This is a genomic window from Bacillus sp. FJAT-27445 (genome assembly GCF_001510665.1).
Lineage (GTDB): Bacteria > Bacillota > Bacilli > Bacillales > Cytobacillaceae > Bacillus_D.
On record NZ_LMTI01000006.1, the window covers coordinates 1 to 43,926 of the forward strand.

At 37.5% G+C, this 43,926-nt stretch carries 55 protein-coding genes and 3 pseudogenes; 46 read left to right on the forward strand and 12 right to left on the reverse strand.

The window, feature by feature from the left end:
- Window positions 1–256 precede the first annotated feature (256 nt).
- The 3 genes from AR337_RS17415 to AR337_RS17425 are packed head-to-tail and all read left to right on the forward strand — an operon-like array spanning window position 257 to window position 2,269.
- Window positions 257–1,069, forward strand: coding sequence for a hypothetical protein (locus AR337_RS17415; protein WP_156424443.1), 813 nt, complete (start codon window positions 257–259; stop codon window positions 1,067–1,069).
- 18 nt (window positions 1,070–1,087) lie between these two features.
- On the forward strand, window positions 1,088–2,026 hold the full coding sequence (locus AR337_RS17420; RefSeq protein ID WP_059173320.1) for a hypothetical protein: 939 nt from the start codon (window positions 1,088–1,090) through the stop codon (window positions 2,024–2,026).
- Window positions 2,027–2,083: 57 nt separating this feature from the next.
- Window positions 2,084–2,269, forward strand: a complete 186-nt coding sequence (locus tag AR337_RS17425) for a PspC domain-containing protein (protein WP_059173321.1) — start codon at window positions 2,084–2,086, stop codon at window positions 2,267–2,269.
- A 189-nt stretch (window positions 2,270–2,458) separates the two neighbouring features.
- Here AR337_RS17425 and AR337_RS17430 read toward each other — a convergent pair whose 3' ends face one another.
- On the reverse strand, window positions 2,459–2,887 hold the full coding sequence (locus AR337_RS17430; RefSeq protein ID WP_059173322.1) for a hypothetical protein: 429 nt from the start codon (window positions 2,885–2,887) through the stop codon (window positions 2,459–2,461).
- Between the two features lie 156 nt (window positions 2,888–3,043).
- Here AR337_RS17430 and AR337_RS17435 point away from each other — a divergent pair, with 156 nt between their 5' ends.
- On the forward strand, window positions 3,044–3,406 hold the full coding sequence (locus AR337_RS17435; RefSeq protein ID WP_059173323.1) for a DUF2185 domain-containing protein: 363 nt from the start codon (window positions 3,044–3,046) through the stop codon (window positions 3,404–3,406).
- A gap of 182 nt (window positions 3,407–3,588) precedes the next feature.
- On the forward strand, window positions 3,589–4,464 hold the full coding sequence (locus tag AR337_RS17440) for a hypothetical protein (protein ID WP_059173324.1): 876 nt from the start codon (window positions 3,589–3,591) through the stop codon (window positions 4,462–4,464).
- 168 nt (window positions 4,465–4,632) lie between these two features.
- Here the strand turns inward: AR337_RS17440 and AR337_RS23835 are convergent.
- Window positions 4,633–4,953 (reverse strand): annotated as a pseudogene (locus AR337_RS23835) (nucleoside deaminase); the annotation flags it as partial.
- A 174-nt stretch (window positions 4,954–5,127) separates the two neighbouring features.
- Here AR337_RS23835 and AR337_RS17445 point away from each other — a divergent pair.
- The 5 genes from AR337_RS17445 (at window position 5,128) to AR337_RS17460 (ending at window position 7,294) form a co-directional block, all read left to right on the forward strand.
- Window positions 5,128–5,514, forward strand: coding sequence for a hypothetical protein (locus AR337_RS17445; RefSeq protein ID WP_059173325.1), 387 nt, complete (start codon window positions 5,128–5,130; stop codon window positions 5,512–5,514).
- Window positions 5,515–5,638: 124 nt separating this feature from the next.
- Window positions 5,639–6,133: an NUDIX domain-containing protein gene (locus tag AR337_RS17450; RefSeq protein WP_059173326.1), complete on the forward strand. Its 495-nt coding sequence runs from the start codon at window positions 5,639–5,641 to the stop codon at window positions 6,131–6,133.
- 117 nt (window positions 6,134–6,250) lie between these two features.
- On the forward strand, window positions 6,251–6,397 hold the full coding sequence (locus AR337_RS23530; protein ID WP_172797565.1) for a hypothetical protein: 147 nt from the start codon (window positions 6,251–6,253) through the stop codon (window positions 6,395–6,397).
- 38 nt (window positions 6,398–6,435) lie between these two features.
- Window positions 6,436–6,894, forward strand: a complete 459-nt coding sequence (locus tag AR337_RS17455) for a DinB family protein (RefSeq protein ID WP_059173327.1) — start codon at window positions 6,436–6,438, stop codon at window positions 6,892–6,894.
- Between the two features lie 52 nt (window positions 6,895–6,946).
- Window positions 6,947–7,294, forward strand: coding sequence for a hypothetical protein (locus tag AR337_RS17460; RefSeq protein ID WP_059173328.1), 348 nt, complete (start codon window positions 6,947–6,949; stop codon window positions 7,292–7,294).
- A 504-nt stretch (window positions 7,295–7,798) separates the two neighbouring features.
- Here the strand turns inward: AR337_RS17460 and AR337_RS24095 are convergent.
- From AR337_RS24095 to AR337_RS17465, 3 genes are read right to left on the reverse strand one after another with little or no spacing between them, the layout of a single operon-like run.
- Window positions 7,799–8,086 (reverse strand): threonine/serine exporter family protein, encoded by a 288-nt coding sequence (locus AR337_RS24095; protein WP_367576268.1) that lies wholly within the window; start codon window positions 8,084–8,086, stop codon window positions 7,799–7,801.
- Window positions 7,987–8,247 (reverse strand): threonine/serine exporter family protein, encoded by a 261-nt coding sequence (locus AR337_RS24100; RefSeq protein ID WP_367576266.1) that lies wholly within the window; start codon window positions 8,245–8,247, stop codon window positions 7,987–7,989. Before AR337_RS24100 ends, AR337_RS24095 begins: the two co-directional genes overlap by 100 nt.
- An 18-nt stretch (window positions 8,248–8,265) precedes the next feature.
- The gene (locus tag AR337_RS17465) at window positions 8,266–9,009 is read right to left on the reverse strand and encodes a threonine/serine exporter family protein (protein ID WP_082687072.1); all 744 of its coding nucleotides are present in this window, start codon (window positions 9,007–9,009) and stop codon (window positions 8,266–8,268) included.
- Between the two features lie 201 nt (window positions 9,010–9,210).
- Here AR337_RS17465 and AR337_RS17470 point away from each other — a divergent pair, with 201 nt between their 5' ends.
- The 5 genes from AR337_RS17470 (at window position 9,211) to AR337_RS17490 (ending at window position 14,497) form a co-directional block, all read left to right on the forward strand.
- Window positions 9,211–10,659, forward strand: coding sequence for a GMC oxidoreductase (locus AR337_RS17470; protein ID WP_082687051.1), 1,449 nt, complete (start codon window positions 9,211–9,213; stop codon window positions 10,657–10,659).
- Window positions 10,660–10,878: 219 nt separating this feature from the next.
- Window positions 10,879–11,316, forward strand: a complete 438-nt coding sequence (locus AR337_RS17475; protein ID WP_059173330.1) for a MarR family winged helix-turn-helix transcriptional regulator — start codon at window positions 10,879–10,881, stop codon at window positions 11,314–11,316.
- A gap of 51 nt (window positions 11,317–11,367) precedes the next feature.
- A complete protein-coding gene (locus AR337_RS17480) occupies window positions 11,368–12,312 on the forward strand; it encodes a ring-cleaving dioxygenase (protein WP_059173331.1) in 945 nt (314 codons plus the stop codon).
- A 26-nt stretch (window positions 12,313–12,338) separates the two neighbouring features.
- A complete protein-coding gene (locus AR337_RS17485) occupies window positions 12,339–13,352 on the forward strand; it encodes a pirin family protein (RefSeq protein WP_059173332.1) in 1,014 nt (337 codons plus the stop codon).
- A 398-nt stretch (window positions 13,353–13,750) separates the two neighbouring features.
- Entirely contained in the window at window positions 13,751–14,497 is a 747-nt protein-coding gene (locus AR337_RS17490; protein ID WP_059173333.1) for a glucose 1-dehydrogenase, read from the forward strand.
- A gap of 82 nt (window positions 14,498–14,579) precedes the next feature.
- Here AR337_RS17490 and AR337_RS17495 read toward each other — a convergent pair whose 3' ends face one another.
- Window positions 14,580–15,233 carry a GntR family transcriptional regulator gene (locus tag AR337_RS17495; protein WP_059173334.1) on the reverse strand — a complete coding sequence of 218 codons (654 nt, stop codon included), beginning with the start codon at window positions 15,231–15,233 and terminating at the stop codon, window positions 14,580–14,582.
- 460 nt (window positions 15,234–15,693) lie between these two features.
- Between AR337_RS17495 and AR337_RS17500 the strand changes: the two genes are divergently transcribed.
- The 8 genes and pseudogenes from AR337_RS17500 to AR337_RS17530 all read left to right on the forward strand — a co-directional run bounded on the left by AR337_RS17500 (window position 15,694) and on the right by AR337_RS17530 (window position 20,249).
- Window positions 15,694–16,329: a hypothetical protein gene (locus AR337_RS17500; protein WP_059173335.1), complete on the forward strand. Its 636-nt coding sequence runs from the start codon at window positions 15,694–15,696 to the stop codon at window positions 16,327–16,329.
- 162 nt (window positions 16,330–16,491) lie between these two features.
- Window positions 16,492–17,004: a GrpB family protein gene (locus AR337_RS17505; RefSeq protein WP_367576267.1), complete on the forward strand. Its 513-nt coding sequence runs from the start codon at window positions 16,492–16,494 to the stop codon at window positions 17,002–17,004.
- 131 nt (window positions 17,005–17,135) lie between these two features.
- Window positions 17,136–17,381, forward strand: coding sequence for a hypothetical protein (locus AR337_RS17510; RefSeq protein WP_059173683.1), 246 nt, complete (start codon window positions 17,136–17,138; stop codon window positions 17,379–17,381).
- A gap of 90 nt (window positions 17,382–17,471) precedes the next feature.
- The gene (locus AR337_RS17515) at window positions 17,472–17,972 is read left to right on the forward strand and encodes a DinB family protein (RefSeq protein ID WP_059173337.1); all 501 of its coding nucleotides are present in this window, start codon (window positions 17,472–17,474) and stop codon (window positions 17,970–17,972) included.
- 62 nt (window positions 17,973–18,034) lie between these two features.
- Window positions 18,035–18,205: pseudogene (locus AR337_RS23840) on the forward strand (tetratricopeptide repeat protein); the annotation flags it as partial.
- A gap of 164 nt (window positions 18,206–18,369) precedes the next feature.
- Window positions 18,370–19,227, forward strand: coding sequence for a GNAT family N-acetyltransferase (locus AR337_RS17520; RefSeq protein ID WP_059173338.1), 858 nt, complete (start codon window positions 18,370–18,372; stop codon window positions 19,225–19,227).
- 118 nt (window positions 19,228–19,345) lie between these two features.
- Window positions 19,346–19,708, forward strand: coding sequence for a hypothetical protein (locus AR337_RS17525; protein WP_059173339.1), 363 nt, complete (start codon window positions 19,346–19,348; stop codon window positions 19,706–19,708).
- 127 nt (window positions 19,709–19,835) lie between these two features.
- A complete protein-coding gene (locus AR337_RS17530) occupies window positions 19,836–20,249 on the forward strand; it encodes a hypothetical protein (RefSeq protein WP_059173340.1) in 414 nt (137 codons plus the stop codon).
- 502 nt (window positions 20,250–20,751) lie between these two features.
- On the opposite strand, the gene AR337_RS17535 is transcribed toward AR337_RS17530, so the two are convergent.
- Window positions 20,752–22,302, reverse strand: a complete 1,551-nt coding sequence (locus tag AR337_RS17535; protein ID WP_059173341.1) for an erythromycin esterase family protein — start codon at window positions 22,300–22,302, stop codon at window positions 20,752–20,754.
- A 154-nt stretch (window positions 22,303–22,456) separates the two neighbouring features.
- Here AR337_RS17535 and AR337_RS17540 point away from each other — a divergent pair, with 154 nt between their 5' ends.
- The 13 genes and pseudogenes from AR337_RS17540 to AR337_RS17595 all read left to right on the forward strand — a co-directional run bounded on the left by AR337_RS17540 (window position 22,457) and on the right by AR337_RS17595 (window position 30,972).
- Window positions 22,457–22,792 carry a DUF6054 family protein gene (locus AR337_RS17540; protein WP_059173342.1) on the forward strand — a complete coding sequence of 112 codons (336 nt, stop codon included), beginning with the start codon at window positions 22,457–22,459 and terminating at the stop codon, window positions 22,790–22,792.
- 201 nt (window positions 22,793–22,993) lie between these two features.
- Window positions 22,994–23,134: pseudogene (locus AR337_RS22875) on the forward strand (DUF1697 domain-containing protein); the annotation flags it as partial.
- Window positions 23,135–23,300: 166 nt separating this feature from the next.
- Window positions 23,301–24,848 carry an IS21 family transposase gene (istA, locus tag AR337_RS17545; RefSeq protein WP_059173343.1) on the forward strand — a complete coding sequence of 516 codons (1,548 nt, stop codon included), beginning with the start codon at window positions 23,301–23,303 and terminating at the stop codon, window positions 24,846–24,848.
- Window positions 24,848–25,603 carry an IS21-like element helper ATPase IstB gene (gene istB / locus AR337_RS17550; RefSeq protein WP_059173344.1) on the forward strand — a complete coding sequence of 252 codons (756 nt, stop codon included), beginning with the start codon at window positions 24,848–24,850 and terminating at the stop codon, window positions 25,601–25,603. The genes istA and istB overlap by 1 nt, the downstream gene beginning before the upstream one ends.
- 1 nt (window position 25,604) lies before the next feature.
- Window positions 25,605–25,925, forward strand: a complete 321-nt coding sequence (locus tag AR337_RS17555; RefSeq protein ID WP_059173345.1) for a hypothetical protein — start codon at window positions 25,605–25,607, stop codon at window positions 25,923–25,925.
- 146 nt (window positions 25,926–26,071) lie between these two features.
- A complete protein-coding gene (locus AR337_RS17560; protein ID WP_082687053.1) occupies window positions 26,072–26,485 on the forward strand; it encodes a DUF1697 domain-containing protein in 414 nt (137 codons plus the stop codon).
- A 58-nt stretch (window positions 26,486–26,543) separates the two neighbouring features.
- On the forward strand, window positions 26,544–27,290 hold the full coding sequence (locus AR337_RS17565; protein ID WP_059173346.1) for a cyclopropane-fatty-acyl-phospholipid synthase family protein: 747 nt from the start codon (window positions 26,544–26,546) through the stop codon (window positions 27,288–27,290).
- A gap of 153 nt (window positions 27,291–27,443) precedes the next feature.
- Window positions 27,444–27,872, forward strand: coding sequence for an NUDIX hydrolase (locus tag AR337_RS17570; RefSeq protein WP_059173347.1), 429 nt, complete (start codon window positions 27,444–27,446; stop codon window positions 27,870–27,872).
- A gap of 81 nt (window positions 27,873–27,953) precedes the next feature.
- The gene (locus AR337_RS17575; RefSeq protein ID WP_172797566.1) at window positions 27,954–28,484 is read left to right on the forward strand and encodes a GNAT family N-acetyltransferase; all 531 of its coding nucleotides are present in this window, start codon (window positions 27,954–27,956) and stop codon (window positions 28,482–28,484) included.
- A 93-nt stretch (window positions 28,485–28,577) separates the two neighbouring features.
- The gene (locus AR337_RS17580; RefSeq protein ID WP_059173349.1) at window positions 28,578–29,126 is read left to right on the forward strand and encodes a GNAT family N-acetyltransferase; all 549 of its coding nucleotides are present in this window, start codon (window positions 28,578–28,580) and stop codon (window positions 29,124–29,126) included.
- A 129-nt stretch (window positions 29,127–29,255) separates the two neighbouring features.
- Window positions 29,256–29,606, forward strand: coding sequence for a YciI family protein (locus tag AR337_RS17585; RefSeq protein ID WP_059173350.1), 351 nt, complete (start codon window positions 29,256–29,258; stop codon window positions 29,604–29,606).
- Window positions 29,607–29,829: 223 nt separating this feature from the next.
- Window positions 29,830–30,393: a dihydrofolate reductase family protein gene (locus AR337_RS17590; protein ID WP_059173684.1), complete on the forward strand. Its 564-nt coding sequence runs from the start codon at window positions 29,830–29,832 to the stop codon at window positions 30,391–30,393.
- 93 nt (window positions 30,394–30,486) lie between these two features.
- A complete protein-coding gene (locus tag AR337_RS17595; RefSeq protein ID WP_059173351.1) occupies window positions 30,487–30,972 on the forward strand; it encodes a tetratricopeptide repeat protein in 486 nt (161 codons plus the stop codon).
- Window positions 30,973–31,190: 218 nt separating this feature from the next.
- Here the strand turns inward: AR337_RS17595 and AR337_RS23535 are convergent, their stop codons facing one another.
- Both AR337_RS23535 and AR337_RS17600 read right to left on the reverse strand, forming a co-directional pair.
- Window positions 31,191–31,349 carry a hypothetical protein gene (locus AR337_RS23535; RefSeq protein WP_172797567.1) on the reverse strand — a complete coding sequence of 53 codons (159 nt, stop codon included), beginning with the start codon at window positions 31,347–31,349 and terminating at the stop codon, window positions 31,191–31,193.
- On the reverse strand, window positions 31,346–31,975 hold the full coding sequence (locus tag AR337_RS17600; RefSeq protein ID WP_059173352.1) for a hypothetical protein: 630 nt from the start codon (window positions 31,973–31,975) through the stop codon (window positions 31,346–31,348). Before AR337_RS17600 ends, AR337_RS23535 begins: the two co-directional genes overlap by 4 nt.
- Window positions 31,976–32,143: 168 nt before the next feature.
- Between AR337_RS17600 and AR337_RS17605 the strand changes: the two genes are divergently transcribed.
- The 3 genes from AR337_RS17605 to AR337_RS17615 are packed head-to-tail and all read left to right on the forward strand — an operon-like array spanning window position 32,144 to window position 34,042.
- Complete coding sequence (locus AR337_RS17605) at window positions 32,144–32,623, forward strand: MarR family winged helix-turn-helix transcriptional regulator (protein ID WP_059173353.1); 480 nt, start codon at window positions 32,144–32,146, stop codon at window positions 32,621–32,623.
- A gap of 43 nt (window positions 32,624–32,666) precedes the next feature.
- Window positions 32,667–33,281: a GNAT family N-acetyltransferase gene (locus AR337_RS17610; protein WP_059173354.1), complete on the forward strand. Its 615-nt coding sequence runs from the start codon at window positions 32,667–32,669 to the stop codon at window positions 33,279–33,281.
- A gap of 59 nt (window positions 33,282–33,340) precedes the next feature.
- The gene (locus tag AR337_RS17615) at window positions 33,341–34,042 is read left to right on the forward strand and encodes an MBL fold metallo-hydrolase (RefSeq protein WP_059173355.1); all 702 of its coding nucleotides are present in this window, start codon (window positions 33,341–33,343) and stop codon (window positions 34,040–34,042) included.
- Window positions 34,043–34,219: 177 nt separating this feature from the next.
- Here the strand turns inward: AR337_RS17615 and AR337_RS23845 are convergent, their stop codons facing one another.
- Together AR337_RS23845 and AR337_RS17625 are read right to left on the reverse strand one after the other, a co-directional pair.
- Window positions 34,220–35,197: a sensor histidine kinase gene (locus AR337_RS23845; RefSeq protein WP_082687054.1), complete on the reverse strand. Its 978-nt coding sequence runs from the start codon at window positions 35,195–35,197 to the stop codon at window positions 34,220–34,222.
- Window positions 35,198–35,206: 9 nt separating this feature from the next.
- Entirely contained in the window at window positions 35,207–35,905 is a 699-nt protein-coding gene (locus AR337_RS17625) for a LytTR family DNA-binding domain-containing protein (RefSeq protein WP_059173357.1), read from the reverse strand.
- 193 nt (window positions 35,906–36,098) lie between these two features.
- On the opposite strand from AR337_RS17625, the gene AR337_RS17630 reads away from it, so the two are divergent.
- The 3 genes from AR337_RS17630 to AR337_RS17640 all read left to right on the forward strand — a co-directional run bounded on the left by AR337_RS17630 (window position 36,099) and on the right by AR337_RS17640 (window position 39,748).
- Window positions 36,099–36,851: an ATP-binding cassette domain-containing protein gene (locus AR337_RS17630; RefSeq protein ID WP_059173358.1), complete on the forward strand. Its 753-nt coding sequence runs from the start codon at window positions 36,099–36,101 to the stop codon at window positions 36,849–36,851.
- Window positions 36,841–37,998 carry an ABC transporter permease gene (locus AR337_RS17635; RefSeq protein ID WP_059173359.1) on the forward strand — a complete coding sequence of 386 codons (1,158 nt, stop codon included), beginning with the start codon at window positions 36,841–36,843 and terminating at the stop codon, window positions 37,996–37,998. The genes AR337_RS17630 and AR337_RS17635 overlap by 11 nt, the downstream gene beginning before the upstream one ends.
- 910 nt (window positions 37,999–38,908) lie before the next feature.
- Complete coding sequence (locus AR337_RS17640) at window positions 38,909–39,748, forward strand: DUF2935 domain-containing protein (RefSeq protein WP_059173360.1); 840 nt, start codon at window positions 38,909–38,911, stop codon at window positions 39,746–39,748.
- 184 nt (window positions 39,749–39,932) lie between these two features.
- Here the strand turns inward: AR337_RS17640 and AR337_RS17645 are convergent, their stop codons facing one another.
- Window positions 39,933–40,367 carry a hypothetical protein gene (locus AR337_RS17645; protein ID WP_059173361.1) on the reverse strand — a complete coding sequence of 145 codons (435 nt, stop codon included), beginning with the start codon at window positions 40,365–40,367 and terminating at the stop codon, window positions 39,933–39,935.
- Window positions 40,368–40,612: 245 nt separating this feature from the next.
- Between AR337_RS17645 and AR337_RS17650 the strand changes: the two genes are divergently transcribed.
- The 4 genes from AR337_RS17650 to AR337_RS17665 all read left to right on the forward strand — a co-directional run bounded on the left by AR337_RS17650 (window position 40,613) and on the right by AR337_RS17665 (window position 43,557).
- The gene (locus tag AR337_RS17650) at window positions 40,613–41,047 is read left to right on the forward strand and encodes a hypothetical protein (protein ID WP_059173362.1); all 435 of its coding nucleotides are present in this window, start codon (window positions 40,613–40,615) and stop codon (window positions 41,045–41,047) included.
- Between the two features lie 165 nt (window positions 41,048–41,212).
- Complete coding sequence (locus tag AR337_RS17655; RefSeq protein ID WP_059173363.1) at window positions 41,213–41,425, forward strand: hypothetical protein; 213 nt, start codon at window positions 41,213–41,215, stop codon at window positions 41,423–41,425.
- Window positions 41,426–41,559: 134 nt separating this feature from the next.
- Window positions 41,560–42,057, forward strand: coding sequence for a GNAT family N-acetyltransferase (locus AR337_RS17660; protein WP_059173364.1), 498 nt, complete (start codon window positions 41,560–41,562; stop codon window positions 42,055–42,057).
- Between the two features lie 1,044 nt (window positions 42,058–43,101).
- Entirely contained in the window at window positions 43,102–43,557 is a 456-nt protein-coding gene (locus AR337_RS17665) for an NUDIX hydrolase (protein WP_059173365.1), read from the forward strand.
- Window positions 43,558–43,926 lie beyond the last annotated feature (369 nt).

Below are 43,926 nucleotides of genomic sequence, written 5' to 3' on the forward strand. Positions count from 1 at the left end.
GTCAGATATCCTTGCTTTATCTGACAAGCAACCGGGATTTTAGCCTTAGCTTGTCAGATATCCTGGCTTATTCTAACAACCAAACATGATTTTGGCCTTTGGTTGTCAGGAATCCTTGCTTATTTGTAATCAAGTTGAATACAAAAGGAAATAACCTCTTTTTGTCGAATTACCCTTAATAACCAATAAATTTAAGGAATGAATTATGGCCCTTACACTATCATTTGAAAATTTTCAAAATGCCAGAAGTTATTTAATGAATCATGGAAGAGATTTGGAGCAGGAGCTGTTTCGTTTTCATTTTGAAAATGGGAATCCCCACTACGTTTTGGCCATATTACAACAATACCAAGGAGAGAATGGCGGATTCAGAAACATGGGGGAAGGCCACTCTGTCATCCCCAATGGCATGGATACCAGTATGGCATTTCAGTATCTTAGCGAAGTCGGCGCATCCTCCGGTGACGAGGTTGTCCAAAAAGGCATTCAATACATAATCGATTCATATGATCATGAACTAGGATGCTGGCATCCGCGGCCGAACGAAAGAAGCAAGGGGTGGATGGATAATCCATGTGCTGAGTTAACAGGTTTTTTATATGAGCATCGGAAAGTGGTTCCAGCTGATTTTCTAAGGAATGTTACCGAAAATGCCATGGCCAATATGAGCACCATTCACACCTCGGAAGAACCGAGACAATTTTACTTCCTTGAAGCGCTTAGTTTACTCCGCTTGGCTAGGAGAATCGATGAACCATTTAAGTCGGTCATTTTGGAAAAATTACTGGAAGATATCATCGAAATCATTGAAACGGACTCAACCAAATGGGCGACTGTCTATTGCGCCAAACCATTCTACTTCGCTTATTCACCTGAGAGCCCAATGTTTCTTCCAATAAAGGAGCATGTGATCAGAAGCTTGGAGAATGAAATCAGCACCCAAGCAGAGGACGGGCATTTCATTTTGAATTGGAATGCTGATGATAACTCAGCGGAAGTTTGGAAAAGCATTTGGACAATGGATGTTTTGAAGGCTTTGAAAAATCACAGAATGATTGATCTATTTTAAAAAAGAGAGGTTTACAAAGTGAATACATTACCTTTTGAAAAAGCAAAAGTTTTCATAAAGTCAAAAGCGCGGGGACTAGAACGCTCCAGGTTTGAATGTATATTTGAAAATGGCAGCAAGGAGAGCGTCCTAAAGGAGTTGGAAAACTATCAAAATGAAGATGGCGGCTTCGGACATGGCATTGAACCGGACTTTTGGCTTCCCAACTCTTCTCCAATGGCAACCTGGGCGGCAGGAGAGATTTTGATGGAAATTGGCGCCGGTAAAAATGAACCAATCGTTCGGTCGATGATTTCTTATTTAGTCAATTCGATTGATATTGAAACTGGAATGTGGCATTCAGTACTCCCCGAGAACAATGACTATCCACACGCACCTTGGTGGCACTGGCATGAGGGAGTCCAAGAAAATTGGTCGTTTAATCCAAGTGCTGAACTGGCTGCGTTTCTTGTTCATTGGTCTGAAGAGCAAAGTGAAGCGGCGGAACTTGGATGGAATGTAATTGGAAAAGCGGTAGATCACTTGATGAATAAGAGTGAAATGGACAGGCATGAAATCAACAACTATCAGGCATTGGTGGAAATAGTGAAACCTCAGCAGGCCATTTTTGACTCCAGGTTCAACTATTCGTTGAATGACGTTTCCGAGCAAGTGATGACCTTTGCGGAGAACTGTGTAAATAAGGATATTTCCACCTGGGCCGATGGCTATCAACCACTGCCTCTTGACTTTATTAAAGATCCATCTGATTCTCTTTGTGAACGGTTGGGCTCACTGGTTGACGCGAATCTTGATTTTTACAGCAAGCAAGTATCCGATGAAGGAATATGGGACATTTCATGGAGTTGGGGTAGCTATCCAGAAGAATTTGAAATCGCACGAGGATATTGGAGAGGAATTCTAGCGGTTAACAGGTATAAGCAATTAAAGGCGTTTGGTTATGTTTCTTGTACATAAATTAAATTAGAAGACCAATCGGCTAACTATTTAGTTTTAATACGAGGGGGAATTAAATTGAAAAATAAACTGAGAAAGTCATCTACGGATAAGTCTATAAGTGGTGTTTGTGGGGGTATAGCTGAATATCTTGGTATATCTTCGTTGGCGGTAAGGCTCATCTTTATTATTCTTCCCGGCCCAAATTTACTAATATATATAATTCTTGCTAATACGATGTCAGATAGCCCCGCGTCATTATAAAATTAAGAAGAATGAACAGGTGCATTGGCCATGGTGTTTGGCATCTTTAGGCTGTCAAAAAGGATTTTTTGGGGGTTTTTAGGTATTGTACTTACGTAGCAGTTGAATTGATCGTATTTATTATTAAAAAATGATTGAAATGAGCAGGGAACGAATCTATTCCCCGCTCATTCAGGTTTTTTTGAAAAACTACTGGTTTGCTTCCTCTTTCATTAACATCTCATTCACTGAAGAAACTAATTGAAACAAGTGTCCCTCTTTTATTATGTCATACCCCAATCCTTCACTCTCTTTCTTAATAATAGTTTGAACGACATCACCGAAGCCAATCGTTATCCAATATTTTTGATTTTCGATGACCTTTTCCCAAGTTGAGTTAACAAATTTCCCAGTATCATTACGAACTTCAGCTGTGACTACTTTCCATTCGCTAGGATTAAAATCTAGAAGACTTTGAATTACATAATCGGGGATATTTCTTTGAATTTTCCTTTTATTAAAATGTCCTCCATGTAACATTAAGGTTCTTGGTTCTTGATATTTATATAACACTCGTTCAAAGAGGGAAACAGGTCCAAAATGGACATGAAACCGAGATGTTTTGAAGCGAACGCCCACTTTTTCACCCCTTAATTTTTCAATAATTATCTAAATCATACCTTTTAAATATGAACTATACAAACGAACTAAGGCAGGGGTAGTTGGCTAAAAAAGGAATTTGATACTTAGTGAAGAATTCATATAGCAGAAGTTTAAATGGGAGGGAAATGGCAAATGTCAGGTTTGAAAAAGAAGTACTTTATATCAAGTGAAAAAATTGAAAGATTGATTGACTCAAATGAGGGGTGCTTGGCTACTGACAGAATAGCGGTTGACGGGTGCAAAGTAGGTTTCATGTACAGAGAAGAGCCATACCAAAATGGAAATCCGGATAGTGGTTGGAGATTTATGGCCGGGGATGAAAGTGACGAATATATGGAAAATCCCAAATACCATTCAATCTATCAATTGAACACGATTTGTAATTTCGACCGGGAAATAATACCGCTGCTGAATTCAGCTCCAGGTACTGCTTATATTCGCGATGAAAATGGGAAACTGGTTCTTGATGAAGAGTGGGAAGGAACAGAAGAATAATCCTTTTCTGTCATGAAGGAAGGCGCTTCTCTGAAAAATGCAAAGATTTTAATAGTGCTATTATTTTCAATTTCACTGATCGGTTGTGAGAGTTTCATATACCAAGCTTTACAAAAAAACGGTTTCGTATTAATCAGAGAGGACCTGAAAACCTGAAACAAGCATTTTATGAGGGGGAAGCTATGACTTTTCTCAAACCGCTTACTGTCATTGTATTGCTAATGCTTATTAGTGCATGTAATCAAGAATCGACAAAAACGGAACAAGAGCTGCCTAAAGATAAACCATCGGAAAATCTTATCACAACAAAGGATGGGAACATCACCTTTAATATTGTAAATTCAGGAGGATTTCCCGATAAAACATTAGAGAAGATAAAGGATGAGCTTGTGGCAGCATATGATGTAATCAACACTTCCATAGCTACTGATTATGTTCCTTCCGAGAGGATTAATGTTTACCTTATGGAAGGAAACGAAATATCTTCAGGTTATAGGGAGCGATTGAATTTGTATTCTATCAAAGAAGACAAGTATCCGCTCGTTCATGAATTAACTCATACCTTGCTTGGATATGGAGATAACAATGGTTTTTTGACTCAGGAAGGATACGCCGACTACATGGAAAATAAGTACGGAAAGCAAAAAATGGATTTTCATAGGGTCATGCGGCATTTTATTGATTCCAACAAAAAAATCCCTTTAACAAATTTGATGGATCCTGAAACGGATAATACCTATTTCCGTCCTCTATTAAATTTTTCGGAAAATTACACGCTTATGTGGATGGCCTATATTCAAGCGGCTTCTTTTGTTTCTTATTTAATCGAATCTTATGGAATGGATGATTTTGAAAATATTTACAATAAACCGGATTTACCATCACTCGTTGAAAAAGTATATAGAAAAAACGTTGCCGAGTTAGAAAATGAATGGGTTGACTATTTGCTGGAAACTCAGCCCGAGCTAACCTACAATGATAAGTTAAAAATTAATCATTTTTATGAAGCGGAAGCTAACATGAAATTGCTTGATGAGGATTTATTTAAGGAAAAATAATTTTTCTTATTTTGGAACGATCCTCAGCTGTTTGTTCCAGTTGGCTGAGAAACATTTAGTGACGTTCGAGTAAAAGCATTTAGTGGTGGTTCAAGAGGCAAAAAACAGCATTGGATTTTACTTGCCAATGCTGTTTTTTATTATTCTAAGAGCTTGGTATGTTCAACGTCACTCTGCGTAAAACTGACGATGGAGCTGACGAACTTGCTCTGCTAGTTCAGGAACAGGGCCATCTACTGTAATATCACGAATAACATCTTGAATAGAAAGATTTCGAACACGAGATGGAGCAACCCCCAACTCACTCAACCATTGTACTAACTGTTCGGACGAACTTGCATACACAATCCGGCCTAAACCAACCCAACCGTGGGCCGCTGCGCACATAGGGCAATGTTCGCCCGAGGTATATACTGTCGCCTTGCTTCTTTCTTCAGGTGTCATGTTCGCGGCTGCCCATCGCGCCAGAGCAAATTCTGGATGTTGGGTGAAGCAGGGGACGTATCCAGTGCTTCACTCCTCCACTAATGCTTTCTTAAAAATATTCAATTCGTTATCTATAGGGGGTTTTTAAACCTTTACCTATTGGGCACCAAAACCAAGAAGGACTAACGGATCTATTTGTTGAAGTAGTTGAGGAATAAGTAAATCGGAGGTAAAAGAATGTTAAGTGAAGCAATTAAAGCTGTTGAAATGTATCGCTCAATTCTAAACAAGGGGGATGTACAGGAAGTAAATAGGTGGATTTCGGATGATTTCATAGGATATTTCGGTTATTACAATGACAGGGATTATGAGGTTTATGATGGAAAATCGTATAAAGAGTCCAATGTCGTAACAATTAATTCATATCAAGGTAAAAGCCCATTTTGGGAGTACAATGATCTAACAAGAAACCTCCGGTCGGAAAATGAAATTATCCTTTCCTCAATTATAAATTTTTATCTTTCTGGAGAAAAAGTCGCTGTTGCATTGGCTATGGAGATATTTAGAAAAGAACCGGATGGGTGGAAATTATACAGACAACATATGGAAAGGTATTCGTCTTAAATGTTTTCGATTTTTTAGCTTTCCTAAAAAAGAATTCTGGATATAGATACAATTCACGGTTTTGCTGAATTATTAAAGCAATCTTTTTGTAAAACGAAATTACTGTTTACAAGGGGACAGACAAATGCGGACGATTTTTGCTAATTGGGGCGGACATCATGTGAAACTCACTTGGATTCCCTGTATGGAAATAACTGAGTCTACCATAATTACGAGTGTTCATGCAGTGCGTATGAAAGATCGGAATGTCTTGTTAGCCCATATAAAAAATAGAGGATTTAATTATCCAGGTGGGCACATAGAGGCTGGAGAGAATGTGGAGGAAGTGATAGTACGGGAAGCTTACGAAGAAGGATACGTAAAGGGAACGATAAAATACATAGGTTCTATTGAAGTGAGCCATGAAGAAAATCCATCATTTGACCCAAATGGAAAATATCCTTTAATAGCTTATCAGGCATTCTACAGAAAGGATGTAGTCGAATGCTTGCCTTTTCTCCGTGAGCATGAATCCACTACCCGAATTTGGGTCGAACCTTCCGAAGTGCCATTCGTATTAAATGACCATGAACTTTCGAAATTAATCTTACAGGATGCACTAACATTGAATTCTAATTAACATGAAAGTACGGGTAGTGGAGAATCTATCATTTGCGATTGTTTTAAATAAGAGATTTGTCTGGAAAACAATGTTATTGTAGCGTTAATAAGATATACAGGGAGAGGAGTATTAGTAGTGAGGTTTATTGATGATTTAGCAGGTTCTATATTTGATATTTTTAAATTCATTATTTGGTGCATTAGTTATTTCCTTGCAGGGATGATTATTGTTGCAGTTCCGCTTTACCTGATTGTATGGGTATTTGGGGTTTTTCAAAAATAATTCATTGGGCTGGCGCGGAATCCAAAGGGGAGGAAATCATGAGAGAAGAACAATTATTTGAGCAAATGAAGATGTGGCGTAACTGGACTGTTGAATTGCTTCGTACCATTCCAGAGGAGGTCGTGGACGAGATCCCGCATGGCCATAATAACAACATCCGCTGGAATGCCGGCCATATTTTAGTAGTCTGGGATTATACGATGTTCCCATCGGTCAATGAGGAGAGGCAACTTCCTTCGTCGTATCATTTCATGTTTCCGAGAGGGAGCAAGCCGGAAAATTGGACAGAGCAGCCTCCGTCAATGGATGAGTTGGTCACTCTGCTTGCGGAACAGCCGCATCTTATAGAAAAAGCATGCAAGGGCCATCTTGATAAACCACTGAAAGAACCGTTTTTAGGCCTGAAAACAGTAGGAGATATGCTCGTTTTTATGATGAACCACGAAAACATGCATATGGGGACAATTAAAAGTATGAAACAGATTCTTTTAAAATAAACTGATTTGGTGAACTGGTTTTAAAAACGTTAATTGAATATAGGGGGATTCTATGAAACGTTTTGTAGCACTGTTAATTGTGATAGCCACTATAACTGGAGCTGCTAATTATTATTATAAAAGTGTAGATAACAATTATCATACTCTACAAGACTTTTATGACTTCCCTGTACCAAATGATGTGACATTAGAAAGTGAAAGTAAAAAAGGTAAAAATTATATTTGGGAGCCATCATCAGGTACAAGCGTCCCAATTAGTTATCGCCTAGTAATTAGAAAGAATGGTTGGAAAGAAGTAGAACTGGACGGCCATAATGTTATTTATGAAAAGAATGGGAAACGAATCAATTTAGCTCTTGCAGCAGATTACATTGGTATTCTTAAAGTGGCTAATCAATAACCAGGGTTAGCGGGGGGGGGGGGAATCGGATTAGCGTTCAAAAAAGGGGTGCCACTTTGAAAAAATTAAACTTATTGGATATTGCAGCCTGGATTTCTGTAGGAGCATTTGTCGTTCTAACCTTTTTATATTCAACTAACTTTCCGGAGCTATTGCCCTAATACTGTCTCTCGCTTTAGTTGGTATAAGGAACTACAATAACAAGAATAAGAATGGATTAATCGCCGTATTTATCTATTTCATTTTATATGTTTTAATGGATTGGATTTTCGGGGTATTCAAATTATTACTTTTTCAACGGGTGCTTTAGTCTAGAACACATTAACTGGTCGCAAAATTTTGATGTACTAGGAGGAAATGGTATTCATCACATAAAAGCGAACGTGAATGATGTGCAAAGAAAGATTCACTCTGAAGTACTTGGTCTAATAATGGAAAAGTTATGGTTTACACCATAATTAAACGGACTTACCGATAATGGTCAGTCCGTTTTTTAAAAATAGTTTACTCACGAAAACCATGTGATTGAACTTTCTTTCTTATTTTTAATAGTTGCATGAACGCTTCTGATAATACCAGTCCAACAGCAATGCTACCTGCTGTCATAATGGCTTTTACGGCGTTCTGGATTCCTAAGTTGTAATGGTCTTCAACAAAATGCCTTGTTGCCTCAAAGGCTAAGCCACCAGGTACTAAAGGAAGGATACCTGAAATGCTATAAACAATGACCGGGGTCTTATAGAATTTCGCAAATATCTTGCTAATAACGCAATGGAAAATGAGGCGATTAATGTAGCTTGTACTGTATCATAATCATGGTTCATCAACGCACTGTGCAAAAGTCTGCCTGCCATACCAACAATGCAACATTGCACGATATTCTTTTCCGGTACATTAAATATTACAGCAAAGGCACCTGAAACAATGAAATTAGTTAACAGCTGTATAATCATAACCGTGTATTCCCCGATTTATTTAAAGAGTGTAAAAACAACGGCTACACCCGCCCCAATGGCAAATGCAGTTAAGGTTGCCTCTGCACCTTTTGCCAACCCAGAAACAAGATGGCCTGCCATTAAATCTCTTACAGCGATTGTAATCAGAAGGCCAGGTACTAGTGGCATTATACTTGCGACGATTATATTAGGGAGGTCATGCCCGAAACCAATATAATTGAAAAGATAGGACGTTAGGGCCACGATTAGAGCGGCTAAAAATTCTGTAAAAAATTTAATGTCTACTAAACGATGAATATAACTTACACATAAAAAACCAGCACCACCGGCGAAGAATGCGGAAAAAAAGTCATGCCATTCTCCATTAAATAAGACGAGGGAGAAGCCGCTCACGATGGAAGCCGCAAGAATCTTTACGTATTTAGGATATTTTAGATTTTCTTTTTCGATTTTCCTTAAAGTACTGAAGGCCTCCTCTGCTGAGATTTCTCCGGTACTAATTTTCCTGGATATACTATTTACGATAATGACTTTGTATAAATCCGTAGACCGTTTTGAAATTTGTGCTAGTTTGGTTTGGTCAGCTCCACTTAATGAAAAAACAATTCCGGTTGGTGTCACATAACTGTTTGTGTAGTTTGCCCCCAAAGATCCTGCAATCCTCACCATTGTATCTTGAACCCGGTATGTCTCTGCCCCGCTTTCCAACATAATTTTTCCGGCAAGTAAACACAATTCCCCTAATTCATTAGGATTCATACCTTTATCCAACTTTTACCCACTCCTAAATACAACTTCTTTCAACTTTAAAAAAAGACGATAAATAGCGAATTTGGTTGTATTGTCTCCTAATGATCAATTTTAAATTCTTATTGGGACCACCCGTAAAAGTTGGACATTTTGGACGAGTAGTACAGCATAAATATATATGAACATAATTAATGGGGAGTGGGAATATCGATGGTTATAAGATATGCCAATAACTGGATTCCGACTAAATCACTCAGTGAGATGTCAGAAACTGAATATGATGTTCTTATTGTAGGTTCTGGTCCTGGTGGGGGCGCAGTCCTTCAAAGACTTTGTCAGCTGTGGAAAAACCGTGGGGCAAAAAAGATTGCAATACTAGAAAAGGGAGATAAACTATTTCATTCGCATGCCCAAAATATCCCTACACAAAATGTAAATACATCCCGGGATCAACTTATGCCGTACAATTCAACACCATTAGGAAAGCGTCTGCCACAATTTTCGGGTGCGACGATGGTGTATGCACTTGGAGGAAGATCGTTGTTTTGGAATGCGGCAACTCCAAGACCGATTGAAGGAGAATTGAGAAGATGGCCGATTAATCACCGAGAACTGGATGTCTATTATCGGATGGCAGAGAGATTACTGCATGTAACAACGGATTGGGCGAAAGGTTCATCGTTACAAGAACAGATGCTAAGGCGGCTTCATGCTGCTGGGATTTTGGAAGCACACGATATGCCGCTTGCCCTTGATTTGACGCCTTCCAGGCAGGGGGAAGTCCATTCGAATGCTTGGTATAGTTCGATTAATGCGTTGGCTGCAGCCTTGTTTGATCGCCCTTATGATCTTGCTGTAGATGCTTATGTTTATAAGGTCAGAACTCAGGGTGCAAGGGTGTCTGGTGTCGATGTATATGACGCTAACAAAAAATCACATCGGATTCGGGCAAAAAATGTAGTGGTTTCTGCTAGTACACTAGAAACTCCGCGTTTATTGCTTAACTCAAACATAAAAGGGGAGGCAATTGGCCGTTATTTAACAGGGCATGTATCCATGATTGGAATCGGAACCGTAAGCCGAGGACAGTTTTCTGATAGACTCGGTAATTTATCGATATTAAAATTTGAGACTGAAGATGATCCATATCAAATTCAGATTCTTGGTCCTGACCAATATTGGTCGTATCAGCAATTTGAAGATAAAGAGTTGAAAGACCAGCTGATGGTTGTTTATGCATCCTTTGGAAGAGTTGAACCCCGATTTGATAACCGTGTATATATTGAACAAAGTCAAAAAGATGAATATGGTGTACCAATGCAGCAAGTTCAATATTCATTAAGTGATAAGGACCGTCAAAACGCTCAAAAAGTGGAACAAGGAATCAGAGATTCGGCGAAAGCAATGGGAGTCACTCTGGATGAGTCATCGCTAGTCCTCAGGCCTCCTGGTGCAGATATGCATGAAGCAAGCACATGTAGAATGGGGGATAATCCAGCAACCTCAGCAACTAATCGTCATGGTCAAATCCATGGAGTACAGGGCCTGTACGTTGCAGATAACAGTGTTTTACCTACTCTAACAGCAGCTGGACCCGTTCTTTCTAACTCTGCACTTGCCATTCGCTTAGCTGATCATATTTTCCGTCAATCAACTTGAGTGTTATGAATAATATTTGCCAAATTGATTTTTTACTATGATGAAAAAGTTTAGTTTGGGAAGAGAATCGGTTAACAAACTGGTTCTCTTTTCTATTATTAAAAGAAAGTCTTCATCATGAAATTATGTGTTTTGAAAATATCTCGAATCCAGGGTATTTTTCTTGTGTTTTTATCACTTGATATGTAAATTGATGGTAACGAAAGGAAGTGAGACATATTGAGAAAAAGTACCCTTGGTTCACTCATTTGGTTGCGGATTGCCCGTTTTACACATCAAAGTAATTTATTATCAAATGATTTTTTAAAACAGTTCGGGATTACAACTGCCCAGTTTGATGTATTAAACCAGATTTCGACTTATCAGCCAATCACGCAAAGTCAGCTGGCTGTGAAAGCAACGGTGTCGGAGGGTGGAATTTCACGTATGCTCACCCGGCTTGAGCAAGAGAGATATATACAGCGAAAGCAGGATTGGAAAACCAAATGGATTACCCTTTCTTCAAAAGGGGAAGCTAAAATGCATGAAGTATTTGAACACCAGCTTGCCTTCCAAACCTCAATTGTCAATGAATGCTTGACAGAAGAAGAGCAGAAAACACTATATAGGCTCATGACTAAATTGCAAAAACATACGGAAGATAAAATGGAAAATTAAGAAATTTTTAATCTATCACTTGATTAGTAAACCGAAAAAGGAGGAATGGCTATGTATAAAATTCCAGGACATCATCACATTTCAATGATTACAAAAAACGCAAGTAAAAATAATCATTTTTACCGACATGTGCTTGTTTTACGTCGTGTGAAAATAACAGTGAACCAAGATGAGCCATCGATGTATCACTTATTTTATGGAGATAAAACAGGTAGCCCGGGTACTGAACTATCATTTTTTGAAATTCCACCTGTTGGTCGTACTCACCGAGGTACAAATGCCATCACTAAAATTGGGTTGCTCGTACCATCAGAAGCTAGTTTATGTTATTGGAAAGCACGTTTTGAGGAACATGGGGTGTATCATGGTGAGGTTACAACGTATGCCAATCATCCAGCTTTACACTTTGAGGATCCTGAAGGTTTACGCATGGTCCTTCTTGTCTCAAACGGTGCGAAGGTAGAGCACTGGGAAACGTGGGATAAATCCGAGGTCCCTGCCGAGCATCAGATTCAAGGAATGGGCTCTGTGGAAATGACAGTAAAGAGGCTGGATAAACTGGCACATACACTGACAGACATGTTTGGCTATACCGAAATTAGCCGCACCGATGACGAAGCCATTTTTCAATCAGTCAAAGGAGAGGTATTCGGAGAAATCGTCGTGAAATATCTGGACGGGCCGTCTGAACGGCCAGGCCGTGGCAGTATTCATCATTTGGCGATTCGTGTAAAAAACGATGAAGAGCTTGAATTTTGGGCAGACCAAGTACGGGCACGTGGCTTCCATTCATCCGGCATCGTGGATCGCTTCTACTTTAAGAGCCTCTATTTCCGTGAATCAAATGGAATTCTATTTGAAATCGCAACGGATGGGCCAGGCTTCACAATTGATGGAGACATCGAAACACTGGGTGAAAAATTGGATTTACCGCCATTTTTAGAAGAACGTAGAACTGAAATTGAAGAAAATCTAAAACCCATTGAGGAGTATTAATAAACTTTTAAAGGAGAGAAATAGAAGTGAATAGCAAAATCATGAAAATACAAAGATTAGGATTTCCATGGGAGACAGAAGATCCGTTCCTTATGACAGTACATCATAAAGACGCATATCCGCCAGGAAATGACCAGCAGGGCCCTAACGTTTCATTGGAAGGCAGGAAGCTTGGCGAGGATTTTACGTTGCGTGATGGGTTTAGAATGTATCATGGCAAAACGGTTCCTGGATTTCCTGTTCATCCGCACAGAGGTTTTGAAACGGTAACAGTCGTTCTTGAAGGCCTTATTGATCATTTTGATTCATATGGGTCCACAGGACGATTTGGGAATGGGGATGTTCAATGGATGACAGCAGGAAAGGGCTGCCAGCATACTGAAATGTTTCCTCTCGTCAATCAGGACAAAGGCAATCCACTTGAATTCTTTCAGATATGGCTGAATCTGCCTGCAAAAGATAAATTCGCAGATCCTGAATATAAAATGTTATGGGCTGAAGATATATCGGAAGTACAATCGGCTTCTGCCAATGGACAGAAAACGACTGTAAGACTGATTGCCGGAAATATGATGGGCAGGTCCAGTTTAGAACCAAACTCTGCTTCCTGGGCAAACGATAAAAATAGCCATGTGGGGATTTACGTTATTCATATGGAACCGGAAGCAGTCTTTACCCTCCCGTCGGTTTCAGCAACAATGACGAGGAATTTATACTTTTATCAGGGAGATAGACTAAATATAGACGGAACAGCGATTGAAACGTACCATCGTGTAAAGCTTGCTGGTGATCAGGAAATCACGATTACAAATGGATCATCTGAAAGTTATATGCTGCTACTCGAGGGTGAGCCGATTAAGGAACCTGTTGTTTCTTATGGACCGTTTGTAATGAATACTGAGCAGGAAATCCGCGACGCATTCAAGGAGTATCAAGAAACACAGTTTGGAGGCTGGCCGTGGGACCGTCCGGATCCTGTAAATAAGCGCGAGTCAGGAAGATTCGCGAGCTATAAGGATGGAAGAGTTGAAAAAAGGTAACCACGATTCATTAAATGTAAGGTTAGTATTATGATCTTCCATAATCGAGCGCTTTAAAGGAGCAAGAAAAAAGCCTAATTTCCCAATTTATTTTTGAGAAATTAGGCTTTTCAATAGTGAAGTTTCCCAACCGTTGTAGAAATCCGCATTTTCCTGGGAACAAGGCGGTAGGAAGAATATCCGCCCTTTTTTATTAAAAAATCGTTTCCGAACGGGCATTTTAATTTGATGATAAAGTCATATATTTTTAAAAGAGACTTCTACGGGAGTCTCTTATTTACATATAAGACTTATAAATAGACAAACTATTAAAAACAATCTAAACTGTAAACGTAGACATTATATATTATATATAATATATAATGTATAATATGATTAACTAACAGGGAGAGATTATAATGGGAAGATTGAACGGGAAAGTTGCAATTATCACAGGTGCTGCACAAGGTATGGGTGCTTCCCATGCTCGAAAGTTTGTTGAAGAAGGAGCAAAAGTTGTTTTAACCGACTTAAATCAAGAAGGTGGACAAGCACTAGCTGATGAATTAGGCGAAAATGCATTTTTCGTAAAGCACGATGTTACAAATTTGGATTCTTGGTCTAATGTAGTAGAAAAAGCTGTAGCAAAATTCGGTGAGATTTCGGTCCTTGTAAATAATGCTGGGGTTTTAGGACCTATTTCTGAAACTGCAGAATTAACAGAAGAGGAATATTTGAAGGTTTGTGCGATTAACCAACATGGCGTATTCTATGGTATGAAATCAGTAATCCCATCAATGAAAAAAGCTGGCGTTGGATCAATCGTTAATATTTCCTCTATTGCCGGCGTTGTAGCAATCTATGGTTACCCAAGTCTTGCTTATGTTGCAAGTAAATTCGCTGTACGTGGTATGACAAAAGCAACAGCAATTGAATATGGAAAAAATAATATTCGTGTTAACTCAGTACATCCAGGCTTTATTAAAACTCCAATGATGGAAGCCGCAACGAATGAAGAGGGCGGAGATGCACTAAGCATGATCCCTCTTAATCGCCTTGCAGATCCAGAAGAAGTATCAAATCTAGTATTATTCCTTGCATCAGATGAGTCTTCTTATATTACTGCTTCAGAACATCTAATTGATGCAGGTATGTCCGCTCAATAAATAAAAAAGGTGCTAACAATTTAAATTTGTTAGCACCTTTCTATTTTTAAAAATGGATTGAGTTGTTTTCGTAAAAGTATAATTAAGCAGTTAAGGCTTGTTTTGCCAAAAGCACCAACTGGATTTCCGCTTGTTTAAAGTCCGACTGAATTAGAGCATTTACTGCATCTTCTAAATGGGAATGCCAGCTCTTTATTTTTTCGGTATCATTCCATATTGATTGGCTATAAGCTGTTGTAATATATGTGATTTCTGAATAAAATTTTAGGAATACTTTATTGCCAGCCACTTTAAAAACGTAGGAAGTTATTTGATCGCACATAGAAATATATTCATCAATTTTCTTTTGATCTAATTTTTCTTTTGCTTCCATTAATAAATTTTTAATTTTTAATCGATGTTCTTCATTCCAGTTTGGAATTGAATACGCTATACCAATTCGATATAATTCCTTTAGAGCAACAATACATTCATTAATTTCTTCTTCTGAAAATTCCTTAACTCGAACCCCCCTTCTTGGTAACCTTTCTACAATTCCGGTGTTTTGTAAAATATAGAATGCTTCCCTAACTGGAATATTGCTAACGTTAAGTTCCTTCGCTATATTCGCTTCAATTAGTCTTGTACCTAGTTCTAGTTTTCCAGTAAATATTTCCCCAAGAATATAATGCGCAATTTCATCAGGTAATGAATGTCTTTGACTTTCATCTTTGGAAAAGGATAAAAAATTATTCATCACACTATCCTTTCTGTTAAAAAAATCCGTTCTTAACTTTTTATATAATATATTATATATTTGTTCGACTTTATAGGGAAGTCTATATAAATAAGTAGAAAACTCAAGTATATCGGATTATTTCAACCAGGAAGACAAGTTAGTCGGCGTGTCTTTGCCTCTAAATAATATGGAGTGTTGACCAAACCGTGCAGGCAAGTAATCCATTTTAACAGTTTAATGCGGCAGCAAAGGGTTAAAGAACGTTTCTTAATTCGGGGCATTTTAAGATGGGTAAAAGAGCGTCGTATAAGGATACACATTTATTATCCCGTATTACACGCATGAAAATGTGGGTCCATTACCACTTCTATTTAGATATAATTTTAAAGAAATCAGCTAAAACGCGAGTATTTTTAGTAAGGGTTTCATATTTTCCGTGAAGCGATTTTTAGTTATGAAAACACAGGAGGTGAATTTTTTGAATCAAGAAATAGATCGACAAAAATACTTTGCAAAATACAATGGTTTTTGTAAAGCTGAAGAGTATTTCCACTTATTTGATGAGCTTTCAGAATTGTATTGGAAACATGATACATTTGTCGATGAAATAATAAACTTTATAGCTAAAAAGAAACTGATTTTCCCGCTAGCTGTTTATTTAACACATCCTGTTGATAAACCAAATGACCATTGGGCAGCCGTTTTTAACGAGTTTAACAGCGAAGATTTAATAAAACTTGAAGAATTTATAATAAATATCATTAATGAATCAAATAATTTTAATGGCATAAATCTTGAAGCGATTGGGGAATTAGTAACAAGGGACACAAATTATGTTTCGGAGTGGGTTTACAGTCTGAATAAAGAATTATCGTTTGCAAATGATAAAGCTGTGGAATTACTCTCTTGTAAGGATATAAAATATGATGATTACATAGGTTTTAAAAAAATGGCTTACATGGATGTAGAACTAGGATTAAAGGAGAAAAATGTCACTCCAACAAACTTTCATGAATGGATTAATAATGACGAAGAATACAAAATTTCTATAATTAGAGCACTGGAGTCTTATAAAAATAGCATAGATAGAGTTATTAAATTAATCACTAACTAATGATATTTGCAGCCTCATCACAAAACAAGGCCATTGTATTGCTAGCTATTTTGATTAAACTTTTTTCAAAATGGATTCTCCCTTTTTCCGTAAAATACTGGCTTGTGAGGTATAAACGATGCTTTAGTCCAAGGGATAGGAGGGACAAATATCGATAAGCCGATGGTTCACCTTAGTGATTATAATCCAAATTGGGAGAAAGAGTTTGAATACGAGAGAAATAGAATCCTTGATGGGTTAGGTGATAAGGTGCTTGGAATAGAACATATTGGAAGCACTTCTATTAAGGGTTTAGAAGCCAAGGCGATAATTGACATTATTGCAGGTGTAGAAGATCTAGATGAAGTATCTAACTTTGTTAAGCCTTTAAGTGAAATAGAATTTGAATATGTTCCGAAACCTGAATTTAAAGATAGAAGGTTTTTTAGAAAGGGATTATGGGGACAAGGCACTTGTCATCTGCATATCTGTGAATTTAATAGCAGTGAATGGATTGAAAAATTATTATTTCGCGATTATTTAAGATTACATCCAAGCGCAGCTGAAGAGTATGCCGAATTAAAAAAAGAACTCGCCTCCAAATATCAGTTTGATAGACCGGCTTATACAAAGAAAAAAGAACCGTTTATAAAATCAATCATCGAAAAGGCAAGGAAGAAAATTCCTACTAAATAATTACGGGTGCGACGAGCATTGGCTATTTATATTGAATTCCTTTATTGTGAAAACAGGTCAGTAAAACACAGAAAAGAACAACTTGGATGGAAAATAGAAAAAAATTTATAAAAGAGGGGTTAGAGTTAAAGATGGAAACGGATTTTGTTGAAGCACACCGTTTTAGTAGTCATCATAGAAAAGACTTAGAAAGGGATAGTATTTGTGGATGTTTTCACTGTATGAAAATATTTGATCCCAAGGAAATAGATGAATGGTGGGACGACGATGATACAGCAGTTTGCCCTTATTGTGGTATTGATTCAATTATAGGGGAGAGCTCTGGGTTTCCTATAACAGAACTTTTTCTAAAGGGAATGAATAAGAAATGGTTTTAGTATGCTAATGGGGCGTTGATTCAGAGAGGATTAACGCTCTTTTTTGTTGAATTTCTTATTGGAAAAACGGTAATCAAAGGAGGAATGAAATTGAGCGAACATAAACTGATTAATAGTTACAAAAACGAACTTCAAAATTATTCAATAGAACAGTTAAGATATATATCGGAAGAAGGGGTTTGGTCTATTGGGCAAATGTATGACCATTTAATCCTTGTTGCCCATGAATATCTAGATAATATGGAAAAATGTGCTAACTCAAATGAAGAACAACCCCTCGGGAAAACGGAGTTTGGTGAGCATCTATATAAAATCGGAGGGTTTCCACCAATTAAAATTAAATTACCGGATGAACTAAATGCTCCGCCTAATAATTCAGATAGTAAGGACGATCTTATCAGCAGAATGGATCAAGTAATTCTAAGGTTGAGCCAATGGGAATTGAAAGTGGATAATATAAACCCAAATTATAAAGTCAAGCATGGAGGGTTCGGCTGGCTGAATACAAGAGAATGGTATGATTTGGTTGGTATGCATTTTCGTCATCACTTGCGCCAAAAGGGTGAGTTAGAACAAAGGCTTGTTAAGTAACAGGTGTGTAAGTTGAGGATGGGATTGCAAACAGAAAAGGCATTGGAAATGGGAATCGATCAATTAACTACCAATGCGCAAGGAGTTTCGATTTATTAGGAGAAGAATCGAAGGCTGTACCCTTTTATGAAAAAGCGATCCAATTAGGATTGCCTACAAAGGAATTGGAAGGAGCCTTATTAAGTTTAGGGAGTACATACAGGAAATTAGGCGAATATGAAAAGTCAAACAAGATGGAGGAAAAGAATGAAGAAAGGACAAATCCGGGCAATTGCTATTTGTGTGTTCAGAAATGATGATTCAATACTAGTGTGTGAAGGCTTCGATGAGGTAAAACAAGATTATTATTAATTATAAATATAAAAATTGGCCTCGGGTAAGGAGAGGGAGTGTACTTTTGAGATTCACCGAACGCTGTTTAAGGATATTTAATTACGCAGAGTTAGAAGCGATGAAGAAAACCAAGGTTGTTTATCCGCTCCATTTACTTAAGGGTTTATTACTTGAAAGGACAGGGGTGTGTGCTGATCTTAATATTCATAAACCATATCTTATTGAGCTAGTGGATAGACGGCTAAAGGAAATGAAGTTTGTTCAGGAAGATGAAGGGATTAGTTATAAACCTTTTACCGTAAAAATATCCCCAACAACAAAGCAAGTATTAGAGATTGCAAGTGGGAGAATGGAACGCTTTAATCAGGTTTATATAAATGAAGGGCATATACTGGATGCAATTTTTAGGGATAATGACCAATCAACCAATAACATCTTTGAGGGCTTGGATGTGTCCTGTATCTTTGAAATAGTTGCATATCCCAGAGATATGATTGTCCCTTTGAGGGATTATTCATTCCCTACTATACCAGCTACTAATATAACTATAAGAAGAGTAGAACAAAGTGATACTGCATTGTTAAAATCCTTTGTGGTAAGGGAATTTGGTGATGCTTGGTTGGAATCTATTGAAAACGGGTTTTTATACGAGAAGATTCCTATTTTTATTGCTTTGAATGAAGATCAAATTGTTGGTTTTTCCTGCTTTGACGTAGTACGGCGGAAAAAGGGGTTGTTCGGTCCAATGGGTACTTCTTTTTCAAACCGGGTTAAAGGTATAGGTTACACGCTACTCCACTTTTGCTTACGAGAGATGAAAGAAATTGGCTATGAATATGCAATTATTGGAGAGGCCGGCCCACTTGAGTTTTATGAGAAGTCCTGCAATGCGGTTGTGATTCCAAAAAAATATGAAGCCTAAAGTTGGAAAAAATCGAGGGCAAATTCTTTCATTTAAAAAGTAAAAGGAAAGGCATAGATAAATGGGACTTATACCTGATTGATCTTAGGGAGCAGGGAAACTGGAGGTGAGGTGAGATTTGAGCATACAGGTATTAAAGGGTTCAAATCTTAGTTCAGTTATTTTTATCAGGGACTATATTCAATTCGTATTCGAAGGTGAAGATGATTCATATATTTTAACTTCTTTAGTGGATGAAACGGTTGTAAAAGAAAATATCACTTTTAAAAGGCAAACTGAAGGTTGGCGTGACGCATTATGCTCTTTAATAAACAAGGTGGTAAAAATAGCAATCGAGAATGAAGGAGTCTCCCTGAATGTACTATTTGAGGATGGAGATATATTGCAGATAAATTTAATAGAAGAGGATTTAAGCTTTAAAGGAAAGGAAGCTGCACACCTCTTTTATAGAGATCAAATTGTTGTTTGGCATTCTTATTAAATTAGCGAAGAATATTTTATTCGACGACTTGACTATAAATTCCAAAACATACCTTCTTAACAAGGATTTATCGAGTAAATGTTTTAGTATAAAAATTTATTAAATAGTATCTAAGGGGGAGAAAAGAATGAGAGAAAAACTTGTAGCAAAAATTTATTCTCAGGGTTATCCAGAGGAAGAAACTGCACCAATTGTAACTTTAGAGGATTTTTTTGAAGGAAATTCAGACGAAAGTTCAATCGGTTGTAATTTATTAGAACACCCAGGAATTGAAACATTTTATGGGGTACTTCGTAAAATTAGAGAAAAAGATAACGTTCAAGATGTATTTGTGGAAATAATGGAATTAGAAGATGATGAAGAGGATTGGCCGTTTTCAGAAAGAATATACATCTTAACTAATGCAGAAATTGAACTGGTCGAAGATTGGGTAAAAATATTAGAACCCTCGGAACTAGATGAAGGTTATGCTTTCGGAGAGCCACCATTTGCACCTGAATTATTTGAAGGTTATCAAGTGTATTCAGTTTGGTGGGATTAATGCCTGACATTGGATATATTCAAATAGTTTCCGATTTTCTACAAGGTACTAACGGTGAGCTTTTAGTTAAACAACACTAAAATAAATTCAAGGGTTGACCCATTAGAAAACTAAAGGTGCGATAATCCAGGAAGGATTAAATTTCATCATAATTTTACTTTCTTTACTAATTTCGACGATTGTATCTGTTTGGATGTTAAAAAAGAAAAACAATAAACGGATTAGTATGTTTTCAGCGTTTATAATAACTTCGTTGTCGTTATCTGTAGCAACTTGGGTTCTATATAGGTTGGATGATGAAGCGATAATATTTGGTTTTGGGTATTCGGGTCTTTATGTCTTAATATTTGCCATTCCAATATTAAGAATCAGAATTAAGCCATCTTTATTCAACGAACGGGTGCTGTCCTCCTGGAAGGATTAAGCACCGATTTGTTGAATTTCGTATTGAGCTTAAATGGCGGTTTTTGATATGCGTTCATGACACTTTATGAAAATTTATCTAAATACTGTGTTGATCACTTTTACCCTTATTTTGCTTTATTTTTACCCTCCAAAAAATCAATGCGACCGAAAAAAGGGTGATAAATAATCCAATAGCTATCCAATTAGTTGAGTTATTCTCATTATCGCCATCTAAAGCTAAAGATGCTACTTCTTCTTTAGATTCAGGAGCTTCGCCCGCAGGGTCAGCTATAGGCTGTACTTTTGGCATTTCACCTTGATAGAGGGTTTCAGCAGCATTCGTATCCTCAATATTAATGATTCCATCGTAATATTTTTTAGGAATGACCTTAGTAAGTTCCTTATTTTCGTATAATCCAGCCCCAATTAAATGCATCGAATGTTCTGTCGATAACCAAGTTTCTATATCATGATCCGTCGAAGCAGTAGTAAAATCTAAGAAACTTATTGGATAGCCTGTTTCCTTGAAATAAGAACTAAATATTATCTCTTTCGGCTCATCCAATTCTATTATTCCTAGTGTATTTCCGAAATCACTTTTCCCCATTGTAACGAAACTGCCTTTATAAAAGTCAAAGCCTAATGAATAGTATTCCTTTTTAAATTCATCTTTAAGCAGGATTCCCATATTGGAGATATTGGTCATTTGAAAGTGATTACTGATATGCCCGTTGTGAGCCCAGAGCATTATTTTATCATTCTTATAATATTCCTTTTCATAATTATGGATCCACTTTACATTTTCCGCCATACTAGCGTCCCGAAGACTAAATGATTTACGAAAGGTTTCCCCTGATACGTCAGTATCGTTATTCGTAATAGGTGAAGAGATTTCTTCATAATCAACGTTTTGACTAATGATTTCTGATTCCCTGCGGATTATTTCATATTCATCTTTAGACGATAGGGATACGTATGTATCTTTATTGGTTTCAAAGGCGTTAACCAGTTTTTCTATTAAAGATTCAACATTAGAATGATTTAATGGAAAATCGGATAGAAGTTCACTAGTAGGATCTACTTTTTCCAAATAAGCATAAATATTCTCTGCCGTACTGTTAACGCCCTGCATGTCAAATCCGTAAAACCGAATCTTTTCGATGTTATTGGGATTTTGATTATACTCTTTCATCCAATCGATCATATCCGCAACTTCTTGAGTTGACCAAGTCCAAAATCTCATCACAGAAATAACGTCTTCCATGCTGCCAGTACCGTTTAAAATGTAATCATTTATTATCTTATGGATCCCAAAATCGGCTTCAATGGCAAACGCTCGATAACCCATTTCTTCCACTAAGAATTCATACATTCTATGCTTCATTTGAAAAAATTCCTTAGTACCATGGGTGGCCTCGCCCATACCCAAGATTTTAACGTCCTTCAATATTTCCTTTAATGGTTGCAAATCTTCAAACCCATTACCTGCTTGAGCAGTCTTCAAAGGAATAACCATTTCTTTTAGCTTTGGACTAATTGAATTAGGATCAAAAGCAGATTCAGCTTTTGGAATAGTATGATGAAATGATCCCGTAAAGAAAATTACTATAGCTAATAACGGTGAAAATATTTTTTTGAAAATTTTCATGTCATTCCCCCAAATTATTCATTTCTTCTATAAGGCTTAACTCTATACTACCAAATTCCTAAAAATGTTAAAATATATATTATTTGTAATTTTTGTACAAATTGTTAGACTTGCTTATTAAGAAAAAAACTAATATGGAATAGGGTGAGAAATCATGGCAAAGTATGAAAAGACAATCACTGGCCAATTTGAGAAAGTGGTTAATCGTTTGCAAAACGATATTGGCAATAGTGGAATAAGTATGAGATTAGTTGATGAAAGCAACTACGCTTTTGGAGATACTAAAATAGCTGTTCGAGTTTATGATAAATATTTTATGCGAAATGGAAACAGGGCAAGTTTGAGCCTTACTGTAGTAGGTGAGAACAGTACTATTTTTATTTCAGCAATTGGTGCTGGTGGAGGACAAGGTGTCTTTTTAAACTTTAGTCTTGGTGCCGAAGATGATATGGTGGGAATCGTGCAAAACAGTATTGAACAAATGGAATAATACTGTTTTTATTTCATCGAGCTGTCATTTTGGCAGCTTTTCTTATTGCACTAATGAAGTTTAGTATTCTATGTATACATATGACCCAAAGACTGAAGACAATAAATAATTAATTAATCTAAATTGGAAAATTAGCACTAACAGAAATCGCAAATAGGATATTATGGAATAATAAGTAAAAAGGCGAAAGGAAGATGGTTAATGGTCTATATCGCTCTTCTTCGGGGAATTAATGTGGGTGGAAATAATAAAATTGACATGAAGCTGCTTAAACAAACGTTTGAACAAGCCGGGATGAATGATGTGGTAACATACATCAATACAGGTAATATTATTTTTTCATACAATGGCTGATTACGGCCACCCAAATGTACCACTTCCGCCATTGTTTTTACCAAGGAGTGACAAGAAATTTACCACTAAACGACAACTTATTTACCACCTAAACCTTCCGTATAATTAGTGGGCATATCGTACCGATATGACACTTTATATGGGAGGTTTTTTTATGATCCATTATCGCAAGATATTGGAATTATATGGAGAGGGCATCAGCCTAAGGGGCATTTCCGCCAGTACTGGCAACTCTCGGCAGAAAGTAACCGAAGTCATTGAATTGGCTGGAAAGAAAGGATTGGAATGCCCGTTAGAGGACGAAATGGATGATAGATGGATTGAAGAATTTCTATTTCCTGAAAAGACCATGGAAGGCTCCGGCAGGCAGCCTCTTGATTTTGAGTACATTCACAAAGAGTTGGCAAAACCCAATGTCACACTATCTCTCCTGCATCACGAATACGAGGCGCAAAGCCGTGCGAATAATACTATTCCTTACTCCTACCGGAGTTTTATACGGTATTACGGCAATTATGCTCAAAAATACAAGGCGACAATGCGTATTCGGAGAAAACCAGGTGAAATCATGGAGGTTGATTGGGCTGGATCTACACTTTTCATTATTGATAGGGATACCGGCGAAAAAGTGAAGGCATATGTATTTGTCGCTACATTACCGTGCAGTCAGTTTTCCTTTGCGGAAGCAACCTTTTCAATGGACCAGCATTCCTGGATTAACGCACATATCCATGCGTATGAATATTTTGGGGGTGTAACACAGATTGTGGTTTCGGACAATTTGAAAACCGGTGTAACTAAGCACACCTCCAGAGAACTTGTTTTGAATCCTACGTACAAGGAAATGGCCAATCATTACAATACAATAATTATGCCGGCACGAGTGCGCAGCCCTAAAGATAAAGCGAGTGTTGAAGGCTCTGTTGGTACGATTTCAACCTGGATCATAGCAGCTTTGAGGAATACACATTGTTTTAGTATTGAAGAATTAAATGTGGAATTACGGAAGAAACTTGAGGAATTTAACCAGCGTCCTTTTACCCGAAAAGAGGGATGCCGCTTTTCAGCATTTGAGGAAGAGGAGAAATTTGCGCTTTCCCCTCTTCCGGACACGCCTTACAAAATATCTGAATGGAGAACGGCAAAAGTAAGGCCTGATTACCACATTTCCGTAGACAGCATGTTTTACTCCGTACCCTACGAGTATATCAATCAGGAAGTGGATGTGAAGCTTTCCGATGATATGGTCGTTGTCTATTTTAAGCACATGTGGCTGACTTCACACAAACGATTATATGGGAGATTCGGTCAGCCATCAACACTTCCGGAGCATATGCCGGATAATCATAAGTTATTTATAGAACACACGCCCGAAGTTGCGATTGAGTGGGCGAGCAGCATTGGCTCTTCCACTTCCATTGTCGTGCAATACCTTTTAGATTCCTATCAGTCTGAAAGACAGGCATTGCAATCTATCTTTTCTTTAAAGAAAATGGAGCATCGTTATACCAAATATGAGATAGAAATCGCCTGTAAAATGGTGATTTCCATGACAGGAAGACCGACGGTCAAAAGCATTCAGACGATATTGAAAAGTAACAGGAAAAAAGACGCTGAACAGGAGTTAACACAAAATACAGAAGTAAACGAGACTAACTTCGGCTTCACCCGTGGGGCTTCTTATTATGGAGGAAAAGAGTAATGGTAAATGAGCATGTATTGTCAAAACTACAGGAAATGAATTTAGGAGGAATGGCCGAAGCATTCAGAGAACAATCTTTAAACAGAGAATACCAATCCATGAGTTTTGAAGACCGTTTCTCCTTGCTTGTCGATCTCGAATATTCCCGTCGGAAAAGCAATCATTTAAATCGATTAATTAAAAATGCCAGGTTCTCAGACTCAAAAGCCTGTATTGAGGATATTGAGTACCATGAGGATCGAAGGCTTAAGAAAGAACTCATTTTAAAATTGGCCAGCGGCCTTTATATCCAGGATCATCATAACATCATTTTAAAAGGCCCCACTGGCTCCGGCAAAACCTATATGGCCTGTGCATTGGGTGTTTCCGCTTGCCGTCAGCAGTATAAAGTGAAATATGTCCGCCTCCCGGAATTACTGGATGAACTGTCCCTGGCTAAATTGGCTGCCGACGGCAGCTATCGAAAACTAATCAAGAAATACACAAAAACAGATGTACTCATTCTTGACGAGTGGCTCCTTACGGACCTTTCTAAAGACGAAGCAAATATCCTGTTGGAGATTACAGAATCCCGTCACAAAACCGCTTCCACCATTTATTGTTCCCAAATTGACCCGAGCGGGTGGCATATCAAACTGGGGAACGGTACGATGGCAGAAGCCATTTTAGACCGCATTGTCCATGACTCATATCAGTTACTATTAGATGGGGATATTTCCATGCGAGAACGTCACGGATTGGGTAGAGAGGTGTAGGATGAAGGAGTTATTAACCATTCGGGAAGCTACTGCAATCCTACAATCTTGTGGAATAGAATGTCATTGGCATGAAGTGAAAAAATGGGCTGTAGAAGGGAAAATAAAAGCGAAGCATGAAGATAAAGTTTACAAAATTAATAAAAATGATGTTTATGAATTCCTCGAATTACTATGGAAAGGCAGCTCATATGAAATTGGAATAGATGATAAAACAAAGATAAGTAGGCTAATTAATGAGAACAAGGATATCAGGAAAAGAATTGTGCAGTTAGAGAAAGAAAACGAAAAACTAAGACAAAAGTTAGCCTCGTTGGAGTAAAGCATCAAAGAATAATGAAATCCCCTGCCACTGGTCAAATAGGCAGGGGTTTTAAATGAAAGTTTACTTTGGTAAAGGGTCTGGCGTTTGCCGGTAAAATCCTTGTCATTGTGTGGTAAAAAAGATGGCAGAGGTGGTAAAATCCTATGGCCGTAATCAATGGCAAATCAAAAACGGAACTATCACGTATTTTGGAAGAAGCGATACATGTTGATTTCGGATTACAAATTAAAGTATTAGTTCGTAGTATCGATGATGTAAGAGGGATTATTAACGCTATTCCTGACACGTGGAAAAATGACAAAGATATGAAAAGCGATGTCCTGTTTATATGGGAGGAAATTGATGATGAAACTGTACTTGAGAATTTAGTCATCAAACCAAATATTGACAAGGTAATGTATGTACCCGGCGCGATACTGTGGTCCTTAGACAAGAAAAATGCAACAAAAAGCGGAATGTCAAAGATAATTGGATCAAAGGTTTACAAACAAGTTACTGTACGAAATGTGAACACTGCTCGTAAGATATATGAACTCATGCAAGCTCAAAACAGTTAGACTGCCGATGATAATTGGACGTTTTGGACGAAGGTAGAAAAATCTTGGAGGTTTAGAATTGGATAGAAATAAGTTTTCAGCAATAGCACATAAAAATCATTCTCTTTATAATCCAATTAACGTAACAAAACTTAATAAAGTGATGGAATTACTTTCTCTAACCGCCAATGACAAAGTAATTGACATAGGTGCGGGAAAAGGTGAACTTCTTCTGCAAATTAGTAAAAAGTACAGTTCTCATTGCGTTGCCATTGAACAATATAGTGGTTTCATTGAGCAATTAGAGAAAAATGCCAAAAATAGAGGTATTCAAAATAACGTTGAGGTCATTAACCAGGACGCTAAGACAGCAATAAAGACATTGAATCAAGAGTTTAGTGTAGGAATTTGCATTGGGTCCTCCCACGCTTTAGGGGGCTATCGAAACACGATAGAATCTTTAAAAAACATAGTAGTAAAAGGAGGATATATTGTTCTAGGTGAACTCTATTGGAGAAAAAAACCGGATGATGAATATCTTGAACAATTCGGTGTTCAGGAACAGGAAATTTTGTATCATGCTGAAAATATCTTTAAGGCTGAGGAGTATGGATTAATTCCACTATGGTCTACCGTTGCCAATAAAGATGACTTTGATGAATATGAATGGCTGTATTCAAAATCTATCGAGGATTATTGCTATGAGAATCCTGAAGACCCAGATTGTTCTGCAATGTTAGAAAGAATTAGGTCCTGGAGAGAAATGTACTTAAAATGGGGGAGAGAGACCCTTGGATTTGGTATATATCTATTTAGGAATATTTAGACCACACCTTCAATGAGTTTAACGAATATATTTATTTTAACTTTGTGAAGAATTGTAAATTAAAGGGTGATTTAGTCCAGGAAGGATTAAGCACCTTTTTTGTTGAATTCCTTAATAAGCTAAAATGTGCAGTTAAAAAGGTGGAGGAATAGAATGAAGAAAGGACAAATTCGAGCAATTGCTATTTGTGTGTTCAGAAAAGATGATTCAATACTAGTATTTGAAGGCTACGACGAGGTAAAACAAGATTATTATTATCGTCCTATTGGCGGAGGCATCGAGTACGGCGAAACAAGTTCTAATGCATTGAAGAGAGAAGTGCTTGAAGAAATTGGGGCAAGCATAACTAACATCAACTTCTTAGGAGTAGTTGAAAATATATTTACCTATAACGGTGACCTTGGACATGAAATTGTCTTTGTATATAATGCCGAATTTGTTGAAAAGTCCTTTTATGAGAAATCTTCTTTCGTGGGATACGAGGATAACGGGGCAACCTTCACATTGTATTGGAAGCCAATAAGCGATTTTACAAAAAATAAATTAAGGTTGGTTCCAGAGGGAATATTAACTTTGCTTTAGAATGAAAAATAGGTTGGATACGTCTTGCTGTACTGAAGGGGGATCATGGGGACAAGCTTAAATTGAGAGTGGGGAATTATTATGTTGTTCCATAATGGGAATTTAAAAGTACGAAAATTAAAAGAGGAAGATAATGTTCTATTAGCAAAATGGCTCTCAGCCCCGTCGGTCCTTGAGTTCTATGAAGGTAGGGATAATCCTTTTGATTTAGACAAAGTGAATGAAGTTTTTTATGCTCCTGAAGATGAAGAAGTTAAATGTATTGTAGAGTATGATGGAAATGAAATTGGGTATATCCAATTCTATCAATTGGATGATGAAACGAAAAAAGAATATGGGTATATAAATGAAAACGTTTATGGAACAGACCAATTTATTGGAGAAATAGAGTATTGGAACAAGGGAATTGGAACATTACTTGTTACATCTATGATTGAATTTTTATTCGAACACAAAAAAGCAGATCGAATAGTTATGGACCCTCAAACAAGAAATACGAGAGCTATAAGATGTTATGAAAAATGTGGTTTTAAAAAAGTGAAATTACTTCCAAATCGTGAGCTTCACGAGGGAAAATATCAAGATTGTTGGTTGATTGAGTATCAAAAATGATATATTTCGACTTTAAGTCGCGGGTGCTTTCCTATAATTTATAATTTCATAAATTATATACAAATGGGAAATTTTTCTAGATGAGGTGTTTGATTGAATAAGTTAAGAACTGAAACAGAAAGATTAGTTATTCGATTACTAGAAGAGAGAGATTATTCATCTTGGCTTACCCAATATGAAAGTCGTTTACCTTCTCAACATAAATACGACGAAGGTAAACTGGATATGAGCATCTGTACGAAAGAATGGTTCCGGGATTTAGTTAATAAACATCATCAGATGGCTGAGGATGACAAGGTATATGTATTTGGATTGTTTAGAGAAGTAGATAATACTCATATTGGCTCTATAGACTTTTCGACAATCATGAGGGAAGAATATCAATGGGGCAGGTTCGGATATACAATTCATAACCACTTTTGGAGACAAGGTTATGGGAAAGAGGCTGTTAAAGCAGCAATTGATTTGGCATTTGAAAAATTAAATTATCATCGAATAGAAGCTCACATAAACCTTGATAATATAGCATCTATAAAGTTAGCAGAAAGTGTTGGAATGATTTATGAATGCACGAGGAAAGGATTTATATACGAGGACGACAAATGGACTGATCATCTAGTTTACTTTATAAACGCAAAGTAAACTTATTAAGTAGACAAGAACGATGATTCTGGCACACTCGCGCTTAAGAAGATAAAGTCATTTTTCTGGTATAAGAACGGTATTGCATTAAGTATATTATTTACCTATAAAAAGAAGGAGGAAATGTTTATGCTGTTTATGCTGATTGTCAAAGCCTCGCAGAATTCGGAATCGGGAAATCTTCCGAGTCCTGAGCTCATGGAAGCCATGGATAAGTACAATGAGGAATTGGTTAAGGCAGGCGTGCGGGTTATGGCTAAAGGGCTTCATCCAAGTTCAAACGGGATTCGCATTTCGTTTCCGAAACCAGGGGAAAAGCCAGTGGTTACGGATGGCCCATTTACGGAATCCAAAGAAGTGATTGCCGGGTTCATTCTGATTGATGTGAAGTCGAGGGACGAAGCCATCGAGTGGGCAATGCGGATGCCGGACCCTCAAGGATATGGGGAAGGCCAGATTGAATTGCGGCAAGTTTTCTAAGCTCAGGAGCTGACCGTATCCGGAAATGTTGCCAAGGAAGCGGACCTCTATTCCACAAAAAGGCGCTATTGTTTAAGTTCAAATGAAATTAAGGAACATATTTTTAAAAAAAGGTTTTACTTGCGTGAACTACCGACCACTTACCCTCCTTAATGGTTGCCTGAAGTGGAGGATTCTTGGGTAGGTCTTGGTTGGAAGCTGAAAATTGGAGGGCGTGATTGAAATGGCTAAACTTATCTACCCTATTAACGTATTTTTGGACGGTTACATGGAGGACGAGCGCGGCAATATTGAGTGGTCGATCTCCGATGACGAGGTGTTTGCGTTCTGGACTGACTTCCAGCGGCCGATTGGCACCTACCTTTACGGGCGTCGAATGTACGAGTCGATGGTGTACTGGGAGACGGCGAGCGCCAAAAAAGGCGACCAACCGGAGGAAATGTGGGATTTCGCGCAGATCTGGCGTGCTGCTGAGAAGATCGTGTATTCCCGGACGCTTCAGGCGGTTTCAAGCGCCAGGACTAGGATCGAGCGCAAAATCGATCCCGATGAGATTCGGAGGCTGAAAGAGTCTTCAGAAGCTGACATTACGATTGGCGGCCCCGAGCTTGCTGGGCAGGCGATGAGCGCAGGACTGATCGACGAGTGTCTTCTGCTTATTAATCCGATCGTCTTGGGTGGAGGTAAGCGAGCATTGCCGGATAACCTCCGCATGCGACTCGAGCTGCTCGGTGAGCGTCGCTTCCCAAGCGGCGTTGTTCATCTTCACTACCGCGTGATCGTCTGATCGCAACACTAGAGTGAATTTTGTTGAATTTCCTTATTAAGCTTATGTGGCGTTTGGTGGAACAAACAGGTAAAGCATTGGAGAGAAGAAAAAGTGGAAATGGAATTAGAAAAGGCTGTTGCTTTACGGAATAGTGGCCATCATAAAGAATCTAATGAATTACTGATCAAACTTGTGCAGGAGTTCCCTGATCATGCATCAATTAACTACCATTGTGCATGGAGTTTTGATTTATTAGGAGAAGAATCGAAGGCAGTACCTTTTTATGAAAAGGCAATCCAATTAGGGTTGTCTTCAATCGAATTGGAGGGAGCCTTATTAGGGTTAGGGAGTACCTTTAGGACATTAGGAGAATATGAAAAATCAAAAAGCATATTTCTAAAGGGGATTAAAACATTTCCAAACAACAAGGCCATTCAGATATTCTATTCGATGACCTTATATAATTTGAATGAACATAGCAAAGCAATGGAATTGTTACTGAAATGCCTGATCGAAACAACAAACGATGATGAAATAGTAAAATATAAAAAGGCAATTGAATTCTATTCAAATAAATTAGATGAGACTTGGAAATAATTTGTAAATCCGGACGCAAAACGGAAAATTCACGTCATATGAGTCCGAAGTTGCCTGATGTTTGGACTCAAAACGGAAAATTCACGTCATATGAGTCCGAAGTTGCCTCATGTTTGGGCACAGAACGAAAGTTCACGTCATATGAGTCCGAAGTTGCCTGATGTTTAACACAGAAACAAAGCTCACAGTTTGTTAGAGTGAAAACTAGGAGCTTTGTTTTAATTCTCAATCGTTTTATTCTTTTGCAATAGTGATATTACTATTATCGAAATTAATCCGAAGCCTGATCCTATGATAACTCCTGGAGCAGGATTATCTAAGGACAAACCAACACCAAACCCAATTAATAAACAAGCAATAAATGACCAAAATTTCATCTTTTTTCTCCTCCCTCTTGTTTAAGAAAAGTTTTTTTCACTTCTTTTATTTTCCCCCATGGCTTTAAATATGAAATTAATACTAAAAAACTAATGAAGGAAAAAGAGACTGCGATACCAATAAACAACATTTCACGGCTGTGGAGATATACAGGATTTTTTAAAGGATGGATCGTGTTAACGAAAATATCTCCTACCGTTTCGTGAATCCAAATACGCATATACATCGAACCAAACAAAATGGCTATAAAAGTAACTCCAAGTTTAGCCATAATCCAATAGTATTTTGTCACCCCCCAATGTGTACGAACAGCTAACCAAATTCCAGTGAAAAAGGAGCCAATTCCACCTGGAATGATTAAAAACCAATCAAAGAATTCAATAAACAAATGCGCTGCATATATATGTTCTCTCTCAGTAATGAAATTGGTTGAAATAGCCAATAATGTAGTCCCAAGCAGACCTCCTATAAATATAACTACAAAGAAAATATGCGATATTAACCACCAATTTTTTTGATTTTTATTTAATTTATTGTTCTTCTTTTTTCCTATCCAAACTGGGATAAGTATCAGCAATATAAGCAATAATGTTGTCCCTAAAAAAACACCTGCATCTTTACTCACTTTTAACTTCCTCTCATGTGTATTTGATAAATATGGACCTTATCTTTGCTTTTGAATCCTTATTTTTCGATGTAACCAGCGATTGAAATGTTTTTTAATTAATGATAAAATATCCTTAAGTTTATTTTATCTCGCGAGGTAAGGTAATTATAATTGGAGGTAGAAAATATGTCAACAACAAACGAAACATTAAGAATGAAATTATTAAATGCTCTAGATAATGAATTGCGAAATAATAGTTCAGCAACAATTATGTTTCATCAATCAATTGCCACCAAGTTAGGACTAAACCCAACTGATCATAAGTGTCTAGAAGTTATATTGAAGAATCAACCAATAACTGCTGGAGAACTTGCTGAGATAACGGGTTTAACGACAGGTACAATTACCGGAGTAATAAATAGGCTTGAAGGAGCAGGGTATGCTTTCCGAGGTAACGATCCACAAGACAAGAGGCGTGTAATTATTAGCGTAAATCAAGAAAAAGCAGAGAAAGAAATAGTTCCTCTATTCAGTTCTTTTGGTGGAGAAATTCATAAAATGCTATCTAAATACACTGATCAGGAACTTCAATTAATTCTTGATTTTATAAAAAATAGTAATCGCGTTCTTCTCGAAACGAGAGAGCGTATGTCGAAAAGAAATTAATAATAAACATATTTTCATTCATTAAAAAGGAGTGATATAAAATATGGAATCTGAGAATTATAAATTTACTGTTGTGAGAGCAGATAAGGTGGATTTTGATGTGAGGAAACAAATGTCTGAGATTTTTTCGGAAGGGTTCTCACAATGGCTCGTTTTTTTTTCAAAGGATAAAAATAAAATTGCAAAAGCTTTTGCTCATATGTTTGTTTTGAATCAATTTTATGTTGCGATAGCTAATAATAAAATTGCTGGAATGACAGCATGCACGGATGGTGCCGATAGATCGGTTCGATTAAATAAAAAGGAATTAAGGAAGCATCTAGGATTTTTCAAGGGAAGCATGGCGGGGATTTTTCTAAAGAAGGAATTTGAAGCGCCTTTTGAAGAATTCCCTCCCAATGCAGGATCGATTGAGTTTGTTGGAACAGCTTCAGAATTTAGAGGACAGGGTGTAGCATCTCAAATCATAAATCATATCATTGAAAACACTCCGTACAATGATTATGTCATTGAAGAGGTTGCGGATACGAATACTTCGGCAATGAATTTATATAACAAACTGGGATTTGAAGAGTACAAAAGAAAGCCACTTCCGGAAATTAGGGCTAAGAAAATTGGAATCAATAATTTTTTGTCTTTGAAATACGTAAAAAAGTAATATATATTTCTTTAAGATAATTGATAAAGTACCTTAAGTTAACGAAATGGGGGGATAAAATGAAATCGTATTTTGAAGCAATAACAAAAGATGTGTATGCTTTTTTAGTATGGGATGAATCCTGGAACTCATATAATAACTGTTATTTATTGCTTGAAGACAATGATAATTTCCTTATTGATTCAGGGAAGGTAGAACATTCTCAATTACTTTTCTCTGCACTAGATAGTAAAGGGATTTCCAAAAGTGATATTACTCAATTTATTGCCACGCACGGTCATAAAGATCATATCGGGGGAATGCAATTTTTAGAGGGTATAGACGGCTTTATTCATGAAAAAGATTTAGAATTGGTACCGGAAAGTCTTAAACAAAAACTGAAGACAAACCTCCCGGATAAGGGTTCAATTGCAGGTAATTTTGAGTGTGTTCTCCTTGGACACCATACAAAAGGTTCTGTCTTACTTTATCACCGTAAAAGCAAAGCATTATTTTGTGGTGACCATATTTGCTTCTTTGCCGAACCATTGAATGAAAATAAAGTTGTAGATACAGGTACCTATGAGAGAGAAAAGATTAAACAGTTCGTTTCAGATTGGTCTCAAAATGAAGAAATGAGAAAACAACGCAATTTTAGTTTATTTATCGAAGGTTTAAAGGCTATTAATAAATTTGAGGCTGAATATTTATGTACGGGACACGGTGTGATCATAAAAGGAGATATAAATAAATTTATTTCGGATTTACTTGATTTTGAATAGTAAATCCAGATTCTTTATTGAACGGGTGCTTTGATCTAGTAGGCTTAAAGCACCTTTTTTGTTTAATACCTTATTGAACAAACGGGGGATTTAGTGGAATAAGGAATATATTAACCAAATCGTCAGAATCTTTTATGCTCAAAGATCCAAAATGAACAATCCTGATACCCGTATGGTTCACTGAATTGCTGGCATTTTGATTTTCAAGGTAAACTCTTCATCTTTATAAACAAAATCCAGGAACCCATTGTGGTGTTTTACGATGTCTTGGATCATTTTTGTCCCTAGCCCTTCGTGTCCGTGCTGCTTCGTTGTTTTTCCATGTGTATGAAATAACTCATCCAGGATTTCGGTGGGGATTGGCAAGCTGCTATTGCTGCAAGTCAATATGTACAAACCTCCTCTTTTGTAAAATTGCAGGGTAACGAAGCCTTGTCGCTTATGCAATGCCTGCCATTCTTCACAAGCATCCAGGCTGTTGGACAAAAGATTGCCTAGAAGGGTTACAAGTTCTTGGTCGGTGAGAGGCAAGGTTGACACTGGCAAATCCAGGTCATACACAGCGGAAATACCGGAATCTTTTGCCCTCCGGTACATCTGGTTGAGGATTCCGGCAACGACCCCTTTTTCGCCTTTTATGGATAGGTTTGTTTCTTCATATCCCTCGACAAGACCCGAAAGATATGCTTTTGCTTGCCCGAATTCGTCTTTTTCCAGAAGGAAATGGATGGCCGATATATGCTTTAAGAAATCATGGCGTTCGCTCCTGACTAGCCGGAACGTTTCATTCATGTGAGCACTCTGTTCTTCAAATTGCTTTATCCTACGATTGTCATCCGCAAGCTTTTTTGCAAAGTAGAGCCGTATCCATTCAATCCCGGCAAAGATGAAAAGTTGCAGAAAACCAAGCCCAGAAACGAAGTGGGTCAAAACAAGCAGGAGCTGAAGCAAAAAGAACAGGCCGTTCCATATTACTCCCAAGAAAGAGATTCGAAGCAAAAGGCGTCTTGAGAGGTAAAAAACGACGCCTATGACAAAAACACAAGTTAGATAAATTGGTATCACAACAGGAAGATTCAGGATTAGGGCCTGAAAATGAATAATTCCAAGTACCGAGACCAAGCCCCAATAGTAAAAAGCTGATTTCAACTTCATTCTCCATTCCTAAAAGTAATGATTCTGCAAAAAGTCCACCTTTTCCTTTGTAATCATTGCTGTTTCCCCCATCCCGTCAAAGGAGACTATATACGAGTTTTTCGCATAAAGGGAGAAGTTTTTTACATAATGGATATTTATGATGAACGAGCGGTGGGAGCGGATAAAGTCCCGTTCTCTTAATTCTCCCTCCAATTCGTTAAGAGTCTGATAGGTTTTAATTGGTCCTGATTTTGTATGAATGGTTGTCGATCGTCCAGAACGTTCAATAAAAACGATATCTTTCTTCTGGATGATATGGATATCGTTCTTTTGTTTCAAGTAAAGCCGCCCGGCAATTTCGGAGGACCTCGTTTTCTCCTTCAGCCGTTCAATCGACTTGATCAATCGGTCCTTTGGATAAGGCTTCATGATGTAGTCATGGACATTCAGCTCGAATGCATGCACCGCATAACCGCTGCTTCCTGTGACGAATATAACCTCTATATCCAAAGCGTGCGAATGGATAATGTCAGCAAGTTCATAGCCTGATAGATTTGGCATTTCAATATCTGCAATCAATAAATCAATCTCTTCTCTTTTAATAAAACTGTAAGCTTCTTCCGCTGACAACGTGGAGAAAACAATTTCAACATCGGGTATGCCTCTAATAATTCCGTTCAATTTCTCCAGGTCGATAAAGCGATCGTCCACCAGTCCAACCCTCATATGTACCCGCCTCATTTACGAATCTTCATTCCGTTTTTATAAAATTAAATTAGTTGTTAATTTATTTTACCATCTTCAACCTGAATTTTGACCATTTCGTGACATGAAAAGGCATTTTCGCGACAAAACTGCAGATTCTGAGCACAACAGATTGTATGATAAAACCAAGAAGTATAAAAAATGAGGTGCGGAAATGATTGAAATTCATGAACTTACAAAAAAATTTCAGGATAAGAAACTTTCGGTAACAGCCTTAAAGCATGTTTCTTTTTCGATAAAAGAAGGCCAGGTGGTCGGTCTGCTAGGTGAGAATGGCGCTGGAAAAACAACCTTGCTCAGGACAATTGCGACGCTTTTAAGTCCTACCGATGGGAATGTAACGGTTGCAGGGTTTGATACAGTTTCAAATTCTGCAGAAGTGAAAAAAAGAATAGGTGTACTGTTTGGCGGCGAAACGGGCTTGTATGACCGACTGACCGCCCGTGAGAACCTCGTGTATTTCGCCACCCTCTATGGGCTAAGCAAGCATGAAACAAAGGTGCGAATCGATGACCTTGCGAGGATGTTTGGGATGAGGGACTATCTTGACCGGAAAGTAAGCGGCTTTTCGAAGGGGATGCGCCAAAAGGTTGCGATTGCACGAACTCTCATCCATAACCCGGAGATCATCCTATTTGATGAACCGACAACCGGGCTGGATATTACTTCGTCGAATGTGTTCCGCCAGTTGGTCCATCAGCTTAAACGCGAAGGGAAAACGATTGTTTTCTCCAGCCATATCATGGAGGAAGTATCGATGCTTTGCGATTCTGTGGCAATGATGCATAAAGGTGAACTTGTCTATCATGGCAACCTTGAAGAACTATACAAAAATGAAGGAAGTCGCGATCTTAACTATATTTTCATGAGCAAGCTTGTAAGGGGGAACGAAACATATGCTTCTTAAAATCTATTTAAAAGAAATAAAGGACTGCTTCCGTGATCGGCGTACATTATTATTAACCGTGTTGGTACCGATTGTGATGATGACCGGGCTAATTCTTTTTTATGAAAAATTGGTCTCTGACGGAGACGGGGAAACATATCAGCTTGCAGTTGCTGAATCATTTTCCAATGAAGAACAAGCCATTTTTGCCGGTTTTGAAAACATTGAAATCCTGAAATCCGCCAACCCTGAAGAGACATTAAAGGAAGGTGAGGCACAAGCTGCATTATTGCTTGATGATAATTTCCTATCAAATATTGAAAACGGAGAAAAAGCAACTATCACAATCATTGGTGATTCCTTTAGCCAGAAGTCCTCAACTTTAATGAGCTATGTGACCAATGCGTTAACCGCCCTGGAAAAATCGGTCATCTCAGAGAGACTCCAGTCTGAAGGCATGAATCCCGAACTTATTCAGCCTTTTACGATTGAACAAAAAGAAGTGTCCGAAGAAGACCCCAATATCAGTCTGATTGCCATGATGATTCCGATGATGCTGGCATTGGCAATCGGAATTGGAGCCGGTCCTGCAGCTTCCGATTTGTTTGCGGGGGAAAAGGAAAAGAAGACAATGGAGGCATTGTTAATGACTCCGGTCAGCCGTTTTACTTTGCTTTTGTCAAAATGGATGACAATAACCACTATTGGGGCTATAACCGGTATGATCACGTTGATCGTGGTTGCTTTGGAGATTAACTATTTAACAGAACACCTTAGAAACGCCGTCTCGTTCGGAGAAAATACTTCATTAATTATCGGTTTGGCTGTATTGGTATCTGTCATTTACGCAATGTTTACAGCGTCCATCCTGATGCTTACAAGCATTATTGCCAAAACTGTAAAGGAATCGCAAAGCTACAGCACGCCAATCATGATGCTCGCCATGTTCCCGACAATGCTGCTGGCCAACGTTGGCATCAATGAACTGTCTTTCCACCACTTCGCGATTCCAATCATGAACCTATTCAGCCTTTTGAAGGAGTTGGTGTTCGGGGTAATCAATTACGAGCACATCCTCATCACGATTTCCAGCAACTTGATATGCATGGCTGTAATCTTTATCATTGGAAGGATTCTGTTCCTGAAGGATAAATGGGTCATGAATTAGAAAGCAGGCCTACTCCCTAGTTAACAAACAAAAGACGAGGATGGATATAATGTGTATTATTACACAGGTCCAATCTCGTCTTTTTTTATGGACGTGGGAAATATCGAGTTTACTATGGTTCGATCTAAGAATCCGCATCTTCAACCTTGGATATAGATGCTTATAAAAGCCAGAACAATTTCGGCTTTGATGGTGAATTACTTATAGACAAACGGTACAGCCGCATTCCTGTTGAAGGTAAAACGTAAGCGAACACATTTAAGGAGGGTTTTATAATGTTAAGGAAGAATATGTATGTAGAGTAGATAAAGCGATAAATGAGGTGAGTTTCGGGGTCATTTATTAGGTGTTCTTACGTTTCTAATTCTATGCATTATTAGTATCATCGGACTTATGAATCATTTTAGGTCTAATCGAAGATATATATGTAAAGGGTGCTCACAGAAAATTAATGCCTTACAAATTGTGTGTCAACACTGTGGTACTTTTCTAGAAGAAAAATCGTTTGATGGGAAAGCAGTTAAATATATGGGCCGGCATTTTGATGGCAGATATCGGGAAGGGATGAAAAAGTTAGATAGACAGAATAAATTATAGGGCTATCTAAAGGGTTGGAATTTGTTGCTGCTATTTAAGCAGCTTTTTTTATTGTTAACGTGGGAGTTGATAAAGCATACAGTATTAAATGTGAAATAAAAACAGACAGGTTTCCCTGTCTCCCTTTTAATGGATATTCATTAGTTGGAACGCCGTATGAGGTGAAAGTCTCGCGTACGGTGTGAACAGGGGGAAAAGGGAGCGATAACCTCAAACCCTTGCCTATCTGTATGAACAAGGGTTCTTTAAGACATATTCAAATGAATAAGTAAATATGATTAGAGGAAAGGGAGTTTTTCGAGGAGGTTATAGAATGAACGGGGATGCTACATCTTTGCATGCTGATACCGGTGTTACATCTGGATTGTTTGTTGAGCGCTCTTTAAATGAAATTCGATTTTGGGCTAGGATCATGAAAGAACATTCTTTATTTCTTCGATTGGGTTTTAGAGCAGAAGATACACAACTAATCCAAGAAGCTAATCAATTTTATCGCATATTTGAACGCATCGAACAAACTGCGCATTCCCTTAATAATCAAACAGACCCCGAACAAATAAGAAGATTTAATTCAGAAGTACAACAAGCTGCAACGAATATTTACGTATTTAAACGGAAAGTATTAAGTCTAATTCTCACATGCAAATTGCCAGGAGCAAATAATTTCCCGCTATTAGTTGACCATACAAGTAGGGAAGCAAATTATTTTAGAAAACGATTAATTGAATTAAATGAAGGAAAATTACAAGCGCTTCCGGATGCCATTATTAAAGAGAATGTCTTCTTCTTAAGGATTATGGCAGACCATGCCAAATTTATTGGTCATCTCCTTGATCCGTCAGAAAGGAAACTAGTTGATGTAGCACGGAATTTCAGCAATGATTTTGATCAATTGCTGTATCAAGCAGTGGACATAGAATCTATGAAGCCACAATCTCAAACAGTTCCACTTTTAGATCAATTCCTTGATCAAAATCGGGTTTCGGTCGCATCTCTTAGGGACTTCAAGAAAACAGCCCGTGATTTAATTGAGCAATGTAAAATAAAGAGCATTATTCATCCTCTATTAGCAGACCACGTTTTCCGGGAAGCCGATAGGTTCCTTGAAATCATTGATATGTTTGACGCGCATCTTACAGGCGGTACCCGATAACCTAGATAACCGCTGAATGAAACATTTAAATATCAGAAAACAAGTGGTTAGTTAACTTGGTCAAAAGGATGGGATATTGATACAAAAAATTAGGCTGCCCTTTCGGGTAGTCTTTTTTTAAATAGAATGTTGATAAAAAAATCAGCTATGAATTGCCCCTGTTTGTCTCTCAAAATAGTGCGTATTACTCTTCAAATTCCACATCATTTTGAATAACATCGACATTCTCTTTAGTCTTAATAAATTCAGTCAACTCTTTAACTGAGGTTTCAGTAAGTTCGTAAGTTCCGCCATCGGAAGAATCCAAAGCTTGCATATAGCCCTTTCCGTTTGATGTGATCCATAAGTGATAATCTGTGTAATCTCCCTCGAATGACAAGATTTTGATTGATAACGATGGCTTAGTTTTTATTGTTCTATCTTCATCCAATTTCTTGGCATCATTAACGGCATTTACAAAAATGTGCTTGTCTTGTTTATGCAAAAGCACTTCAATCTGCTGATTTTTTATGCCATTTTCCCAATAATTCACGTCTACCTCTACAACATTATCAATTTCATTTCCAAAATTTATAAATAAAAATATAGCAATACGGAAAAGCAAGAAAAGCTTTATCATAAAACTCTCTCCTTAAAAGTTCTGCTTCTAATTATTCAAAATATCCTCTACCTTAATCTGGTTAAAATATTTAGATTTTTTTCATAGAGTTAAACCATTACTCAATACCCATTTTATTGGACAAGACATTAATTATCCTTTTTTAGGAAAAATATTTGCTCAGCAATATATTGTATCACCCTTACCTCTGTAAAAAGATTATTTTTCTTAAAGATAGGAAAAATAATTTTGAGGTGGAGTCATTCATGAAAATGCTAACCATATTAATTATTACGATTCCGATTTTGTTTTTTTGTTCAATTCCTGGATACGCTCAACCTAAAGAATGTCCTGTGTTAAGTGAATTGGAGCAAACATCCATCAAGGATAGAAAAGAAGTAATTGAAGCATTAACTACGCTAATACCAAAAACGTATGGAAATGGAATAGATGATTTTCCTGACATATACACTAAATGGAATGTTGTAACCGCCAAACCTTTTCCTAAAACAGTTGGTAATAAAGAAGAAGAAGCCTATTTTGGAATGGCTAAGAACTTTTGTGGCAAAGAAATTGCTGAAAAGTCATGGCTTGTACGTTTGGATTTCCCAAAAGCACCGGGAGCTAACTTAGCCCAAGGTCAAATATTTGTAGCAAAAAGTAAGGAAAAAGGATGGTTTGTTTGGTTTCAATATCATTAAACTGCATTTCCAACGGGAAATTATGGCCTTGGGAGATATCAAACCTATTTAAAGAGCCCTTTGAAAAAATTCTTAGTAAATTTGCCCCTATTGGACAAAATATGGTACGGGGCAGTGCTGCTAAAAATTAGCACTTCCCTATAAAAAATGAGGGAGTGAACTAAGATGGCTGATACAAACGACGGTAAACGTAAAACTAATGATAGCGGGTCAATAGCATTTAATGTAGGGGTGGTTCCCGGGGATACGATGGCTACTGCTCTTGATCCATTTGGCAGCGTTGCAAGTGCTCCTACTGGCCAATCGCTGGAAAACAGGTCTGGGGTAGGTATTGTTGATAGCAACAATGAGGACTCCGAAACAAAACAGGAGAAATAAGTTAAGTGGGGTTATGGCATGCGATGGACTTCCAATATGGGAGTCCATTTATTTTTAAAAGTTATTATTTCGATTTTTATATTCATTCAGTATGATTGAAAGTATCGAATATCTTTGAAAAGGGGTAATAGAAGATGATTTCTTTTAGAAATGTCCAATCTGCAGATTTAGAACAGCTGTTACATATTGAGAACGAAGGATTTTCAAAAGAGGAAGCCGCCACGAAAGATGCATTTGTGGAGAGGATTCAGTTGATACCTGATACATTTATTGTAGCAGAAAAGGAAGGGGAGATTCTTGGTTATATTAATGGGCCAATCATTAATCAATCTTACATAACAGATGATCTTTTTGAAAAAATCACAGAGAATCCGAAAAGAGGAGGATTTCAGAGCGTTTTAGGATTAGCGGTGGCCAAAAAGGCTAGAAATCAAGGAATTGCAAAAATCTTAATCGAAAAAATGGAACAGCTTGCAGCAGAAAATGAACGAGTAGGAATCACATTAACGTGCAAACAGGATTTAGTTCCCTTTTATGAAAAATGTGGATTTGTTAACCATGGCATGTCCGAATCACAACATGGAGGAGTGCGGTGGTACAACATGGTTAAGTTGAGAGAAAATAAAGATTGATCGTTCCGGTTCTACATACAATTCCTTACTATCGAGTAAAACAAACAATTCTAGGTTATTCAGTAACGGTTACTTTCAAATAATCAGTGCAGCCGGAGGAAAGAATTCAAGATGGATCGCTGCGGCGGTCTTTTTTGCTTTTTGTGCAGGTTTGTTGAAAATAAAACGTAAGCGAACACATTTAAGGAGGGTTTTATATTGTTAAGGAAGAATATGTATGTAGAATAGATAAAGCGATAAATGAGGTGAGTTTCTGGGACATTTATTAGGTGTTTTTACTTTTCTAATTCTATGCTTTATTAGCATCATCGGACTTATGAATCATTTTAGGGCTAATCGAAAATATATATGTAAAAAGTGCTCACAGAAAATTAATGCCTCACAAATTGTGTGTCAACACTGTGGTACTTTTCTAGAAGAAAAATCGTTTGAAGGAAAAGGAGTTAAATATATGGCTCGGCATTATGATGGCAGATATAAGGAAGGGATGAAAAAGTTAGATAGACAGAATAAATTATAGGGCTATCTAAAGGGTTAGAATTCGTTGCTGCTATTTAGGCAGCATTTTTTATTGTTAACGTGGGAGTTGATGAAGGATACAGTATTAAATGTGAAATAAAAACAGACAGGTTTCCCTGTCTCCCTTTTAATGGTTATCCATCTTGTCAGAAATAGATTTAAGGATAGTATTCCTTTCCTTCTGTATTTTAAGGAAATTTACTAAAAACCAAATCACAAAGACAATTGGAGCCACGTAAAATAAAATTGTTAAAATTGGTAGAAAAGCAAAAACTGTATCACCTGACATTCTTAACCCCCCTATTAGTTAATAATACCATAGGAGAGGAAGCCGTTTGTTATATTCAAAATCCAACTAATTGCTGTGATAAAAACATTATTTTTTGTATGTGCTAGTATTTTTGGCAAAGTAACACAGAGATACTAATGCAGTTCTTCCTAATTGAACTTACAGATTAGTGAAAGAAAGCTAAACAGGTATAATAGAGATAAATGTAATCTTAAGAGGGAATTGGGGCGAATCAGATGTCGCAAGATGGAATTGTTTTAGTAGCAAGTGTGTCAATCTTTAACGACGATAAAGTCTTGATTATAAAAGAGAATAAACCTACTGCAATTGATAAGTGGAACTTTCCAAGTGGCCATGTCGAAAACGGTGAGGACATTCTCTATTCAGCTCAGAGGGAAGTTAAAGAGGAAACTGGGTTTGATGTAAAACTAATTGGTACTACTGGTGTATATAATTTTGTTAGTAGTACTAACAATCAAGTTATTTTATTTCATTTTGTTGGTGAGGTTACAGGAGGTTCTCTAAATCTCGAAGAAGATGTAATTACTGACAGCAAGTGGATAAAAGTAAATGAACTTGTAACATTTGAAAACATAGACTTACGAGAACCCCGTGTAATAAGGCAAATAATTAATAACTTAATACAAGAAAAAATTCACCCAACTAGCGTGTATAATGAGCAACTAATTTGAATCGCCCTTGTTCAACTCCCAGTTGCTTTAGTCCAAGAAGGAGAAGTCACCTTTTTGTAGAATTTCCTTAATCGGCTATACATATTCGACTTCCTATGGTGCTAAGCGATTTCTCGGAGATGAGTTGGAGTCTTTTGAAAAACAATTGAATCAATTGATAAAACGAGTGTGTTTAAGGTACAAAAAAACACAAAGGTTATACTTGCCTTAAAAAATAACTGAGGTATATCGTATTCAGCTGGTGCTATTGCTTTTGGATGATAAAATGTACACATAAGGAGGCTGCATATGGGACGTGTAATCCTGATGATGAATGTGACGCTGGACGGTTGCTGTGACCACACGCAGGTGATTGCGGATGAGGAGCTC

Coding starts and splice junctions, on each gene's coding strand:
- istB (WP_059173344.1), top strand. CDS start 24,848: ATGGTAAATGAGCATGTATTGTCAAAACTACAGGAAATGAATTTAGGA.
- AR337_RS17495 (WP_059173334.1), bottom strand. CDS start 15,233: ATGAATAATTTTTTATCCTTTTCCAAAGATGAAAGTCAAAGACATTCA.
- AR337_RS23845 (WP_082687054.1), bottom strand. CDS start 35,197: ATGAAGTTGAAATCAGCTTTTTACTATTGGGGCTTGGTCTCGGTACTT.
- AR337_RS17470 (WP_082687051.1), top strand. CDS start 9,211: ATGGTTATAAGATATGCCAATAACTGGATTCCGACTAAATCACTCAGT.
- AR337_RS17660 (WP_059173364.1), top strand. CDS start 41,560: ATGATTTCTTTTAGAAATGTCCAATCTGCAGATTTAGAACAGCTGTTA.
- AR337_RS17640 (WP_059173360.1), top strand. CDS start 38,909: ATGAACGGGGATGCTACATCTTTGCATGCTGATACCGGTGTTACATCT.
- AR337_RS17630 (WP_059173358.1), top strand. CDS start 36,099: ATGATTGAAATTCATGAACTTACAAAAAAATTTCAGGATAAGAAACTT.
- AR337_RS17530 (WP_059173340.1), top strand. CDS start 19,836: ATGAGAGAAAAACTTGTAGCAAAAATTTATTCTCAGGGTTATCCAGAG.
- AR337_RS17415 (WP_156424443.1), top strand. CDS start 257: ATGAATCATGGAAGAGATTTGGAGCAGGAGCTGTTTCGTTTTCATTTT.
- istA (WP_059173343.1), top strand. CDS start 23,301: ATGATCCATTATCGCAAGATATTGGAATTATATGGAGAGGGCATCAGC.
- AR337_RS17655 (WP_059173363.1), top strand. CDS start 41,213: ATGGCTGATACAAACGACGGTAAACGTAAAACTAATGATAGCGGGTCA.
- AR337_RS17450 (WP_059173326.1), top strand. CDS start 5,639: ATGCGGACGATTTTTGCTAATTGGGGCGGACATCATGTGAAACTCACT.
- AR337_RS17455 (WP_059173327.1), top strand. CDS start 6,436: ATGAGAGAAGAACAATTATTTGAGCAAATGAAGATGTGGCGTAACTGG.
- AR337_RS17460 (WP_059173328.1), top strand. CDS start 6,947: ATGAAACGTTTTGTAGCACTGTTAATTGTGATAGCCACTATAACTGGA.
- AR337_RS17445 (WP_059173325.1), top strand. CDS start 5,128: ATGTTAAGTGAAGCAATTAAAGCTGTTGAAATGTATCGCTCAATTCTA.
- AR337_RS17555 (WP_059173345.1), top strand. CDS start 25,605: ATGAAGGAGTTATTAACCATTCGGGAAGCTACTGCAATCCTACAATCT.
- AR337_RS17435 (WP_059173323.1), top strand. CDS start 3,044: ATGTCAGGTTTGAAAAAGAAGTACTTTATATCAAGTGAAAAAATTGAA.
- AR337_RS17665 (WP_059173365.1), top strand. CDS start 43,102: ATGTCGCAAGATGGAATTGTTTTAGTAGCAAGTGTGTCAATCTTTAAC.
- AR337_RS17645 (WP_059173361.1), bottom strand. CDS start 40,367: ATGATAAAGCTTTTCTTGCTTTTCCGTATTGCTATATTTTTATTTATA.
- AR337_RS17585 (WP_059173350.1), top strand. CDS start 29,256: ATGCTGTTTATGCTGATTGTCAAAGCCTCGCAGAATTCGGAATCGGGA.
- AR337_RS24100 (WP_367576266.1), bottom strand. CDS start 8,247: ATGATTATACAGCTGTTAACTAATTTCATTGTTTCAGGTGCCTTTGCT.
- AR337_RS17465 (WP_082687072.1), bottom strand. CDS start 9,009: ATGAATCCTAATGAATTAGGGGAATTGTGTTTACTTGCCGGAAAAATT.
- AR337_RS17575 (WP_172797566.1), top strand. CDS start 27,954: ATGTTGTTCCATAATGGGAATTTAAAAGTACGAAAATTAAAAGAGGAA.
- AR337_RS17625 (WP_059173357.1), bottom strand. CDS start 35,905: ATGAGGGTTGGACTGGTGGACGATCGCTTTATCGACCTGGAGAAATTG.
- AR337_RS17505 (WP_367576267.1), top strand. CDS start 16,492: ATGGTTCACCTTAGTGATTATAATCCAAATTGGGAGAAAGAGTTTGAA.
- AR337_RS17540 (WP_059173342.1), top strand. CDS start 22,457: ATGGCAAAGTATGAAAAGACAATCACTGGCCAATTTGAGAAAGTGGTT.
- AR337_RS17510 (WP_059173683.1), top strand. CDS start 17,136: ATGGAAACGGATTTTGTTGAAGCACACCGTTTTAGTAGTCATCATAGA.
- AR337_RS17590 (WP_059173684.1), top strand. CDS start 29,830: ATGGCTAAACTTATCTACCCTATTAACGTATTTTTGGACGGTTACATG.
- AR337_RS17535 (WP_059173341.1), bottom strand. CDS start 22,302: ATGAAAATTTTCAAAAAAATATTTTCACCGTTATTAGCTATAGTAATT.
- AR337_RS17440 (WP_059173324.1), top strand. CDS start 3,589: ATGACTTTTCTCAAACCGCTTACTGTCATTGTATTGCTAATGCTTATT.
- AR337_RS17480 (WP_059173331.1), top strand. CDS start 11,368: ATGTATAAAATTCCAGGACATCATCACATTTCAATGATTACAAAAAAC.
- AR337_RS17610 (WP_059173354.1), top strand. CDS start 32,667: ATGGAATCTGAGAATTATAAATTTACTGTTGTGAGAGCAGATAAGGTG.
- AR337_RS17605 (WP_059173353.1), top strand. CDS start 32,144: ATGTCAACAACAAACGAAACATTAAGAATGAAATTATTAAATGCTCTA.
- AR337_RS17490 (WP_059173333.1), top strand. CDS start 13,751: ATGGGAAGATTGAACGGGAAAGTTGCAATTATCACAGGTGCTGCACAA.
- AR337_RS17635 (WP_059173359.1), top strand. CDS start 36,841: ATGCTTCTTAAAATCTATTTAAAAGAAATAAAGGACTGCTTCCGTGAT.
- AR337_RS23535 (WP_172797567.1), bottom strand. CDS start 31,349: ATGAAATTTTGGTCATTTATTGCTTGTTTATTAATTGGGTTTGGTGTT.
- AR337_RS17650 (WP_059173362.1), top strand. CDS start 40,613: ATGAAAATGCTAACCATATTAATTATTACGATTCCGATTTTGTTTTTT.
- AR337_RS17570 (WP_059173347.1), top strand. CDS start 27,444: ATGAAGAAAGGACAAATTCGAGCAATTGCTATTTGTGTGTTCAGAAAA.
- AR337_RS17560 (WP_082687053.1), top strand. CDS start 26,072: ATGGCCGTAATCAATGGCAAATCAAAAACGGAACTATCACGTATTTTG.
- AR337_RS17615 (WP_059173355.1), top strand. CDS start 33,341: ATGAAATCGTATTTTGAAGCAATAACAAAAGATGTGTATGCTTTTTTA.